Here is a 57,383-nt window from a genome sequence, read left to right as displayed (position 1 = left end):
CTTTCGAAAGTCGCAATTTACCAAATTTTAACGACAAACAATGTCATCATTGTTACAAAATAAGCTCGTAGAATTGCTTTATATTTGTAACAAATTAGAATCAAATGAATTTAACAGAATACATCAACAAAGGTTTATCATACGAAGATTATATCACACGCGTTGAAGATGATTTGGAAAACGAAATCGAAAACGATGATCCGAAAGAATATGTACAATATTATGCTTTGGGATTGCAACGCATGAACAGAATTTTTAAAACATTCAGTTTAAATCCTGCTCAAGAAACACGCGTTAAATCAACTACAAATAATTTAAAATTATTAGTAATTACAGAAGGTTGGTGTGGAGATGCATCTCAAATTTTACCTGTTGTAGAGAAATTAGCAAATGCGCTAAATGTTTCGACGCATTATGTTTTACGTGATGAAAACATGGAATTAATGGAAAAATACAAAACAAATGGAGCAGCTTCTATTCCGATTATTATTGGAGTGAATGATGAAAATGAAGAAGCTTTCCGTTTTGGTCCTCGTCCACAAGCTGGAATGGAAATGTTGGCGCGTTTCAAAAGTAATCCTGATACGTATTCGGCAGATGATTTTCACGAAGATTTACAAAAATATTACAACAATAATAAAGGTGAAGATATTGTAAATGAAATTTTAGATTTGATTGACGAAAACATCGGTAATTAATCATTTTTTTCTATTTGTTCAACTTGATATTTGTTCGCATCTTTGTGTAAGATTTTATTGAAAAAGAAAAATGAAAGGAAATAAGCAAATTATTTTTGCCATCGTTGTAGTTGTCGCTTTAGTTGCTATTATGTTTACGCCAATTGGTACATTTTTTAAAAGTAAATTGGAAGATAATAGTCACGTTGCTGGTTCTGATATAGAATTAACAGAAAGTGATTATGATATTGATTTAATTGGTCATAACGGCGCTGCGAATACAAACTTGATTGATTTCAAGAAAAGTGGTGAAGTTGTTTTTCTAAATTTTTGGGGAAGCTGGTGTCCTCCTTGTGTTGCAGAAATGCCAACAATTCAGAAATTGTATGAAGCAAAAGGACAAAAAGTAAAATTTGTATTGATTGCAATTCAGGATAAACCAACAGTTTTTAATCCTTTTTTACAAAAAAATAATTATACAATGCCAGTTTATGAGCCAAATAGTCCAATTTCGAATAATATGTTACCAAAGGTTTTTCCAACAACTTATATCTTAAATAAAAAAGGTGAAGTAATGTTGAAAGAAACAAAAACGAGAGATTGGAACGATAAAGAAATTAATGATTTATTAGATAAATTAATCGCTGAATAATTTCATTCAAAAAGATAAAAAACCGTTATTAAATGATTAATAACGGTTTTTTTTATATCTGTATTTAATTATCTTTTTAATTTTCTCTCATCAATGCCAATTGCAATAAAGCAGTTGTTGTATTTTGATTACGTGTAGTAGCACTTACATTAAATAGATTTTCGAAAAAATTATTGGTCAATTTTGTTTTTCCGTAACCAGAAGGATAATACAAATAAACGACATCATCAGCAATAAAATATTGTCCATCTTCAGTTTTCGAACTTTCAACTTTTCAGTATTTATTTCCTCAGGTTTATTTGCCAAAAACGTATAATACAAAAACTCTTTATCGATGCTCAAATCCTTTAAAAATGGATTATTCTCAATAATTTTTTTTATTTTCTTAATTATCGAAATCAAAACAGGAACTTTAAAATCTAATGATTCTACAATTTTATCATGAATATAGTCTACCTTCATTTTATTAGAAACTATTTAATTCTAAACTAAATATAAGGGATAATTTCAAATTACAAGAATAAAAAAAGACCTAAATCCACATTAAATAAAAGGTATAAAATTAATAATTTGAAAATTATTATTATAAATATTTCTTTATTCTTGATGAGAAGTAAGTAAAGAAGTCAATTCATCAGCCAAATTAAGTTCCGTAAGTTTTAATTTGATTGCCGAAATTTGTTCTTCAGTTGGAATTTTATTTTTTATTAAAACGTCATAACCTTCAGCAGTCAAAAGGCTTTTATCAAAATAAATGATAAGCCACTCTAATTTTTCGTCAAAATAAATAATTTCCCAATTACTTTTAAAAACACTTTTTAATCCATTTCCTTGCCATCTGAATTTTGTATTTTCATCGTCTAAAGGTTCATCTTTCCCTAAAATGCTTTTTATATATCCGTTATGTAAATAGTTCACTTCGTCCCTTAAATAAAATTTACCTTCTTTTTCTTCTTTCATATATGTAAAAGTTGGTCTTATTTTATCCCCAGACAACCACATTTTAAAGTTCGTAAAAATAACATACCACGTTCCTTCTATTCTATCTAAATTCATTTATAATTTTTTAAACTTTTTGAATGAAAAAATCAAACCAAAAGGTAATTTTGATTGTTAATTATTAATTAAATGTTTAGGATTTAGAATTATATAATTAGCACAAATTACTTGCAATTAGTGATGGTTATTTGCTATAATTATTACCATTATAATTTTGTATTTAAATGTTGCTATTTGACATAATTTAATGATCTATAAACCTCCTTATTTACCAAAATTTTTAAATTATTTAATTAGTTTTATTTATATAGGAATCTATTAGAACAACAATAATTATCTATTTCAAGCAATTATGAAATTAAATGATGGAATTATTTGGAGTAATTTACATTACTTTTCTGTCTTTCGCTATTACAAGTTTCCTAAGGTTAGATGGGTAAAATTACGAATAAACTTTACGTTTAATAATTTTATTTCGTTTTCTTTTCTTAAAAATAATTCGAATTAGTCGATAACCATACGTTACCTTTTTATTTTTTGTGATAATTGGGAATGCCATTGTGCACATCAACGAAATGCAAGCTGTTGTACCTAACGCGCCTCCATAACCATTGAAAATTTTGCTCGTATAATGCAATAAAACTGCAAATAAAATTGGAGAGAAAACCAACGAAAAGTAACTGATATTTATGGTTGATGATACCATTCCAATGAAAGTTCCGCCAATTACATACAACGGAATATTTTTGGTATAAAACTCAGGTAAAATTGTCGGAAAGAAATAGAAAAATCCACCAACAATCATCGCAATCATCGCTGAGGCACGAACTGGACCTTGTTTGAAACGAATATTTAATTCGTACGTTGTTAATGAAGCTATTATTGAACACATCATTAATATTAAAAATTCAATAATCATTATCCCGCAATTAATTTAAACAACAACATACTCAATAAAACACCGATAAACGCTAACGTTCCCAGCTTTCCTCCCACACCAACAAATAACGATTTTGTAGCAAAAAACAACAAGGCTGTAAAAACTCCAGCTGTAATAATCATCCAATAAACATACTGAAAATCAAGCGAAGTCATCCCAATGAAAGCGCCACAATAAACAGGTCCTGCAATTTGTTTTAAATATTCTGAACGAGGATTAAACTTCGTTAAAAAAGAACCTAAAGTTCCGATAATTCCAGCTGAAAAAACGCCTCCTAAACCAAGTTGATTATTGATTAAATACGTTATAATTGCCGCTATAGGAATCCATAAAACTAATGTTTTTCGATCAAATGAATATTCGGGATGATGTAACGGAAATTTGCGGTAAACAATTAGCAATAAAGCACAAATCGCAACAATAATATATGGCACAACATAATGTTCTATCCGCTCGTTCATTATCGCAAATAGAAACAAAAACTGAATTACAAAAATAATCAGTATAGTAACAAATTTTATGATGCGTTTAGTTTGCACAATTATTTTCTTTAAGTTGCAAAGTTAGTGACTCGTTCTAACAAAATAGAATAATTTTTATCAGTAAAGTTGTAAAATTTATTAAATTTAAGAACAATATGAAAACACTAGAAAATTTAAAATATCCGATTGGAAAATTTGAAATTCCAGCATCATTTAATACAGAATTTATTGAACAATGGATTTCAATAATTCGTGAGTTTCCATAAAAAGTTCAGAATGAAATTACCTCTCTTTCAGAAGCTGAATTGGAACAAGAATATCGTCCTGAAGGCTGGACAATTAGACAAGTTGTGCATCATTGTGCAGATAGCCATATGAATAGCTTTATTCGTTTTAAACTAGCTTTAACCGAAGATGTTCCGACAATAAAACCTTACGAGGAAAATATTTGGGCTGAATTAGAAGATTCTAAAAATCTTGAAGTCAACATTTCAGTCAATTTGCTATTTGCGCTGCATCAACGTTGGGTTGTTTTGTTAAATTCGTTTGTTGAAAGCGATTGGGAGAAAAAATTTCGTCATCCGGAAACAAATCAATTGATTGATTTAAAAACAAATCTTGCGATTTATGCTTGGCATTGCAATCATCATTTAGCGCATATAAAGCAAGCTAAGAAAAGTTAATGTATCTTTGCACAACATTTTGTAACCAATGAAATACATCAATTATTTTCTATTATTTTTATCTACAATCATTAGTATTTTTCTATTTTTTGTAAGCGCGAATCAAATTGAACTTGTTCCGAATAAAAATGAAGGTTATAAAGGTGAACAAATTATGCTGATTGAAAAATCGAATGATATACGTTTTGTGAAAAATATAGCTGAAACTTCGGTGGAAAAATATGATGTACTATACAATCAATTATCAGATTTTGCAGCAAAAATGAATACGTGGATTATTTTATTATTCATCCTTCAACTTGCAATGGGCGTACTTTTCTTTCTACAATTTCGAAAAAATAAAATAAAAAATCTCAAGTCAATACAAGATTAACTTGAGATTATATTGACTTAAATTATCACAAAAACATAAGTCATTCTACCTAAAAAATTATCTATTCTTCAATTAATTCAGCTGAAAAACCAACTTCCTCAATTGTATCAATAATTTCTTCGTCTGTTGCTTGATTAATTTTTACAGACAAAACTTTGTCTGGATTATCAGTATCAACTTCCCAAGCTTCTAAACCATCTAACTTATCTAAAAAAGGTTTCACTTTGCTCACGCAACCACTACAATTTATATTTGTTTTGAATTTTAATTCTTTTGTTTCCATAACTCTTTGATTTTTGTCTTACAAATTTCGATAGAATTGTTCCAAAACCATTTACAAGATTTCGCTAAATAGTTATATGATTTCTATACTTATTAATCGTTTTGAGCTACTTTTGCATTCAAACAAAACAATTTTCAATTTCTTTTACAAATGAGTCAACAAAATGACCAAAATATTATCTTAGCTATCGACGAAAAACCGAAGTTAGGACAAGGTATATTATTAAGTATACAGCATCTTTTTGCAATGTTTGGTGCAACAGTTTTAGTTCCTGCTTTGACAGGAATGTCTCCAGCAATTGCATTAATTTCGAGCGGAATCGGAACTTTAGTTTTCATCTTAATTACGCGAGGAAAAGTCCCTTCTTACCTTGGTTCTTCATTTGCTTTTATCAATCCAATTATCGCAATGAAAGCTTTAGAAGCAAACCCAGAAAGTGGAATTGCGACAGGAAGTTTCTTGGTTGGTAGTTTTTTAGTTGGAGTTACCTATTCATTGGTCGCACTCTTTATAGCAACGGCTGGAACAAAATGGTTAATGAAACTTTTACCTCCTATTGTTGTTGGTCCAGTAATTATGGTAATTGGTCTTGGATTAGCTTCTACAGCAATCAAAATGGTAACGAATAATCCTTCTGGTGAATATGATTTAACCTATGTTACAATTGGTTTTGTTACCTTAATTATCACGATAATTACAGCAATTTTCAGTAAAGGTTTTTTGAGTGTAATTCCAGTTTTGGTCGGAATTATTGGTGGATATCTTTTTGCAATTACAATGGGAGTTGTCGACCTAAATCCTGTTATAGAAGCTAAATGGTTTATGATTCCAGATTTTACCATTCCTTTTGTAGATTACACACCAACTTTGTCTTGGTATGTTATTTTCTTAATGATTCCGGTTGCAATTGTACCAATCGCAGAACATATCGGGCATCAATTAGTTTTGAGTAAAGTCGTGAATAGAGATTTAATTGAAGATCCAGGTTTAGACCGATCTATGTTAGGTGACGGAATTGCAACAATGATTGCCGCTTGTTTAGGTGGGCCTCCAAACACGACGTATGGCGAGAATATTGGTGTTTTAGCTATTACAAGAGCTTTTAGTATTTATGTATTTATTGGAGCAGCTTGTTTTGCTATTTTATTTGGATTTTGTGGTAAAGTTTCAGCATTATTAAGTACAATTCCAACACCAGTTATGGGTGGCGTTTCTATTTTATTATTCGGAATTATTGCTTCGAGTGGTTTGAGAATGTTAATTGAAAATAAAGTTGATTTTAAGATAAAACGAAACCTAATCATTTCATCTGTTATCCTAATTATAGGAATTGGTGGTGCGGCAATTCACATCAGAGATTTATTTTCTTTAGAAGGAATGGCTTTGGCATCTATAATTGGAGTTGCTTTAAATTTAATTCTTCCGGGAAGAGAATTTGTCTCGTTCAAGGAAATGTTTGATGAGGAAAATTAAATAAAGATTTAGATGATAAAATTCTAATTCAAAGCGAACAAATATAAATCAAAAAGGCGAGCTGAATTCAGCTCGCCTTTTTGATTTAAAATATATTGTTCTTAAACTTAAACTTCATCAAAATCAATTGCTAAAGTAGCTGTTTTTGGACGAGAAATACACGCTAACGTCATTCCTTCTTCATAGTCAGAATCTGTTAATACATAGTTGTCTCCAATATGCACCTCGCCTTCTGTTATCTTACACATACAAGACGAACAGACACCACCTTTACATGAATAAGGCGCATCAATACCAGCGTCTAACATTGTATCAATCAAATTTTTTCCTCTATCCCAAGTCACTTCAGAAGTTTCTCCATCAAGTGTTACAGTAACTTGAACCGTTTGAGGTCCTTCGTCATGTTTTGTAAAAATATCTTCTGTTTTCACTGAAGGATTAAACATTTCGAAATGAATATGTTTCTCGATAATTCCCGCTTCGTTGATTTTCTTCGCTAAAGTCAAAATCATTTGTTCTGGTCCACAAACCATTGCTTCATCTACTTCGTTGATATCAATAATTTGATTCAAGATTAAATCAAATTTCTTCTCATCAATTCGTCCATTGTAAATGAAATTCTCCTGATCTTGGCGCGTATAAAAATGATGAATAAAAACATTGTTTGGATATTTTTGTTTCAATTCTGTCAAACGCTCTTTGAACATGATTGAGTTTTCATCTCTATTTACATAAAAAATATGAAAATTTACCCATTCTTCAGTCTGCAAAGTAAACTCTAACATACTCATAATTGGCGTGATTCCACTACCCGCCGTAAAAGCTAATAACGTACGTTTTTCGTTTGGTTTTGTTGGAATTGTAAAACGTCCACTTGGTGTAGAAACTTCCAATTGATCACCAACTTTTAGTTCATTTGCTAAATAAGAAGAAATCTTTCCATTTGGTTGAGATTTAACCCCAATGCTCCATTTTTTATCATTAGGAGATTCACACAAAGAATAATCTCTTCGTTCTCCATTAATATTAAGAGTGATATATTGTCCAGGTAAAAAATTGTATTCTTCGTGTAATTCCTCAGGAACATCAAACGAAATTTGAACAGCATCAGCCGTTAATTTTACAATTTCTTTTACCGTTAATAAATTAAATTTCATAGTCGTATACTATTTATAATTCTGAAAACAACTCGTTATTTAAGATTGTTCTGCTAACTTTGTACAAAAGTAATATTTTAGATTAAATAGAAAAAATATATGGAAATAGCATTGATCGCTCATGATGGAAAAAAAGCTGAAATGGTCAATTTTTTAATGAAACATAAAAAAGCTTTAAACAATAATAATATCACATTTATCGCAACAGGAACGACAGGAAAGTATGCCGAGCAAACTGGACTAAAAGTTACGCGCTATCTATCTGGTCCTCTTGGTGGTGACGCGCAAATTGCCGCTCGTGTTGTGGAGGGAAAAACAGATATGGTTTTCTTTTTTAGAGATCCGATGGGAAAACATCCGCACGAACCAGATGTAAATATGTTATTGAGACTGTGCGATGTACACAATATTCCATTAGCTACAAACCCAGCTACAGCAGAAATGTTATTGGATCATTTAAAATAATTATTCTTAAGCTAATCTTAAGTTTATTTTGGTTGTTTTGGTGGATAATTTATTTAATATTGAATAGAAATTTTAACTGAATATAAATAACAATTCAAAAGAAAATCACAATGAATTTAATTAAAAAAACAGCTATCGCGCTTAGCTTATTTGCTCTTACTGGATCATCTGTAGCATTTGCTCAAAAAAAAACTCCAACAAAAGCAACTAAAATAGAAACAGTAAAGACAACAACTAAAGCATCAGCAGATAAAAAAGGAACACATGCTAAAAAGGATGTAAAAGTAACCACAATTAAGAAAACTGAAGTTACCCCTAAAGGTAAAACTGATAAAAAAGTAGTTTCAGAAATAAAAGTTGAGAAAACGACTACTCCAAAAAACGAAACAAAAACGAATGTAGCTAAAACTACCACTGCAGGTAATTAGTATGGGCACAAAGTTTATGTAGGACCAAAAGGTGGAAAATACTACATCAATGACAATGGAAATAAAAGGTATATCAAAAAATAGTTTTTATCCAAATAAAAATAATAAAGGCTGTCTTATTTGTTAGGACAGCCTTTTTAAATTACATTTTTATAATAAATGTTTTCTGGATTTTGAGGATCGATTAAAATATCAACCTCTTTTCCTTTTTTTAGATTCTCACTTGCGTTAACATCTCCAAAATATTCAAATTCTGTATAATAAATTTTTTCAGTATTTGGATGTTTATAAAAAACTTCAACTATATAGTCTGGCAAATGATTTTCTCCTAATAAACCTCTTTTTATTTCAATAATATGTGCTTTTACTTTTAATCCTTTATTTACTAATCTTGAATGATTTAGGTAATCAAATAAATTAACAAAACCTAAATATCCCATAAACAAACTACAGAAAAGAAAAACTACTCCAAGCAGTTGATTAAAAAATACACCAAGATTTAGAAAAGAGCATATTAGAACAAATCCTAAACTTAGAATTAAACATCCTATTGCGATTGACAATTTCATTATTCTTGTATTTGCTATCTGTTTTTCACAAACCGTACCAAAAACAAAAAATTGTCCTATAAAAATAATTTTATTATAAATTTATTCAAACATCTTAATAAGCTGCTGTAAATCTACTTTTTATATGATTGGCATTTTCAATTTCATCTGCAATCACCACTGCAACATCTTCCACAGACAAAATACTACGACCTTCTGCATTGAAAACAGGTACATCATTCCCTAAACGATACGTACCTTTTCGCTCTCCAGAAGTTCCTTGATGCATTTCTGGCGCTGGAGAAAACATTGTCCAATCCAACTCATTATCTTGTTTCAAGATATTATAATAATCTCTCGCAGCCAAAGCGCCTTGTTTTATTTGCTCAGGAAAATCTGGCGCGTCTACAATTTGCAGTTCTTTTTTATCATTCACATACAGACTTCCCGCTCCACCAACAACAATCAAACGTTTTACACCAGCCAATTTAGTTGCTTCTTCAATTGCTTTTGCGCCTTTCAAATAATCTTCATAAATATTTGGATTTGTCCAACCTGCATTAAAAGCACTTACAACCACATCAGCACCTTTCAAATCTGTCGCCAAAGCTTGCACATCGTTTACATCTAATGCCACTTTAGCTACGTTTTTACTATCCAAAACGTTGTCTGTATTTCGCGCAAATGCTTTGATAGATTGATTTCTGTTTACCAATTCTTCTACAATATGTGAGCCTACAAAACCTGTTGCTCCAATTACTGCTACTCTCATTTTATTTAATTTTATATTGTAATTAATTTTGTTATATTTAAAGATAAAAAATTTTACTGAAATTCATCAGAAAATTGTTTTAAAGTTTTATGATTTAACGATTTTATTAAATCTGATTCAGCATTATCAAATAATTTTTCAAGATTATCATTCATTTGTTTACCAACTGGACATTCTGGATTGGTATGATTCATTCGTCCAAAAACATTTTCTTGATTGACAATTTTATACACATCGCCTAATAAAATATCAGCAGAATTTTTAACTAAATAAATTCCTCCTTCTTTACCTTTTTTCGAATCGATAAAACCTGCTTCTTTCAAGAATTTTATTTCACGACGAACCACAACAGGGTTCACATTAATACTTCCAGCAATAAAATCAGAAGTAATTAATTGTCCTTTAAATTTTTCAGTCAAAACTAAAATATGAATCGCCGTTGCAAATCTTAAATTATTCATTTCTCTAAATCGATGGGACAAATTTAGTACAAAATTTTCAATTGTAACAAATATTGATACAATTTTATTGATTAATTTCTCTTAAATTTGTTGCACATTCCTATACATATGGAAAATTATAAAAAACATTTATCAAATATTATTGATCTCACAGAAGAACAATGGGTAGAAATTGAAAAATTTTTGGTGGTAAAACACATCAAAAAGAATGAATTTATTTTAGAACCTGGCGAATATTCCGAAGATTATTTTTTTGTAGAATCTGGCGTTATTCGTTCTTATACAATAGATGAAAACGGAAAAGAACATGTTTTACAATTTGGTACAAAAAATTGGATTGTAAGCGATAGAAACAGTGCTTTTTGTAAGCAACAATCAAAATTTTATATTCAAGCAATAGAAGATTCTACCGTTATTTTATTGAATGAAAAATTAAATGATCTAATCACACGATTAAATCCAAATTATTTAGCTGCTCAAAATAAATTAATTCAAAATCATGTACGTAGTTTACAAGATCGTATTAATTTGTTACTTGGTGCATCTGCAAAGACTCGTTATTTAGAATTTATGCGTCTTTATCCCAACCAACTCTCTCGCATACCGCAATGGATGATTGCCTCATATTTAGGCATCACACCCGAAAGTTTAAGTAGAGTTCGTAAAGAAATAGCACATGGATAGTTATAGTTTTGAAATTTTTGTACCAGAAAAACCTAAAAAAAATAATAAACAGATTGCAAAAGTAATCTTATCATTTCTAGCGGTTACAGTAATTAGTTTTGTGTTTTTGGAACTGAAAGTGTTCAAAAATCAAACGTATTATTACATTTTTATTGGGCTTTTAGCAACAGCTGTTGCTTATTGGAATGGTTATTTTAAGCGACCTTCGGCAGAATTGAAAGGTAATTTTGATGGAAAATTGACATTTACAAAAGATACAATTTCTGTAAAGAATCAAACTTTTTCAATCAACGATTTGTTTTCTATTGTCATTGATAATGAAGATTACAAAGGAAAAGCTGTAAAAGAATTTGGTGAGTTCGAAAATCCAGAAGGTTCGCACGGAATTAGTAATTTGATTACATTAAAAACAAAACATAATCAATTTATTGAAGCTTATTTTTTACAAAAATCGTTAAATGAATTTTCTAAAATCGAATCATTTTTAATTCAATATTACAAAAATAATTTACTTTCTGAAGAGGATTTAATTTCGATCATGCATTTAGAACATGATATTGATAAGAATGAATTGAGAAAAAAATTAAGATAATTTAATTTTTCACTAACATATAAAAGTTAAGTTACTCTCATTATTTAATGTAATTTTGTACCACTTAAAAACAATAATTTATGCAACCAACAGCAGAATGGTTAAAAACTTGGGAATCTAAAAGAGAATTCACTTTAGCTCCTAATGATTTAGAAAAATATTTTACAGATAAAGAAATTGGAGGTGTAGAAATCGACCAAATCGAAATGGGAGAAATTTCTTTACCATCAGGTAAAATCTTTGTAAATGATCCTTTGGGAGAGTATTTATCAATGGATAAAGATCCTTATTTCCTTGAAACGCCAAAAGGTAATTTTCCTGTAACTGCAAGCATCGTAAAATTTGAAGACGATGGTGACGTTGAGAATTTGATTGGTTGTATCAAAGTTGCTTTTACAAACGAAAAACCTGTTCGTTACGAAGAAGCAATGAAAGGAATTGAGTTGATTGACGAATTACAAGAAGGAGAATATTTTGGTTTTTCTATCGAAAGTGGTTTAGCAACAATTGTTGATGCAGAAGCAAAAGATTCTTTTGTAAAATTCATTGATGAATTCGAAAGCAAAGGTGATGTAAATTTATACGATGATTATTTTAATGCATTATTCGTAGAAAACGCTAAAAATAATCCTAAATATCAATCAGAAGAAGGAGATTGGATCAATTGGACAATTCCAAATACAGAATTCAAATCGCCAATTTTTCAAGCTGGTTTTGGAGAAGGAATCTACCCTGCTTACTTTGGTTATAATGAAAAAGGAGAAATTGTTGGATTTTATATTCAATTCATCGATGCTGAATTAGAAGATTCAGAAGATGATGATGAATGGTTGTAATTAATTTTTCGATCAAATAATATTTAAATCCTTCAAGAAACTCAAGGATTTTTTTGTTTGAAATTTATAAGAGCAATCAAATTGCTGGTTTCTATTTTAATAAAAAACTTGAGTTAAAAATATATCAATTACTTAATTATAATAAATTGTTTTACACTAAAAATCCAGAGAATAAAAATAGTTATGAATTTTCAAAATGAATATAAAATCTCTCAAAAATTCAAAGATAATTGGTATTTATTAGAACGAATTGAGTGAAAACAAAAATCTCACAAATGTGAGATTTTTTTTATCTATTCATCCAATCCATCCAAGCATTAATCTGTGTTTTGCTGATAAAAATAGCTTGTTCAGCTTCTGATTTTGGTTGAAGATGAATTTCAATTTTTTGACTTGAATGTCTTATTATTTCAGTAATTGCATCAATGTGAACAATAAATTTTCGATTGATTTTGAAGAAAATAGTCTCATCCAATTTATTTATAATATCCTTTATTGTGTCATCATAAATACAGGTTAGCTCATCTTTCGTTTTTATAAAAAGATGTTTTCCCGAAGCAAAAAAATAATCAATTTCATGTTCTTCAACTGAGCGTAATTTATTACCATTTGTCACTAAAAAACGATACATAATATCGGACGGAGAATTCTCTAAAACTGCAATAGATTGTAAAGTTGGTAAAATAACGAAGCTTGTACGAATCGTTTTAAATTTTTGCAAAGCAACATGCAATTCCTCAATCCCTCTACTTCAAACGGTTTAAGAATATAATCTATCGTAAAATGATTGAATACCTTCATAGCATGTTCATCATAAGCTGTGATAAAAATAATTGGCGTTAGTATCTCAACTTCTTGAAACATTTCGAAACTTTTTCCATCTCCCAAATCAATATCCATAAAAATAAGATCAACCGAATTTTCTTTAAAAAAAGCCTTGCTTTCTTTGTAGTACGCAAAATTGTAATGGAAGAAACATCTATAATAGACTGTTTCTCTAAAAGATTCTTTAGATAAGTAACCGCCAATAATTCGTCCTCTACAATTGTAATTTTCATGAATGAAAGATTATAAAAAACCATCTCAATGATGAATAAAGACGGTCTAAAAATTTTATAAATAAGGATTATTGAGCTTAGCTGCTTGTGGGATTTCTATTGTATAACTAACATCATTTTCTTGTAAAATATACTCTTTACCTGAACAAACAATCAAAATAATGACTGAATAAAGCGCTAATCGGTGTTATAATTTCATAAGTTAGACATTAAACAGATGACCAACACCTTTTAGTCTATGGATATATTTCGTACAATTTTTCTCGATTTTATTATGCGAATTCGAAATGTAAACATCCAAAACATTGGTGTGAATATCAAATTTTATTCCCTAAACTGCATTTAAAAATTTGTAAGTCATCAAAATCAATTTATTTTCAGATTTTTTTTTGAACTAAACTGATTACCAAGCTTTAAAACTTTGATTCCCGATAATAATTCGTCGAAATGAAATGGTTTTGTAATGTAATCATCTGCACCATAGTCCAAAGCCGAAACTTTATCTTGAACTGTATTTAATGCACTTAACATCAAAATTGGAGTGAATATTTTTTTGTAACGAAGTGTCTGTACAAGCTGAATTCCATCCATTTTTGGTAACATAATATCGCAAATAATCAAATCAAACTGAATCGTAAGAAATTCATCTAAAACAGTTTCGGCATCTTTACAAAGCGTAACCAAATGTCCATTTTCTTCTAATCCTTTGATTAAAAAATCGCTTATTCGCTTATCATCTTCGATTACTAAAATTTGCATACACTTTCCATTTTTTCAAAATTAATGAAATTGATCAAGATGAGATGAATATAGCAAATTTTCTAATTGGATTTTAATTTAAAAAGAACAAAATTCAATAAAAAACGAGCAATAAATTGCTCGTTTTTTATATTCAATAATTCGAAGTCTAATCTCCTTCTCCACTATTTTTCATCGCAGTCAAAAGATTATATGCTCCTTTCGAAACATAGACTTTTCCTGAATTTTGAGGAGATTTTATTTCAATCATTTTATTCGCAGAACCTCCTATTTCTACAAGAACTAATCGAAACTGATTTTTAGTTTGTCTTTCGAACACATAGTCTTTTCCTTCAAACTGAATTACAGCTTCTTCTGGTAAAACATTCGCGTCAAGCGAATTCACTTGCAATTCGATATTGAAATACATATTCGCTGTTAATCGCGTACCATTCGCATTCGTAATTCGTGCAAAAACATCAACCGTTCCATCTTCATTCACTTGATTTGAAATTGAGGTGATTTGCGCATCTAACTTTTGATCTGGTTTTGCATTGGTATAAGCTTTCAAAAATTGACCAATCTGAATGTTACTCAGATCCTTTTCAAATACTTTTACATTCAACAAAGAACGATCTGGATTAATAATTTCTAACATCGCATCTGCTGGCGAAATATATTGTCCTGTATTCGCAAAAACCTGACTCACCATTCCGCTAATCGGTGCATAAACATTGATGGTACGTCGGATATTACTCAACGAAACTGAGGAAGGATTGATATTCATTAATCTTAGTTTCTGTTCCAAGGAACTTTTCTTTACCATCAACGATTGACGTGTTGCTTTCGCTTGTTGCATCACTTTGTCACTTGCTGCTTGCTCTGCATTCAAATCCTTTTGACGAACATAATCTGCACTAGCCTGCTCTAACAAAGCTTTTGTTGTGAGATAATCTTCTTGCATTTGGATATACTGCGGATCTTCTAAAACCACCAAAACTTGTCCTTTATTGACATAATTTCCTGGAATTAGTGCAATTCGTTTCACATAACCACCAAAGGCATTGGTGATAGAAATAGTATTTTCTGGGGTTACTGCCGTCTTTGCATTTAGCCGAATAGTTGTAGGTAAATTCTGATGACGTAAAGAGGTTGTATCAATTTCAAAATTCTTTAATTGAGCATCTGTCAACTTTAAAATTGAAGTAGAAATAGTTGCTTTTTGCTCTACTTCAGGTTTTGTTTCTTCTTTGTTACAACTCATCACAACAAAAGATGTACAAAGCATTAAGATATATTTTTTCATATTATTGTGCAGTATAAAAAGTCATTGCGGCATAAGCCTGATTACGTAGATTCTTTGCTTCTAAAAACTTTGTTTTCACTTCGATGATTTGATTATTCAGAATCACCCAATCCAAAAAATTAATCTCTCCTTCTAGTAATTGACGATTAATTGTTTTTTGTAAATCATTCGCAGCAGGAAGTTGAGTTTGCTCAAAATCTCCTACTATTTCTTCGTAAGCGTTTACTTTATTTTTTAAAACATCAAAATCTTGTTGCAACTTCGATTGTTGTAAAGTATACGCTTGTTTTGCAAGATCAGTTTTAACTTTTGAGGCTTCAATTGACGAATTAATTCCTCTATTAAACAAAGGTAAGCCAACTCCTACTTGAAAAGAATTGTATCGATTTTGATCCAAGTCAGAAAAGCTTTGATTTGAATATCCAACTGTTAAAACTGGAACTTTTTTCGATTTTTCAACTTCAGTTTCTAAAGTAGAAGTCTGAATATTTTCTTCAGCTAATTTTAACATTGGATGTACATTTGAAACAGATAATCCTGCAATTTCACTCCAATTTACACCATCTTTTGTTGGATAAATTTTGAATGATGAATTGGTTAAAAATTGAATTTGTCTTGATTCATTTTCTAATTCATTTTCGACTAATTTCAATTGATTTTGAATCGATTTCAACTGAATAATAGCCGTTGAAACCTCACTTCGGTTTGATTCACCTTTCTTCAAACGTAAATTTGCTTTCTTCAAAAACTCTTGGTAAATCAATTCATTTTCTTTCAATAAATCTTGTTGATATTCTGTATTTTGCATATTGACATACAGATTAGCTAATCGTTGTTTAATTTCAACTTTCGTCAATTGTTCATTTGCTTTAGAAGTACTGATCATTTGTTCGTTCAAAGCTTTTTGACGTTTAAAAACCACAGGAAATTGAAACGATTGCGAAATAGTAAACTTGTTATCAAATTCACCTGAATTCACTTGTCCAAATTCCGCAGCTATATCTAAAGGTGAAAGCGAACGATTGGCAAACACATTTTTCTCGTGATAAACAGTAGTCAATTCTGCTTGTTTAATTTCGAGGTTATTCGCGTCAGCTAACTTGACAACTTCATCAAAACTCATACGTTCTTGCGCATTAGCAGTTGTTCCAAACAAAGCTAGAACTAATAAAATAGCTGTAGGAATTGATTTATGACGAGTTGATTTCTTTTTAAAATGAATATTTTCGAACATAACATATAAAATTGGTAAAACAAATAAAGTAAGGAAAGTCGCGCCCATTAATCCTCCAATAACAACAGTTGCTAATGGACGTTGAACTTCTGCGCCCGAACCATTACTAAGAGCCATTGGTAAGAAACCTAAAGAGGCTACGGCAGCTGTCATTAGAACGGGACGAAGACGAGTTCGTGTTCCCATAATAACAATTCGAGTTGTATTTTTAATTCCGTTATCACGTAGACGATTGTATTCTGATATTAATACAATTCCGTTTAGAACGGCAATTCCAAAAAGTGCGATAAATCCAACTCCAGCACTAATACTAAAAGGCATATCTCGCGCAGCTAAGAATAGTATTCCACCGATTGAAGAAAGCGGAATGGCTGTATAAATTAATAAACTTTCTTTGATTGATTTGAATGCAAAAAATAACAAGACAAAAATCAAAACCAAGGCGACTGGAACAGCGATACCTAAACGAGCTTTAGCATGATTCAAATTTTCGAAAGCTCCACCATAGGTTGTATAATAACCTGTAGGAAGTTTTATTTGAGCATCAACTTTTTGTTGTAATTCTTGTACAACACTTTCTATGTCGCGTCCTTTTACGTTAAATCCAACAACAATTCTACGTTTTGCATCTTCGCGCTGAATTTGATTTGGCGTATTTTTATAATCTACTTTTGCTAATTGATTCAATGGAATCTGAATTCCAGAAGCAGTAGGAATCAATAAATTTCGAATATCTTCGATATTCTCGCGTTTGTCTTCTGCTAAACGAACCACCATATCAAAACGTTTTTCACCTTCGAAAACCATTCCAGTAGATTGTCCTGCAAAAGCCATATTAATAATTCGATTTGCTTCTCCAATACTCAATCCATATTGCGCTAATAAAGCACGATCAAATTCAATCACAACTTGTGGAATTCCATTAATTGGTTCGATATACAAATCTTGCGCTCCTTTTACAGTATTGATTATTTTTCCTAATTTCTCTGCATTATTGGCTAAACTATCTAAATTTTCACCAAATATTTTCACCACCACATCTTGTCGTGCTCCTGTCATTAATTCATTAAAACGCATCTGAACAGGAAATTGAAATCCCGTTGAAAGTCCTGGAACATCTTCCAAAGCTTTACTCATTTTATCCGATAATTCTGGAAAAGTTGTGGCAGAAGTCCATTCTTTTTTAGGTTTCAAAACAATAATCATATCTCCTGCATCCATTGGCATTGGCTCGGTAGGAATCTCTCCACTCCCAATTTTCGTGACAACCATTTCAACTTCAGGGAAACGATCTTTCAGTATTTTAGCTGCCTTATTTGTGTATTCTATTGTTGTCGTAATATTACTTCCTGGTAAAATACGCGCTTCTACAGCAAAATCTCCTTCTTCTAAGGCAGGAATAAATTCTCCACCTAAACGAGACATCACAAAAACAGCAATAGTGAAAAGTGAAAGTACAACAGCTAGAATAATAGTACGAACTTTTAAGGCTTTGATTAAATATTTCTGATGGAAAATCTCAATTTTAGCCATTACACGATCCGATAAATTTGGTTTGACTTTCTTCTTTTTACTTAAGAATAAAGTAGTCATCATCGGAACATAAGTCAACGAAAGAATAAATGCACCAATCAGAGCAAAAGCAACTGTTTGCGCCATTGGTTTGAACATCTTTCCTTCTATTCCTTGTAAAGTAAAAATTGGTAAATAAACGATTAGAATAATAATTTGACCAAAAACAGCCGAATTCACCATTTTTTTAGCTGAAGAACCAACTGTTTGATCCATTTCAGTTTGCGTTAATTTATTCTTCAACCCAAATTTTTTGTTGTGTGCTAACTGATGCATCGCCGCTTCTACAATAATCACAGCACCATCGACAATCAATCCAAAATCTAATGCGCCTAAACTCATCAAGTTTCCACCTACACCAAAAATATTCATCATAATAATCGCGAATAATAAGGCCAGAGGAATGACAGAAGCTACAATAAAACCAGCACGTAAATTACCTAAGAAAAGTACCAAAATAAAGACAACGATTAAGGCTCCTTCAAGTAAATTCGTTTCAACCGTATGAATAGTATTGTCAACCATTTTTTTACGGTCTAAGAAAGGTTCAATAACAACTCCATCAGGTAATGTCTTTTTGATTTCTTCGATACGTTGTTGTACATTCTTAACCACTTCGTTACTATTTGCTCCTTTCAACATCATAACAATTGCACCAGAAACTTCACCTGTATCGTTATATGTCATTGCACCATAGCGCGTAGCAAAGCCAGTTTTTACGTCTGCAACATCTCTCAATAAAATAGGTGTTCCACTTTGCGAACGTTTGACCAAAATATTTTCGATATCTTCGATGTTACCAATTAAACCTTCAGAACGGATGAATAAAGAAGTAGGACCTTTTTCGATATAAGCTCCACCTGTATTTTGATTATTCTCACTCAGTGCATCAAATAAATCATTAATTGTCAGACTAAAAGATTGTAAACGTTGCGGATCAATTGCAATTTCGTATTGCTTCAATTTTCCTCCGAAACTACTCACATCTGCCACACCAGGAACGCCTAAAAGTTGACGACGAACAATCCAGTCTTGAATTGTTCTTAATTCAGTTTCATCATATTGATCTTCGTAACCTTCGGCGGGACGAACAACATATTGATAGATTTCGCCCAAACCTGTCGAAATTGGACCAAGTTGTGGTTCTCCAATACCTTCGGGAATCTCATTTTGAACCTGAATCAATCGTTCACTTACTTGTTGTCGCGCCCAATAAACATCTGTATTGTCATCAAAAACAATGGTTACCAATGATAATCCAAAACGAGAAAAACTACGAATTTCGGTAATCCCACCAATATTAGAATTAGCTTGTTCGATAGGAAAAGTCACTAAACGCTCAATATCTTCTGCACTAAAAGAAGGCGCTACAGTGATAATTTGAACCTGATTAGATGTAATATCAGGTTGTGCATCAATGGGTAATTTTGTCGCATCGTAAATACCAAATATCAACAAAGCCAACGTAAACAAACCCACGATAAATTTATTCTTGATTGAAAAATCAATAATTTTATTTAACATCGTAAAATTGTATAGATTAAAAATGTGCTAAATACAAGTTGTAAATAGCTGAAATTGGATAAATTGAAAGAATCAATCTATCGTAAAATCTAAAAAAATCACGCTTGTTTTGGCGGTTGCCAAATAGAATCTAAATAATGAGTATATAAGAAATCTTCATCAAATGTTTTGATTGAAGTCGTAGAAATTTCTTTATCTAAGTGTAAAACATCAAAGAGTTTTATGGGAGAGAAAAAAAAGTCGATATGAACAAACTCAACTTTCATGAAAGGTAATTTTTGGTCAGTTTCCCAATCCGCATCAACCTCATGTCCACCATAATGATGAACTAAAAAAGTTTTCATTTCATCCAAAAAGTCTCCTCCTTTATCATGTTCAATAAAATGAGAAATAAACACAGGCAATTTATATAACTGACACAATTGAGTTGAAGTTGTTATATATAAAAAAATTAAAATTTTAGTTGCCCATAGTTTCACGACCCAAATGTACAGTCAATTTTGCTTTCTTTCAAATTTAATTAATGGAAAAATCTCGTTAAACTTACTTAGAAACCTCTTTCTTCGTAAATAAATGAGAAATTACTTCGAGTTTATCATGATCGAATAAACACAAACCTTCAACATAGAAAGGTGTAAAATGAAAACTTTGTTGATCTACGATTCCAAATTCTTTCAGTTTTGGTTCGTAAACGACAAAACCTGTACGCAAGAATGGTTTTTTAGAGACTTTATACAACACAATATCATTGGTAAATAATCGTCGATTTCGTTTATCCAATATATCTATTCCAATATCTATGGTATCAAATTGTAAAGCATTTTCGTGCCAAGAAAACTCGTTATAACCTTTAAAATAGGTCACTCCATCTATCTCCTTCGCAAAACCTTCTACTTTATTTTTGTTTCGTAATCGATAATATCCAATCGTTTTCATCTGGCAAATTTGCAATAAAAAAATTTAAAATAGAAACGAGCAATATTAAAATAGATGATTAAATTTATCATCCGAAAACAACTAACACAATGTACAAAATATATCCACAAAAAAGATACAATGAAACCTTAGCTTTGCTGAAACAATTTGCTCAACCTACTGATAAAATTCTTGATTTAGGAATCAAAAATCCTTTTACAGATGTGATGTTGGAAAATGGTTTTGATGTAAAAAATACAAATGGCGACGATTTGGACTATTATTATAAGGATTTGCAAAATTATGATGCTAACTTTGTAACGGCTTTAGAAATTTTAGAACATTTGGTAAATCCAATGGAAGTGCTAAGAAATTTGCCTGGAGATAAATTATTAGCTTCAATTCCGATGCGTTTGTGGTTTTCGCCTGCTTATCGTAATCAAAATGATGCGCGAGATGTACATTATCACGAATTTGAAGATTGGCAATTTGACATGTTAATGGAAAAAGCTGGATGGAATGTAATACATCGTCACAAATGGACGCATCCATCAAACAAACTGGGAATAAGACCCTTATTAAGAAGAATTACACCAAGATATTATGCTGTCTACGCAGAACGAAAAAAAGACTTTACTTACTAAATACTCTATTGTTATACCTGCACATAACGAAGAAGATTTTATTGCGATTACGCTAAATTCTCTCGTTAATCAAACTGTTTTGCCCTATGAAGTGATTGTTATAAATGATCATTCAACTGATAAAACACAACAAATTGTAGAAGAATTTACAGCAAAATATCCGTTCATCAAATTAAGAAATATCTTATCAAAAGGTGAACATCAGCCAGGAAGCAAAGTGATACAAGCTTTTTTAAAAGGTTACGAAATCATTGATCCTAATTATGATATTATTGTTAAATTGGATGCTGATTTAGATATTCCGTTCAATTATTTTGAGACTATTTTAACTCATTTTAATCAAGATGAAGATATTGCAATGGTTGGTGGTTTTGCGTATATTGACAAAGACGGAAAATGGATTCTTGAAAATCTGACAGATAAAGACCATATTCGTGGTGCATTTAAAGCTTATCGAAAAAATTGTTACGAAAAAATTGGTGGATTACGCGCACATATGGGTTGGGATACAGTAGACGAATTGTTGTGTAAATATTATGGTTGGAAAGTTGTTACAGACGAATCTTTACACATCAAACATCTAAAACCAACTGGTGCTAGTTACAATAAATCGGCACTTTACAAACAAGGTGCAGCTTATTATGCATTGGGTTACGGATTTTGGATTACATTAATTGCTGGCACAAAATTGGCTTTACGTAAAAAGAAACCCACATATATTTTGTATTATTTGAAAGGTTTTTTTGAAGCTAAAACCAATGGTACAAAAAAAATGGTAAATCGAGATCAAGAGAAATTCATCCGAAATTATCGTTGGTCGAAAATGAAACAAAAAATAAAAGGTTAAATCTAACATGCGATATTGGTTAACATACACACTATTTATATTTCCATTCATCAGCTTTGCGCAAAATAAGTTGATTACTGGTTCTGTGGTTGTAGACGAAGGAAACGATTATATTTCCTCAGTTTCTGGTGCTCGTATAGAAAATCTGACGTCAGAAAGTAAGACATATACAAGCCCTTCGGGTTATTATTCTATCCAAGCAAATGTTGGCGATACGATTTTGTTTGAAGCAGATTTTTTGATTCCTCGAAAAATTGTAATCAATCAAAACATTTACAACAAAGGTTTTTTACAAGCACATTTGGATATTGAAACAATTGAATTGAGNNTACGATAAAATGGGACTTGATCAACGTTTACGAGATTTAGAACCTAAAAGAGATATTGCCAAATTCAAACCAATGGATGTTTTAAATCCTGTTCGATTAATTGGTCATATAAATGGTTTTTACCGTGAGCAACGTCGTGTACGTAATTATGAAACAAAACTTTCTCTTGTTCAAGAAGTTAAACATTATTATCCAACAGATTTTTATACTAATCAATTACAAATTCCTGAATATAAAATAGAAGAATTTTTATATTATGTTAATGCACGTTATCCGCTTCAAGAAAAAGTTTTGAGCAGACAATTTGGTACGATAATGATTGATTTAGAATCTTATGCGAAAGATTATTTGAATGAATTAAATCAAAACAAAAATCAATAATTCTTAATAGATTTTTAAAATTTAGCCAATAAACGTTAACAAAATTGATGCTAATTTATTAAGACTTATCTTCGTACAAATAATTAAACGTATAATCACGAACAATTGAAATCACTATTTACCATTCTAATATTGCTGTTGTCGAATTTTATTTTCGCACAAGAAAAATGGATTCAGGGAAACATTATCATTGATGATTCTGACGATACAGCAGAAGGAGTTTACGTTACAAATCTGAGAACAAATCATACAACAATTTCTAATTTTACAGGAACTTTTCTTATTCAAGCAAAAGTAAATGACACGCTAAAAATACAATCTGATTGGTACGAAAATCGACTAATTATCTTAAGACCAAATTTATTCAATAAACAAACAATTGTAGTGCATTTAGCTGTGCAGACAATTCAATTGAATACCGCATATATTGGTCAAAAATTGACAGGAATTCTTGAAAAAGATGTCAAAAATGGAAAAAAAGCTGATGTTGTAACAAAACTTTATAAAAGTCTTGGTGTTAATCCTGATATCAAACCTATAAAAGATACATCTTCGTTGAAAGCTGGATTTTTAAGTGGAGATATTACGTTGACGAGATTGGACATTGGGCGTATTTATGATGTTTTTTCTGGTAAAGCAAAACAACGAAAAGCATTGCTTGATTATGAAGATAAATACGATAAAATTACAAAAATTAAGAATTATTTTGGTGAAGATTATTTTACAAATGATTTAAAAATTCCGAAATTCAAAATCAGAGATTTCATTGATAATGCATTAACGAATACAGAATCTAAAATAGAATTGAATGATGTAAATTATTTCAAATTACTCCAATTATTTAATTCTTACAGTAAAATATACCTCGACTTTTTATACGGAAAAGTACCAAATAATACGAAAATCATCAAAAAAGATACGATAGACGATTAAAAAAAGAGCTTGATTAATCAAGCTTTTTTTTGGTATTTTAAAACTATTCTTTTCTAAATTTATACCTTAAACTGTATCTTTGCATCGATTTTAAAGAAACAAATGTCCAGTTATTTTCAATATTTTAAACAACCAATTACAACATACGAACTTCCTAAAAAGTTTGATTATCCATTTTATTATGAACCAACTGAAATTGCAAAACAAGCATGCAAAGAGGTACAAGAATACTTGGAAAATCAAACCGATTTTGAACATAATTTTGGTTTAGAAAATGATCTATCTTCTACTCCAATTGGTAAAATGTTTGGTGTTTTAGTTGTTCGAAATCAGGAGAACAAAATTGGTTATTTAGCAGCTGTTTCAGGGAAATTAGCTAATACTAATCAACACAAAATTTTTGTTCCACCTGTTTTTGATATGTTGAATAAAAATGGTTTTTTCTTAGAACAAGAAGAACGTTTGAATGAAATCAATCGTATTTTAGAATCATTAGAGAATAATCAAAACTATCTACAACTTAAAGAAGATTTTCTTCAATTTGAAATCAATTCTAAATTAAAAATTGAAGAAGGAAAACAACTTTTAAAATCAAATAAAAAAGATAGAAAATCTCAACGCGAAACAATTTCATCAACTTTATCTGAAGAAGAAATTCAATTTTTTGAAGAAGATTTAATCAAACAAAGTTTACGTGATAAATATGAATTCAGAGTTTTGAGTGAAAAACTTGATGCTGAAAAACAACTTTTATTAAACAAAATAAATGTTTTTGAGACTGAAATCAATTCATTAAAAGAAGAACGAAAAACAAAATCTAATTCTCTTCAAAATCAATTATTTAATCAATATCAGTTCTTGAATAAGTTTAAGCAAGAAAAAGGATTATTAGAGATTTTTTCGAACACAGTATTTCAACAACCTCCAGCTGCTGCCGGAGAATGTGCTGCACCCAAATTATTGCAATATGCATTTCAAAATGATTTAGAACCAATTTGTATGGCTGAGTTTTGGTGGGGAGATTCGCCTAAATCTGAAGTTAGAAAACATGGACAATTTTATCCAGCTTGTACAGGTAAATGTGAGCCAATTTTAGGACATATGTTGCAAGGAATTGAACTAAATGAAAACTTATTGTTGAAGCAAAATTCTACCGTTGAAGAGTTAGAAATTTTATATCAAGATGAAGATTTGATTGTTATCAATAAACCAGAAGAGTTTCTTTCGGTTCCTGGAATTGAGATTAAAGATTCGGTTTATCTTAGAATTAAACATCAATTTCCTTTGGCTACAGGTCCAATTATTGTTCATCGTTTGGATATGTCAACTTCTGGAATTCTTGTTTTAGCTTTAAATAAAGAGAGCCATAAACTTCTTCAACAACAATTCATTAAACGTAAAGTTCATAAACGCTATATTGCCCTTTTAGATGGAAGTATTGAGCACGATAATGGTTTTATAGATTTGCCTTTGCGTGTCGATTTGGACGATAGACCACGACAAATGGTTTGTTATGAACATGGAAAAACGGCGCAAACAAAATATGAAGTCATTGCAAGAAAAGACAATAAAACGCTTGTCTATTTTTATCCGATTACTGGTCGTACACATCAATTGCGCATGCATGCTTCGCATCGTTTGGGACTAAATGCACCAATTATTGGCGATGATTTATATGGAAAAAAAGCAAATCGTTTGCATTTACATGCTGAATCTTTGGAATTTACGCATCCAAAAACGAAAGAATTGATGAAATTTCAGGTAGAACCAAATTTTAATCTCTAATTTTGCGAAAGAATACAAAGAATGGAAAATAAAGATTTGACAATACGAGAAGTGATTTATCGCGATATGGATACGTTGATTATGGCAAAATTGAAAAACGGATCTAACATATCGATTGATGATTTGATTGATATTTCTTCTTATTTAGCAGCAAGTTTGTTCCGTGAACGTTGGAAACAAAAAGGTGAGTTGAGCGAAGAGGAAGTGAATATCGTTTTAGGAAATTTAGGTGATTTTTGCAACGAACATTTTGGTGAATATTTTACGCAACAAGATTTTGATAAAATTGTGAAAATTTCTCAATTATTGTTACAAAAACCTACGTTTGATAACGATTCGAAAGAGTTTTTTGATGAAATATTGAAAAATTAGAGAAAAATTTAAACATAAAAAAACCACTTCTAATGAAGTGGTTTTTTATTTAAATATTTTATAAAATCCCCATCAATTCTACTTCGAAAATCATGGTAGAATAAGGTCCTAATTCTTTTGAAATCTCTCTGTCTTTGTAACCAATTTCAGGTTTTACAACAAATCTAAATTTACTTCCAACTGGCATTAATTGTACTCCTTCTGCCCAACCTTTTATTACATTTTCCAAAGGAAAAGCTGCAGGTTTCTTGCGTAGAACCGAACTATCAAAAACTTCTCCGTTGATATTTGTTCCATGATAATGACACAAAACCGTATCAGATAAAGTTGGCTTCACTCCTTCTCCAATCGTGATTACTTCATACAATAATCCACTTTCGGTTTCGGTTACACCTTCTTTCAATTTATATTCTTCTCGAAAAGCTAAACCTTCTGTTTTGTTCTTTTCGATCAATTCTTGTTTGCGTTTTAATAATAATTCAGCTACTCCCATACCGCAAATTTAAAAGGAATATTTTTAATTATAGTATATTAATGATTTCTACAAATTAGTTTACTTTTAATAAAACAATACAACTAAATGAAAAAGACAATTTTCACTTTACTTTTTACTATTATTTCAATTACTATTTTCGGGCAGAATATCGTAAAAGAGATTCCATTTCGATTAACAAAATACAATAATATTTTAGTGCCAGTTATCATCAATCAAAAAGATACGGTACAACTGATGCTACATACAGGCTCTGATTATATTACGATTATCGATGATTCTTACAAAAAAATGAAATCTATTTCGATTTCTGATACATTAAACAATGTGACATCTTGGGCGGGATATTCGGATATGAAAATGAGTAAGAACAATGTAATTAAATTTGGTAATGAAGAGTTTAGCAAAATTCCGATTTTTATCGACAAACAATCTGGACATGAAAGTGATGGAAAAATAGGTTTGAAGTTTTTCGAAGGAAAATATTTAGAAATCAATTTTGATGAGAATAAATTATTTGTCTATGATAAAGCACCTACCAAACTAAAAAAGTATACAAAATTAAATTCAAGATATTCTCAAGAAACGCTGTATATAAAAGCTTTTCCATTCATTGACAAAAAACCGGTTGAAACAGAATTTATGATTCACACAGGTTTTTCTGGTGCTTTGATGATTTCAGATGATTTTGCAAAAGAATATAAATTATTAGAAAAATTTGAAATTATTGGAGAATCTAAACTAAGTGATGCTGCTGGAAATGTAATTCTTTCCAAAAAATCAATTTTACCTGATTTCGAATTAGCAAATCAAACATTCAAAAATGTACCAATGTCATTTTTTGATAGTACAATAAAAATTCAACACAAAAATATTATGGGTGGCGATTTGATTAAACGTTTCAATCTAATTCTCAATCCAGAAAAAGATATTTTATATGTAAAGAAAAGTAAATATTATAAAGACGAGTATTTTAAATTATAAAAAAAATCCACTTCATTTTGAAGTGGATTTTTATTTATATATTTCTCAAACGTTTATATTTACTCAACAACTCTAAACCGCTTTTACACTCAGTTTTTCGTAATATATTTTTTCGATGAGTACGGACAGTATTATATGATATGAATAAGCGCTCAGATATTTGTCTATCCGATACGCCGTCTAAAATCATATTAGCAATTTCCCTTTCTCGTTTTGATAAATTCGGAAATTCATTTTTCAAGGAATCGTACATAAAAGTAGATTCTATTAAATTCTTTTTTAAATTTCTAATTGTTACAAAGTATTTATTTTGCTTAATTAAAATATCTAAATATATATTGCGATGATATGTAAAATTTATTCTACTATTATCCTCAGAAAAATTGTGAATCGTTTGGTGAACGAAATAAACAAATTGATTTAGATAATTACGAATACGAAATGCATATTCTATAACATAAATATCTTTTTTGTCAATATTTTTCAGATATTCTAATCCTTTTTTTTCTGCAAATTTCACAAAATCAATATCTTCTTTGCAATATAAATTTGTAATTTCTTGATATTTTTTCGGAAGTTTTTCAAAAGGATGTATCTCTAAAATAATTGGTTCTACATCTTTTATTTTATCTGTTTTATGATTTAAAATATAAGAATAAGAAGTTCCTAATTTCAAATCAATAGATTGCTTATCTAATTTTTTATGTGTTTTTTTAGATAAATTATTTTCATGAGAAAAAAAATCTGAAAATTCTTCTCTCAATTCTTTCATAAAGTGATTTTTTTTAGGCATAGTTAGAGTATTACAGATTATATAAAAATACAACAATTGAGGTATTTTATAGTGTTTTTTCTCATACTATTTTTGTCTCACAACAACAAAAGATATTTTTAGAAAAAATTCAGAATCAACTATATATAAATTGTTTTGATAATAAAAAAACAAACAATTCATATATTTTTTAGAAGATGAGAAAACTGGTAAGTTTAATAATGGTATTAGGAAGCTTTGTCGTAACAAACGCGCAAACGGAATCGGAAACATTAAATTGGTTACAAGAAAACAAACCAACATTAGATCATGTCAATTGCCAAGCATATAATTTGTACGGAGATTATTTCGAAATTACCGATGATTATGTAAAATTGTACAATGATGAAAAACAATATTGTAAGATATATTGGAAAGACGTTACGAAAGTAACTACGGAGGATAACTTTTTTTATTTAATTTCAAATAAAAAAGTTGATGATAAAAATGTGCAATTAAAAATGTTGATTACAAATACGCCTGCGAGAGAAAGTTTTGTAAACGCTCTGAGACATATGGTTGATTTAAAAACAACAATTGCAAAATCAAAATTATTTTAAGATAAAAAATCCACTTCAAATGAAGTGGATTTTTTATATAAACTATAGTTGTCTTTTATTTTGCTTTGAATTTGTTAATCGCGTTAATTGTAAATTCTGATAAAACTAATTCACCCGAAATTTTTGCACGATCAATTAATAATTCGTCCCAATTTTCTGTTCCTTCCCACGCAACACGTTTTAAATGTTTCATTGCTTCTGGATTTGAATTCGCTAATTTTTTAGCTAAAATATCGATTCCTTCATCCATTTCAACTGCATTTGCATAAACTTCTGCATACAAACCTTTTTCTTTCGCCCAATCAGCCGACTGAAATTCAGTTGCATTAATCGCCATTTGTGTAAAAGCAGAATTTCCAACTTTACGCTCCACAGCTGGTCCAACTACAAATGGTCCTATACCAACTGCTAATTCAGATAATTTTACTGCGGCATGTTCCGTTGCAAAAGTATAGTCAGCTGCCGATGCAATTCCAACTCCACCTCCTACTGCTTTACCTTGAATACGAGCTAAAACAAATTTAGGTGCTTTGCGAATCGCATTGATTACATGTGCAAATCCTGAGAAAAATTCTAATCCAGTTTCGCGATCTTTGATTGAAATTAATTCGTCAAAAGATGCACCAGCACAAAATGTTCTGTCTCCAGCACTTTTTAAAACAATAACTTTTACTTCGTCATCGTTTCCTAATTTCTCGATTTCAGTTGCTAAGTTTCTTAATTGAGAACCTGGCATTGAATTACTTTGTGGATGAAAGAATTCAATTGTACCAATTCCGTTTTGTATATCTGATTTTACGTAAGCTTCCATAGTAATTTGAATATGTGTTAATGTGATAATTTGAAAATTATTAGCTAATTAACGAATTATCACATTATCTAAATAAATTAATCTTGATTTAATTTTTTAACCATTGTTAAAATTGTTGCAATACCAACTGTTTCTCCCGTTTCGTCGTAAATATCAACCAACCAACGAACAATTCCTTTTGCCACATCGTTTTCATCTTTTTTCTCTTGATCGATTTTTTCTTTACACGTAAAACGCACTCCAATTGTAGAACCTGGATATACAGGCTTCACAAAACGACATTCATCTAAACCATAGTTTAATAAAACTGGACCTTTTTTCGCTAAAACAAATAAACCTGCCGCTTTAGACAATAAATAGTATCCGTGAGCAACATTACGCTCAAAAATAGTTCCTTCTAAAGAAGTTGCGTCAACATGTGCATAGAAATTATCCCCAGATAAAGCTGCAAATGCATTAATATCTGATTGTTGAATCGTATGTTTTGCTGTGATTAATGTATCACCAACTTTAACTTCTTCGAAATGCTTCGCGAATGGATGTTTATCTTCTTCGATATAATTTGCTCCATATTGGTATTGTTGAGTAACAGCTGTTAGTTTATTTGGAGAACCCTGGATTGCTGTACGTTGCATATAGTGTAATACACCACGCTTACCTCCCATTTCTTCTCCTCCACCTGCACGACCTGGACCTCCGTGTACTAATAATGGAAGTGGTGATCCGTGACCTGTAGACTCTTTGATACATTCTGCATCCAAAATAACGATACGTCCGTGTAAAGAACCTGCATTCAATACAAATTCTGTTGCGATATCATTATCCGCAGTAACAATCGAACAAACTAACGATCCTTTCCCCATACGAACTAACTCAATTGCTTCGGCAGTTCCGTTGTAAGGAATAATCGTAGAAACTGGTCCAAAAGCTTCGATATTGTGAACGTCCGTTTTATTGAATGGATCGTTGTTGAAGAATAAAATTGGAGAAATAAAAGAACCTTTGTTTTTATCAGCACCTTTTACTTCGAAATTATCTAAGTTTCCAAAAATAATTTCTTGTGTTTTAGCTAATTCTTCTACTTTCTCACGAACTTCTTTTACTTGCGCTGCTCCCGCTAAAGCTCCCATACGAACACCTTCCACATTTGGATCTCCAATTGTAGTCGTTGCTAAACGTTGTCCTAAAGCGATTTGAACATCCTCAACCAAATGAGCTGGCACCAATGCACGACGAACCGCTGTACATTTTTGTCCTGCTTTAGTTGTCATTTCACGTGTAACCTCTTTAATGAAAATATCAAATTCTGGTGAGCCAACTTGTACATCTTCTCCTAAAACACAAGCGTTTAAAGAATCTGCTTCTAAGTTGAATGGAACACCTTCTGAAGTAATTCTTGGATGTGCTTTTAACATTTGTCCTGTCCAAGCAGAACCTGTAAATGTTACAACATCTTCTGACTCTACATTATCTAAAATTCCGTTTGCTGAACCTGTGATTAATTGTAAAGCACCGTCAGGTAAAATTCCAGATTCAATGATTGCACGAACAACAGTTTCCGTTAAGAAAGAAGTAATTGTCGCAGGTTTTACAATAGCTGGAACTCCAGCCAATAAATTAACCGCAACTTTTTCTAACATTCCCCAAACTGGGAAATTGAATGCATTAATATGAATTGCAACACCTCGTTTTGGTGTTAAAATATGTGTACCTAAGAATGTTCCGTTTTTAGAGATTTTATGCGTTTCTCCTTCAACATAAAATGGTTGATCTCCGAATTGACGTCGTAAAGATGCATTGGCAAATAAGTTTCCAATTCCTCCTTCAATATCAACCCAAGAATCTGCACGAGTCGCACCTGTTGCCCAAGAAACCGTGTAAAATTCTTCTTTACGATCCATTAAGTATAAGGCTAATTTTTTCAACATTAAACCTCTTTCTTGGAACGTCATTTTACGTAAAACTGGTCCACCAACTGTACGTGCATAATCCATCATCGCACTGAAATCTAATCCAGCTGATGATGCAGTTCCTATTTCTTCGCCATTGATGGCGTTATATAACATTTGCCCTTCAGACGAACCTTTTGTCCATTGTCCTAAAGCATAATTTTCTAATTGTTTAGCCATTTTTATGTTGTTTGTGTATTTTTTTAGTTATAAGTCGTAAGTATTAAGTTATAAGTTTTTGTCATTCTGAGTTCATCTCAGAATCTCATTAAATTTAAGTGTGATACTGAAACAAGTTCAGTATGACATTTTACATAATACTTTTTACATTTTACTTACTTTCATTCCACGTTTTATAATTCGAAGCCATTGACTCGTAATAATAATCTGGAACTTCTGTTAATGGTTCACAAGGTTTTAAACTATCATGACAATCACTTGGTAATTGCATATATTGTTGAGTACCTTGATCTTTCCATTCGATCATTTGATCCGAAACTTGTTTTACGATTTTTGCAGGATTTCCAACCACAACACTTCTTGTCGGAATATGTGTATCAGCCTTTACAAAAGCTAAAGCACCAACAATACATTCGTCTTCTACCACAACATTATCCATAACAACTGCATTCATCCCAACCATACAATTGCGACCAATTGTTGCTCCGTGAATAATTGCTCCGTGACCAATATGCGCTTTTTCTTTTAAATGAACTGTTGTTCCTGGAAACATATGAATCGTACAATTTTCTTGTACATTGCAATTATCTTCGATAATAATTTGTCCCCAATCACCACGTAACGCACAACCTGGACCAATGTAAACATCTTTCCCAATAATCACATTTCCTGTCACCACAGCTTGCGGATGAATAAATGCTGTTGGATGAACAACGGGTTTATATCCTTTGAATTCGTAAATCATAATTTATAGATTTGAGATAGTAGTATTGAGTAATGAGATTTTATTTAATTGATACTTAAACAAGTTCAGCATTACTAAAATCTAAAATCTAACTTCTCAATACTAACATCTATTTTTACGCTCTTTCAATAATTACAGCATATCCTTGTCCTAAACCGATACACATTGTAACCAATGCATAACGTTTTCCTGTAGCTTGTAATTCGTAAGCCGCAGAATTTAAGATACGCGCTCCTGACATTCCAAGTGGATGTCCTAAAGCGATAGCTCCACCATTTGGATTGATACGAGAATCGTTATCTACTAAACCTAATGCACGCGTACATGCTAAAGATTGCGCTGCAAAAGCTTCATTTAATTCAATTACATCTATATCATTTATTGTTAAACCAGCTTTTTCTAATGCAATTTTCGTTGCATTCACTGGTCCAATTCCCATGATACGAGGCTCAACACCTGCAACACCAGAAGAAACGATTCTTGCCATTGGTGTTAAACCAAAGTCTTTAATTGCTTGTTCAGAAGCTAAGATATTAGCAGCCGCACCATCATTCAAACCAGAAGCATTACCAGCAGTTACTGTACCATCTGCTTTGAAAGCTGGACGTAACTTTGATAAAATCTCCATAGTTGTATTATTCTTTGGAAATTCATCAGTATCAAAAATGATTGCATCACCTTTACGTTGTGGAATAACTACAGGAACAATCTCTTTTGCTAAACGACCATTTGCTTGTGCAGCAGCCGTTTTTTGTTGAGACCAAACCGCAAATAAATCTTGATCTTCACGCGAAATATTATCACGTTCCGCCAAATTTTCTGCTGTATTTCCCATTCCATCAACACCCCACATTTCTTTCATTTTAGGGTTGATAAAACGCCAACCAAAAGTTGAATCATAAATTTGCACATCTCCACCAAATGGAGAAGCTGATTTAGAAACCACCAAAGGAGCACGTGTCATCGATTCTGCTCCACCAGAAATCATTAATTGTGCATCTCCTACTTGAATCGCTCTTGATGCTGCAATTGCAGCCGATAATCCAGAAGCACACAAACGATTCACCGTTTCTCCCGGAACTGTATAAGGTAAACCAGATAATAAAGCCGACATACGAGCTATATTACGGTTATCCTCTCCGGCTTGATTTGCATTTCCTAAAATTACATCGTAAAATGCAGCAGGATCAATTGACGGATTTCTTTTTAATAATTCGGCGATTACCATTGCGCCCATATCGTCTGGACGAACAGCAGATAATCCACCTTTTAATTTACCAATTGGAGTTCTAACTCCATCTATAATATATGTTTGGTTCATTTTTATACGTTTTACGTGATACGTTTTACGCTTAACGTTCAAAAAAATTAGAACTTATAACGTAGAACTTATAACATTTTACTCTTCAATTAAAGGTTTACCTGTTCTAAAACAAGTTCCTTTAAATAAAGCTATTAACTCATTTTTTTGATTCGTAACTTTGATATCGTAAATACCTGTTCTTTTTGTTGAAGAAATCTCTTGCGATTCGATTGTAAAAACATCTCCATTGCGTCCAGCTTTCGTAAATGAAATATGAACATCTAAAGCAACTGAAATATTATTGTACATATTGCACGAAAAAGCAAATGCAGAATCAGCCATTGCAAATGTTACTCCGCCATGTACAGAGCCAACTCCGTTCATCATTTCTGGACGAATTGCTGCTTGTAATTTTGCATATCCTTCTCTTACTTCAATTACTTCTAAACCTAACCATTCACTAAATTTATCGTGGTCAAGCATTCTATTCAATAACTTTTGTGGTTCCATTTATTGATAATTTTTAGTAGAAAGTTTTATTTTCTTTGACGTAATTTCTGATAATTGGACTTAAACGATAACGATCTTCGTGGTAATAATTGTACAATTCATCTAAATCGTTTTGTACATTTCCAAGACCATATTCATCTGCCCATTTCAATAATCCTTTTGGATAATTTACCCCTTTTGTCATCGCTGTATCTAAATCCTCACGGTTTGCAATATTTAAAAATAAAGCATCAGCTGCTTCATTGATTAACATCACTAAAACACGTTTGTAGATTTTTTCTAATAAAGCTTGATCTTGCGATGGCACTTTCTTCTCCACTCCTTCAGCATAATTGTAGAATCCACGACCCGATTTGCGTCCATAATATCCAGCTTCGAATAAACGTTTTTGAGAAAAAGATGGTTTAAATCTTGGATCATAAAAAAATGATTCGAAAACCGATTCTGTTACACGATAATTCACATCATGACCGATAAAATCCATTAATTCGAAAGGTCCCATACGGAAACCTCCAACAGAAGTCATCGCAAAATCGATTGTTTCTGCATCGGCTACGCCTTCTTCTAATAAACGAATCGATTCGCTGTAGAATGGGCGAGCCACACGATTTACAATAAATCCTGGTGTATCTTTTGTGATGACTGGTAATTTACCAACAGATTGAATCAAGGCTTTTACTTCTTCTGCTAAACCTTCTCGCGTTTGTACGGCTGGAATAATCTCTACCAAAGCCATTAAAGGCGCAGGATTAAAAAAGTGAATTCCAATAACACGTTCTGGTTTTGAACACGCAGATGCAATTGATGCGATTGATAATGAAGAAGTGTTTGAAGCTAAAATACATTCGTCAGAAACGAGTTCTTCCACTTGTTTGAAAACTGATTTTTTAATATCTAAATTTTCAATAATTGCTTCAATCATTAAATCAATCGATGCAAAAGCGGTTAAGCTATCTGCATATTCGATATTGTTTTGAATTTCTTGTGCTTTTTCAGCAGTATATTTTTCTTTCGCCACTAACTTCTCGAATGTCTTCGCTAAGTTTTGTTTTGAACGATCTAAAGCTTCTTTATTTGTGTCATATAAAACAACTGGATGACCAGATTGAGCAAAAACTTGTGCAATTCCAGACCCCATTGCTCCTCCACCAATAATTCCTATTTTTTTCATTTCTTACTCGCCTTTAAAAACAGGATTTCTTTTCTCGATAAATGCGTCTACACCTTCTTGATAATCTGATGTATTCCCTGATTTAGCTTGAAATAATCCTTCTTGAATTAATTGTTCTTCGATTGAATTATTAAATGTTTGATTCAATAATTTCTTTGTATAAGCCAAACCTTTTGTTGGAAGATTGGCTAATTTATCAGCAATCTTTGCAACTTCAGCATCGAAAATATCGTCAGCAAAAAACTCATAAATCATTCCGATTTCTTTTGCTTGAGCCGCCGAAACTTTATCTGCAAGCATCATTAAAGCAGTTGCTTTTTGAAGTCCAATTAAACGAGGTAAGAAATAAGTTCCTCCACAATCTGGGATTAAACCAATTTTAGAAAAAGCTTGAATGAAATTTGTCGATTCTTTCGCAACAACAATGTCACAAGCCAAAGCTAAATTTGCTCCCGCACCGGCAGCAACACCGTTTACAGCAGCAACAACTGGTTTGTCCATATTTCTAATTTTAAGAACCAATGGATTGTAATTTTCTTGAACGATTTTATTGAAGTCGATTTCTTTTTCTTCTAAAACTTCGCCTAAATCTTGACCAGCGCAGAATGCTTTTCCCGTTCCAGTTAAAACCACTGCACGAACAGAAACATCTTGAGCTGCAACATCCAAGTGATGTTGAAGAGATTTAATCATTTCCTGATTAAAACTGTTAAAAACAGAAGGACGATTCAACGTAATCGTAGCAATTCCTCCCTCTTGTGTGTATAGGATTGATGTTGAATTTTCCATAATTTTTTAGTGATGACATTTGAAATAATCAAATGGTTCGTGGCAGCTATTGCATTGATACATAGCTTTGCAGGCCGTAGAACCAAATTGACTGATAAGTCTGGTATCTGTAGAGCCACATTGTGGACATTCTACATTTTGTTCATCCGAAAAAAGCGCATCAGATGAAGGATTTTTGGTAGGCGGTGCAATTCCATAAGCCTTCATTTTTTGCTTTCCTTCTTCTGTCATCCAATCAGTTGACCACGAAGGGCTCAACTGATTAATGACATTGATATTTTTGAATCCTTTTTCGATTAATTTTAAACGAACAGAAATTGAAATTGCACTCATAGCAGGACATCCTGAATACGTTGGCGTAATAGTAACATTGACACTTTCTTGGTCAATCAATTCAATTTTACGCACAACACCAAGATCGATTACACTAATCACAGGAATTTCTGGATCAGCAACTTCCTCCATGTATTGCCAAATTTCTTTTTCGGTTACCATTGCGAATTTGGATAAGTTCTTTGTAAATATTGTAAATCTGTTAAGATAAATCCTAAATGCTCTGTATGAACACCTTCTTTACCTCCTTTTTGTACAAACGCATTTTCGACATCAGCCTCGATTGTCGCTTCGTCTAAAATTGCTTTTACATTTGCTAACCAAGTTTCTTGAAATTCTTCTGGACTTGAAATTAATCCTTCTTCAACTAAAGCTTTTTGGTAAGGTGCTAATAAAAACGCTTCTTTTACATAAGGTAAAATATTATTTACAGCTTCCTGAATTTTATCGTGAGATTCTTGTGTTCCATCTCCTAAACGAATTATCCATTCTGATGACCATTTTAAGTGATATTTTACCTCTTTCAATGATTTTTCAGCGATAGCTTGTAATTTAAGATCTTTTACTTTCAAGAATTGTTCTAATAATAATGCGTGGTAAGAATCATAAAAGAACTGACGTGCAACTGTATCACCGAAATGTCCGTTTGGTAATTCAACTAACAATAAGTTTTTGTATTCACGCTCTTCGCGTAACATTGCTAACGTATCTTCAGTTGCTCCATTCCCGATCATTTCAGCCGCATAGTTATAATAATTAGAAGTTTGACCTAATAAATCCAACGCCATATTAGACATTGCAATGTCTTGTTCTAAAATTGGACCATGACCACACCATTCGCATAAACGTTGTGCCAAAATTAGATTTGTATCCGCTAAATGTAAGATAAAATCGATGTAATTTTGATTGTTTTGATAAACTGTACTTGTCATAAATTACATGTTTTTAATTTCTTCTGGTACATCATAAAAAGTTGGATGACGGTAAACTTTGTCTTCTGCAGGATCAAAAAATTGCTCTGCTTCATCAGGATTAGAAGCATGGATATTAGCAGATTCTACCACCCAAATACTTACACCTTCTAAACGACGTGTATATACATCACGTGCATTTTCTAGTGCCATTGTAGCATCAGCAGCATGTAAGCTCCCAACATGTTTGTGGTCTAACCCTTGTTTACTTCTAATGAATACTTCCCATAAAGGCCAATCTCTATTTTCCATCTTTTTATGCGTTTTTGCGTTGTTCTTTTTCTAATTCTCTTTGTTTTCTTTTTTCGTGGTAAGCTGTTGCTGCATCACGAACCCAAGCTCCTTCGTTGTGAGCATTACGGCGAGCATCCAAACGTTGTTTGTTACATTTACCGTTTCCTTTCACAACATTCCAGAATTCTTCCCAATCAATTTCTCCGAATTCGTAGTGCCCTGTTTCTTCGTTGAATTTTAGATCTGGATCTGGAATAGTTAATCCTAAATATTCGGCTTGAGGAATAGAAATATCTACGAAACGTTGACGTAATTCGTCATTCGAGAAACGTTTGATTCTCCATTTCATTGATAATTCTGAGTTTGATGATTCTTCGTCTTTTGGTCCAAACATCATTAATGTAGGCCACCACCAACGATTCATTGCATCTTGCAACATCGCTTTTTGTTCTGGTGTTCCTTTTGATAATACCACTAATGCTTCATAACCTTGTCTTTGGTGGAAAGATTCTTCTTTACAAACACGCACCATTGCACGAGCATAAGGTCCGTAAGAAGTTCTACATAATGGAACTTGATTCAGAATCGCAGCTCCATCTACCAACCAACCAATCATTCCGATATCTGCCCAAGTAAGGGTTGGATAATTGAAGATTGATGAATATTTTGCTTTACCTGAATGTAAGTCATTTAATGTTTGAATACGAGAAACACCTAACGTTTCAGCAGCACAGTATAAATATAATCCGTGACCAGCTTCGTCTTGAACTTTCGCTAACAAAATTTTCTTTCTATTTAACGAAGGCGCTCTTGTAATCCAGTTTGCTTCTGGTAACATTCCAACAATTTCTGAGTGAGCATGTTGAGAGATTTGTCTGATTAATGTTTTACGGTATGCATCTGGCATCCAGTCTTTTGGTTCGATACGAACTTCATTTTCAATCTTATTATCGAAGATTTCTTGAAAATCAATTTCTTTTGCACTCATTTCTAAACGTTTTTAAAGTTGATTATTTGGCATCAAAATCTACCACGACTTCTGCAGAACGAGGGTGCGCTTGACACGCTAATACAAATCCTCTTTCTAATTCATCTGGCTCAAGTGAGTAGTTGATGTCCATTTCTACCTCACCCTTCTCTACTTTACACTTACAAGTTGCGCAAACACCACCTTTACAAGCATAAGGTAAATCAGCTCCGTTTTGTAAAGCCGCATCTAAGATTGTATCGCCATTGTAACCCAAATCAATCTGTAAAGCTGTTGCATCTAATTTGATGGTTACTTTACTCATTGTATCATCTGATTGTTTTACAGCTTTTTGACGCTCTACCTTTTTCGCTTCTGCAGATGCACTATAGAATAATTCGAAATGCAAATGTTTTGCATCAACTCCTGCTTCTACAAAAGCGTCACGACCGCTTAAAATCATTTCTTCTGGACCACAAAGGAAAACTTCGCTTACTTCTTTTGGATCGATGATATTTTGCAAGAAATATTCAATTTTTGCTTTATCAATACGACCACTCAAAATCTCAGCATCAGCCGTTTCACTACTCAAGATATTGTAAACGCTAATGCGTTCCATGTATCTATTTTTTAATGCTTCGATTTCTTCTTTAAAAATAATCGAACCTTTGTTTCTGTTTCCATATAACAGTACAAATTGACTGTTAGGTTCTGTTTGTAGAACTGTTTTGATGATAGAAAGTACAGGTGTAATTCCTGATCCTGCCACAATTCCTACATATAATTTTTTGTTGTCTTCGTGTACTTCTGTAAAGAAATTTCCTTGTGGAGTCATTACATCAAGAACATCGCCAACTTTGATTGTATCGTTAACAAATGTCGAGAAAATTCCATCCTCAATTTTCTTTACAGCAACTCTTAATTCATTATCCAAAGGACTTGAACAAATTGAGTAAGAACGTCTAATTTCTTCGTTATTGTGAAGATTTTTGAACGTTAAATATTGACCATGTTTGAATTTGAATTCTTGGTTTAATTCTTCTGGCACTTCAAATGTAACGGATACACAATCTGGTGTTTCCTTTTTTACATTTTTAACGCGTAATTGGTGAAAATTTATAGCCATATTATTTTTGAAATCCGTTAATTAATAGTGTCATTAAGTCATTTTCTAATTGCTCTGGTGAGATATCTCGTCCAGGTTTGTACCACAATTCTATCCAACGTAATGATGATAATAAAGTAAATAAAGCAACCGAAACATTCAAGTCTTTAAATTCGCCTGCTGCAATTCCTGCTTTGATAAGATTGGCAATTCTTTTTTCGTATCCTTTTCGAATTGTTTTGTACAACTCTTTTTTTGTATCCGAAAGATTTTTCCAATCATTATTTGCAACAGAAACTTCATTTGGCTCATCAATAATCATTCTGACGTGTAATTGAATTAAATCTCTCAATTTCTGAACATTTGATTCGTCCGTATCTTCGATCGAACTAATGTGAGAAACATATTGATTGGCAACTTTAAAACAAATCTCTTCTAAAATTTCGTCCTTCGAACGAATGTGATTGTATAAACTTGCCGCTTCCATTCCGACCTTTTCTGCCAGTTCGCGCATTGATGTTGCCGAATAACCTTTTTGTTTGAAGATTAATGCAGCTTCTTGAATAATGAGTTCTTTTTTACTTTGTTTAGGCATATATTTATAAATGTCTGTTATCGATAATTCGGTTTAATTTTCCTCCTTCACTTTTCGGAAGTTCATCAACTTGATACAATTTAACATTCATTCCTAATCCAATATTGTCTCTAATTTTTTTGTGAATATTAGAGATTAATTTGCAACATGCATAATTAGATTCGTCGTTCAAATTATCACAAGTGAAACCTTGGCTTGCAAAATAGTCAGGATTAATTTCAAATCCAACTTCTACAGCATCCATATTTTTAGGTTTTGTTAAAACTACTTGATAATTTGGCGATAATTCTGGAAATTCTGGAATAAAATCAGCGATTTGTGTGTGAAAGAAATTTACACCTCTAATAATCATCATATCATCTGCACGACCAATAATTGGTCCCATTTTGATATGCGTTCTTTTCTTAGAATATTCGTACGTAAGGGTTGTGATATCTCCCGTCCAATAACGCACCAATGGTAAAGCTTCTTTTGTTAACGTTGTAATCACTAAAACTCCAGGTTGTCCATAAGGCACAGGCTCACCTGTTTTCTCGTCTACAATCTCTGGAAAGAAGTGGTCTTCCCAAATGTAAGATCCTGTTCCTTGCTCTTCATAATCTTCATTAGATACACCAGGTCCGATAATTTCGCTCAATCCATAGATATTAGAAGCTTTGATGTTTAAACTTCCTTCTACTTCTTGGCGTAATGCTTCTGACCATGGTTCTGATCCTAAAATAGCAAACTTAAGATTTAAGCTTTCTAATGATTCGCCTCTTTTCTTGATTTCCTCAGCTACTGTTAATGCATACGATGGTGTTGCACAAATCGCATCAGCCTGAAAATCTTTCAACAACATAATTTGTTTTTCAGTATTTCCACCAGAAATAGGAACAACTGTCATTCCTAACTTTTCTGCTCCATAATGTAATCCCAAACCTCCTGTAAACAAACCATAACCATAAGCATTTTGTAATGTCATTCCTGGTTCGCATCCAGAAGCCGCTAAAGAACGTGCTACTACTTCTGAAAATAATTCGATGTCATTTTTGGTATAACCTACAACAGTTGGTTTTCCTGTTGTGCCGCTTGAACAATGTAAACGGATTACGTTGCTCTTTGGTTCTGCAAATAATCCGAACGGATAGTTCTCTCTTAAATGTGTTTTTTTGGTGAAAGGTAATTTGTGTAGATCTTCAACACCTTTGATGTCTTCTGGTTTTATTCCAGCCGCATCAAATGCTTCTTTATAAAAAGGTACATTGTTGTACACTTTTTGTAACATGTTTTGAAGTCTTTCGTTTTGAAGAACGCGCAATTTTTCAATTGGCATTTGTTCTATCTCGGGATTAAATATCATAATTTTTGCAGATTTTGATTTTTGATAATAACAAATTTAATCAAAAAAACTAAAAAAACTAACGTTTGTTAGTTTTTTTAGTGTAAAAAATACAATTCTTATTAATTATTGCCTTTTTAATAAGATAAAACACTATTAATCAATGTTTTTAATTTTTCAGCATTGGGTAACATCTCTGCTTCCAAAGTCGAATTTAATGGAATTGCTGGCATATCTTGCGCTCCTAACACACGAATTGGTGCATCTAAGTACTCAAAACACTCTTCATTAATTAAGCCTGAAATACTCTGTGCAAAAGAGTTTTGCTTCGCTTCTTCTGTCAAAACAATACAACGATTGTGTTTTTTTACACTATTAAAGATTGTTTCTTCATCTAACGGAACTAAAGTTCTTAAATCGATAATTTCGACTTGATTAGGAAAATCCTTTGCCGCTTGTTTTGCCCAATACACTCCCATTCCGTATGTAATAATCGAAACAGAATTATGATTTTGAGAAGATTCAGCCGTTAAAACTTCACGTGCTTTACCAAAAGGCAATACATAATCTTCGTCCGGCTCAACTGTCGCAGCATCTTCTGTTCCTTTTATTTTACTCCAATACAACCCTTTGTGCTCTAGCATTACCACAGGATTTGGATCGTAATAAGCTGCTTTCATCAAACCTTTCAAATCCGCTCCAGTAGATGGATACGCAATTTTAATTCCTTTAATATTCGTCAAAACACTTTCAACTGAACTTGAATGATAAGGTCCTCCGCTTCCATACGCACCAATTGGTACACGTAAAATCATCGAAACTGGCCATTTACCGTTTGATAAATAATTAGAACGTGCCACTTCTGTAAACAATTGATTCAATCCTGGCCAAATATAATCTGCAAATTGCACCTCAACAATTGGTTTTAAGCCAACTGCAGACATTCCAACCGTAGATCCGATTATAAACGCTTCTTGAATTGGTGTATTAAATACACGATTTTTACCATATTGTTTTGCTAAAGTTGCCGCTTCACGAAAAACTCCACCTAAACGCAATCCTACATCTTGTCCATATAATAAAGCTTCTGGATGTTTTGCCATTAATTCACGAATCGCAAATAATGCAGAATCTACCATTACTGTTTTATCTTTTCCTTCTGGAGAACGATTTCCTTTTTCTTCGTTAATCGGTGTTGATGCAAAAACATGCGTATATAAATCTTCAGAACGTGGATCTTCTGCTTTTAATGCTTCTTGATATTCTGCCTGAACTTGTTCTTTTATCTTATTCTCAATTTCGATTAAATCATTTTCATCGAAACCTTCATTTAATAAAGTATATTTTAATTTATCGTAAGGATCACGAGATTGTGCTTCCTCTAAATCATCTCTGTACCATTCTTTGCGAACGCCAGATGTATGATGATTCAATAAAGGAACTTTTGCATGAACCAAAATCGGACGACGTTCTGTACGAATAATTTCAATTGCACGTTGAATCGTTTCATAAGAAGCTAAAAAATCCGTTCCATCAACCACAAAAACTTCCAAACCATTGAAACCTTTTGCATAATGAGCGATATCTTGTGCACGAATTTCATCTGCCGAAGCCGAAATATCCCATTCATTATCTTGAACCAAATATAAAATTGGTAATTGTTTCAACGCTGCCATTTGGAAAGCTTCTGCCACCTCGCCTTCCGTACAAGACGCATCTCCTAACGAACAAACTGCAATTGGTTTTACTTCTTCATTGCAAAGACCTTCTAATTCTTTGTACTGCATTCCCATCGCAATTCCCGTTGTTGGAATCGCTTGCATTCCTGTTGCACTACTTTGATGCGGAATTTTCGGCATATTATCACGGCGCAAACTTGGATGAGAATAATAGGTTCTTCCTCCAGAAAAAATATCGTCGCGTTTTGCCAATAATTGCAACATCAATTCGTAAGGAGTAATTCCGATTGATAGTAACATTGCATCGTCTCGGTAATATGCACTTAAATAATCTTGCGGTAATAATTGTAATCCTGTTGCAATTTGAATTGCTTCATGTCCACGCGCTGTTGCATGTACATATTTGCTTGTTACAGCTTTATTTTCTTCGTATAATTCGGTTAAAGATTTTGCAGTAACCAATAATTCGTATGCTTGTTTAAGTAATGTTGTTGTTGATAATGTGGTTTCCATTCTGATTAAATTTGCGTGTTAACATCCCAATTCTCCATGTAATCTGAAATTCGTTTCAAGAAAACGCCTCCCAAAGATCCGTCTATCACACGATGATCAAACGAAAGTGACAAATACATAAATTGCCTCGCCACAATAATATCTCCGAACTCAGTTTCCAAAACCGCAGGTTTTTTCTTGATCACACCAGTGGCTAAAATTGCAACTTCAGGTTGATTGATAATTGGCGTTCCCATCAAATTACCGAAAGTCCCCACATTACTTATTGTGAACGTTCCTCCACGAACATCATCTGGCGAAAGTTTGTTGTTTCTCGCTTTATCTACGATAGAATTTACACCTTTTGCTAAACCTTCTAAATTCAATTCATTGGCTTGATGAATAACAGGAACAATCAAATTATTGTTTGGTAAAGCAGTTGCAATTCCAATATTTATCTCATTGTGTTTGATTATTTTAGTCTCAGTTTCATCAACTGATACATTAACCATTGGAAAATCTTTAATTGCCCGAACAACACAATCTACAATTAACGGCGTAAACGTTAATTTCTGTTTGTATTTTGCTTCAAAAGCAGCTTTATTTTCTTCGCGCCATTTCACAAAATTCGTCACATCAGGTTCTACATAAGCCGTCACATGAGGCGAAGTTTGTTTACTCTTTTTCATATGTTTCGAAATCAATTGACGCATTTTATCCATCTCAATGATTTCATCTTTCGCTCCAAAGGAAGAACTTGAAACTAGATTATTTTCACTTAAAGTATTACTTAAATTATTAATTGTAAATGGTTTATTTTGAATATAATTCATTACATCATTTTTCGAAATTCTTCCATCACGTCCAGAACCTTTTATTTGTGAAATATCAGTTGATTGAAGATTTTCTTTTTGAATAATACTTTTTACCAAAGGTGATAAAAATTGATTTGTATCGATTGAATTTATAGTTTGTGAAATTGTAACAGTTTCAATCTTTTTTTCTTCAACATTTTCAGTTTTTTGAGCTGATTGTTGTTGATTTTCTGAAAGCTCAATTAAAGCGAAAACTTCTCCAATTTTTATTTCATCTCCTTCATTAAATCTAAACTCAATAATCTTTCCAGCAGTTGTAGAAGGCACATCAGAATCTACTTTATCCGTCGAAACTTCGGCAATTACCTCATCCTCTTGAATGAAATCGCCAACGTTTTTTGTAAAACGAACTAATTGTACAGACTCAACACTTTCTCCCAATTTTGGAATCGTTAGTTCTATATTCTTCATTTTATTTATTTGCAGTTTTGAGCGTTGAAGATAATGATTTTTTATAAAAACTAATGAATGTTAGTTGAAATATTCATTGAAATTTTGCTTTTTTAGTGTAGCTATTACATTATCCAAAACTCAATCCTATTAAAACCTCATCACCAAACCAACTCCTGCTTGATTATTTTGATACACAGGAAAAAACATTGTCGCCACTTTTGATTCTTTATTTTTTGGAGAAAACCAATTGTTAATCGTAGGAAATAACCAATACGCCAATTCCGTAGATAAAATCCCTATTCCCGCTCCAGCAACAACATCTCCAACCCAATGGCGATTATTGATAACACGATAAACACCTGTAAAAGCTGCCAAAGGATATCCAGCCAAACTCAACCAAAAATTAGAATCTTGATATTCTCGAAACATAAATTGAGCCGTAGAAAATGCATTCGCCGTATGTCCAGAAGGAAAAGAAAGATTGTTTGTACCATCGGGTCTTTCTTCTTGTACAGTGTGTTTTAGCCCCATCACCAAACCTGTATTGATGATTTGAGATGTTGCAAAAATAATTGTACGATCTCGTAAATTATGTTTCCCTTGAACGCCAGCCAAATTCAATCCATAAACCGCTGCTGCAGGTAAATATTGTGTATAATTATCAAATTTATTTCCTTTTGTTTTATCTTCTAAAATTTCGTTTTGAGTAGATTTATTCAAATTATCCAATGCTGGAATTGCCAAACTCAGACTTCCATATGTAATTAAAGTCGCAGGAATAATCAACTTTTTGGCGTTGAAATGATAAACTTTATCTTCTGGATTAAATATTTGCTTTGGAATAGAATCAAGTTGAATAGAATCGGTTTTAGTTTGCTGAATTGTATCTTGTGCATTCCCTTTTATAGAAAATATTGAAAGTAATACACAATTCATGACTATCGTTTTTGTTTTAATTTGGTTCATTTTCACATTCATTTTATTGAACAAATGTATTTGAAACCTCCTTACACAAAACTTAAGATTTGATTAAGAAAAAAGCCATTAGAAATAATCCAATGGCTTTAAAAAAATATCTATTTATAAATTTCCTCGACGTTCTTGCTCTCTTTCTAAGGCTTCGAACAATGCCTTGAAATTCCCTGCTCCAAACGATTGTGCTCCATGACGCTCGATAATTTCGTAGAATAATGTTGGACGATCTTCAACTGGTTTTGTAAAAATTTGTAACAAATAACCTTCTTCATCACAATCAACCAAAATTCCTAAATCTTGTAACTTCTTGATATCCTCATCAATTTCACCAACACGCTCTGGAATCATATCGTAATAAGCCTCTGGCGGCGCAGATAAAAACTCAACTCCGCGAGATTTAAGTTCTGTCACAGTTTTTACAATATCCTTAGTTGCAACTGCAATATGTTGCACACCTTCTCCTTCGTAAAAATCTAAATATTCTTCAACTTGAGATTTCTTTTGACCTTCTGCAGGCTCATTAATAGGGAATTTTGAATAACCATTTCCGTTACTCATCACTTTCGACATTAATGCTGAATATTCTGTATTGATTTGCTTATCATCAAACGATAAAATATTTACAAATCCCATTACATCTTGATACCAAGCTACCGCCTCGTTCATGCGATTCCAGCCTACATTACCAACGCAATGATCCACATACAATAAACCGCAATCTGTTGGTTGATATGTTGATTCAGATTTCACATAACCAGGCATAAAAGGACCTTCATAATTTTTACGCTCAATAAACATATGAATCGTTTCTCCGTATGTATAAATTCCAGACATTTTTACTTCACCAAACTCATCTGTAATCGTAGTTGGTTCCATATAAGGTTTTCCTCCACGTTTCGTTGTTTGCTCAAAAGCATCGTACGCATCATCTACCCAAAGTGCTAAAATTTTAACTCCATCACCATGTTTCATTGCATGTTGACAAATTGGAGAATCTGATTTTAAGCCAGATGTTAAAACTAAACGAATTTTCCCTTGTTGTAAAACATAAGAAGCTCTATCTCTCACTCCAGTTTCTGGGCCAGCATATGCAACTTCTTGAAATCCGAAAGCTGTTTTGTAATAATGTGCAGATTGTTTTGCATTACCAACATAAAATTCGATATAATCTGTTCCATTGATTGGAAGAAAATCTTGTGCTAATGCTATTTTTTCTGCAAATGTTTGTGTACTCATTTTATTGTGTTTTTTATTTTATTGTATTATGTAAAATGTATTGAGTTTTACTGTATATGATTTATTCAGTTTCTCTTGACTTAAAATATTTGATTTTCAATCAAGTTCACGATGACTTTTATTAAATCTTTTCTTAGATTCTTCGACAAGCTCAGATGACAACGAACTTAGAACTTAGAACTTAGAACTTAGAACAAAATTAAAATCTCTTAATAAAGCCAAGATTTATAATAATCTGGATCTTCTATTTCTAACGCTTGTTCAGTTAACATCAATGGTCTGAAAGGATCAATCATCACCGCTAATTCGTGTGTTTCTTTCGCTCCAATTGATTTTTCAACTGTACCTGGATGTGGACCATGCGGAATTCCTGCCGGATGTAATGTAATTTGCCCTTTCTCAACCGATTTTCTCGACATAAAATCTCCATCAACATAATATAAAATTTCATCAGAGTCTACATTACTATGGTTATAAGGAGCTGGAATCGCATTTGGATGATAATCGAAAAGACGTGGAACAAAACTACAAATCACAAAACCTGCACCTTCAAAAGTTTGATGAACAGGCGGTGGCTGATGGATACGTCCTGTAATTGGCTCGAAATTATGAATAGAAAAAGCCCATGGATAATGATAACCATCCCAACCTACAAAATCAAAAGGATGAGTTCCATAAACATACGGATAAATTAATCCTTCTTTTTTGATCATAATCTTAAAATCTCCGTGTTCATCATTGGTTTCAAGATTTTGAGGACGTTTAATATCACGCTCACAAAAAGGTGAATGTTCCATTAATTGTCCAAAATGATTGCGATAACGACGAGGTGTTTCAACTGGGCTAAATGATTCTGTAATAAACAATCGGTTATTAGAATCATTAAAATGAAGTTGATAAATAATTCCGCGTGGAATCACTAAATAATCTCCATATTCAAATTCAATTTGTCCATAACCCGTTTTTAAAATTCCAGAACCTTCGTGGATAAAAATTACTTCATCCGCCATCGAATTTTTGTAGAAATAATCAGTCATCGATTCTTGTGGCGCAGCCAATGAAATATGCAAATCATTGTTTACCAAAACTGGCACACGAGATTCTAAATAATCTTTCGTTGGTTTTACTTTGAAACCTTTTAAAGAGGTATGTTTTAAATGTTTTGCGCGAGCAATTTTTGGCTCTACCGAATAAGGTTCGCTAATCGCTTTTACCAAAGTTGGTGGATAACAGTGGTAAACATTGGAATACGTACTCGAAAATCCATGCGTAGAAACTAATTCTTCTGCATATAATTCTCCATTTGGTTTTCGGAATACCGTATGTCGCTTTTGTGGGAATTCTCCCAAATGATGATAAAGTGGCATATCGTATTTTGTTTGTTATTTTGATGAAAAGGGATATAGATGACGAGATTCGTCAACAAATAATCTGCAATATTCTAGTGTGAATATTGAGCAAATACAATTTTGGAAAGTAAAGCAGAAGTTTGCTTATTCATTCCAACAAATAAAGGTTTAATATTTTCTTTAATTGTTTGCATTTCTTTTCTGTGGTTATCTCAAAGATAGAAACATTTTTTGATTGTACAAAATACCTTACTAAAAAATGCTTTACAACAATTATTTTCAATATCTTTAAAAAACTACATATAACCCGTAGTGCATTATTGAACTAGATTAATTTTGAGATTATTTATGTTTCTTTATTGAAATACTGAATGGTTGTTAATACCGTTATTCTAGCTAAAATTCGCTGTTATTTGAAAACGTATTACGTCAAGCGTAGAACGTAGCAAAAACCTATGCTTCTATTGTGGTTAGAAAAGATTATATATTCATTTTGGCTTGATCCAAAGCGAACCAAAAAAATCAAGTCCGTGCCTACAAGTCGGTCAATAACGACTACTCACTAAATGCTTTAGAACATTCGCATAAGAAATGCGAACATAAATCATTGTTAACGCTCACTACGCCGAATTGACGCTCGACTCTTCAGCAATGACGGTTTTAGAACTCGTTGTTATAAATGGAGTTGAATATTGAAAAAGGAATTAAAAAAATCCGACGATTTAGAATCGAAATGCGATTCAACTCTAAATTATTGAAATAAAAAAGTTGGAGTGTTTGAGTGGAGCGAGTTACCAACTTTATGGAAATAATTTAGTAAGTTGAATCATTGAGAGACTACTGTCGGCATCTTTTTTTGTTTCGTTTTTTTGGATGCTCTTCCCCGAAGGGCATATGAATACCAATAATTAAAATAAACAGGAAATGAATAAAAAATGAAAGGAAGAAATGAAAATAAAGAAAAGGAATACCTGAGCCATACCATGGCTCCTCCTTTTAATTTCAAATGTTTTTTTGGATGAGCTTCCCCGAAGGACATATGAATACCTATAATTAAAATAGATATTCAAATGAATAATATTACTTCCTACAGATTTTTTTCTGCGAATCTTACACCAAACTCTTACAATCTGAATTTAGAAGCAGCAAGAACTAATACAATTGGCACAAATACTGCATCAAAATTTATACATTTTAATAGAACTTATAGTACATTGTAAGCTTCCCCAAAATTAGAGTCATTTATAATTATAGTTTATAAATTTATAAAACTATGAAGAACAGTAAATATTCGGAAGTTCAGATTATCAAGATCTTATCTGAACAAAATTTTGGAAAAACGGTCAATGAAATTTGTCGTGATCATGGAATTAGTCAACCTACTTTTTATAATTGGAAGAGTAAATATGGTGGATTGGACGTTCAACACCTCACTAAAATGAAGGAAATGGAGAAAGAACTCTCTCAGTACAAAAAGATTGTAGCAGAACTAACGCTAGAAAATGTTGTGATGAAAGATGTGATTTCAAAAAAGCTTTAACGCCTTCTGAGAAACGAGAACTGGTCACTTATTGCAGCTCACAATACGCAATGAGTACTCGTAAGGCGTGTAAAGTTTTCCTCATTTCCAGTTCGGTTTATTTTTATAAAAAGAAACCCAATAATGAGGATGATAAAATTAGGGAAGAATTAGTTTTGCTTTCAGAGCAGCACTACACATGGGGATTTTGGATGATGTATCACAGGCTGAGAAATCGTGGATTTGGATGGAATCATAAACGAGTTTACAGAATATATACCTCTCTGAAATTAAATCTTAGAAGTAAACGTAAAAAACGTCTTCCAGCAAGAGTAAAAGAGCCTTTATTGCGACCAATTTACCCAAATGTAACTTGGAGTATGGATTTTATGCACGACACCTTAGAGTGTGGTAAAAAAGTAAGAAGTTTGAATATTATAGATGACTTTAATAGAGAAATTTTAACCATTACAATTGACACTAGTTTACCTTCATCAAAGGTCATTTCACAGCTAAAGCAACTTGTAGAATGGCGAGGAAAACCTGATAAAATAAGAGTAGATAATGGACCAGAATTTATTGCAGAAAAATTAAAAATTTGGTGTCTATCAAATCAGATTGTTCTACAATATATTCAACCAGGAAAACCAACACAAAACTCATTAGTAGAAAGATTTAACAGAACTTTTCGAACAGAATTTTTAAACGTTTATCTCTTTGAGAATATCAAACAGATGAAAAATTATGCTGAAATTTGGATGTGGATGTATAATAATGAGCGACCTCATAGTGCGCTACAATACCTTACTCCCAGAGATTTTTTGTTGAAATATGGAAAAATAAATAATGAAAAAAAACAAGATTTTCCTACATTCAAACAAAATTATAATAAAAATAATCAATTATTAAATAAAAACTCTATTTTTGAATGTACCTAACAAAGGGAAGAGTACACTATCAATTGTTTTATTATCATTATAAGAAGGATTAATATCTGATGTAGCTTTAGAATTTTCTATATTTATTACAACTTTAGAAGAAAGTACTTGAAATTTTGCAATAAGAAAAAGTAATCATTTTTTATAGTTTTTTTTTCTATGACATAAAATATTACTTTTCTATAAAAATATACCTATGATAAATAAAGATAAAAATATTAATATCCAAAAATGGATTGATGATTATACATTGGACCTATTAAAAAAAACTAACTATTTAATATCTAGCAAAGAAGATGCAGAAGATTTAGTACAAGATGTTTTTATTTCAGCTTTTGAAAATTATGAAAAATTTCAATGGAATAGCTCTGTAAAAACTTGGTTAATTAGTATTTTGAAAAATAAAATTTCTGATTTTTACAGAAAAAAATATAATAATAAAAATGAGATCACATTAGATTATTTTTTTGATGAAAATGGTAATTGGATTGATAAAAATATATTAAATGATTGGACAGAAAATGAAAATAATATTAGAGAAAACTATTTAGAAAATTGTTTAGAAAAATTACCTAATAAATGGTTAATTCCTATAAAACTATACTATTTAAAACAAAAAAAAACAGAACTTGTTTGTCAGGAAATAGGAATTACATCGACTAATTTATGGAAGATTCTTCAAAGAGCTAGATTACAATTAAGAGAGTGCATTGAATCTAATTTATCTAATTAAAAATTAACTTATGTGGAATAAAATTATTCATTGGGTTATTATGCCTTGTAATGAAATAACATTTGAAATAGAGAAAAAAAATGCAAAAAAAATCTCATTAATTCAAAATTTGAGATTGAATTTACATATTTATAGTTGTAAATGGTGCGCTTCTTACTACAAAAAAGTAAAGCTAATAGATAATCTTTTGAATAAACAAAATTCAAAAGAAAAATTAATTAATGTAGATGATCTAAAATCTAAAATAAAGTCCAAAATAGAAACTCATTGTAAACATGAGTAAATACATTACGAATGTTTATCATCAAAAATTAAAATATATAGATAATTAATATTTTATTTTTAAACTGCTATTTTTAAGACTAAAATATTTATTAAATAATTTCCAAAGTATAGTCTAAAATTAATTTTTATTTTAATTATAATACATCACATATTTAATGAAATTTAAGATAAATTCATAAAACAATAAAAAAACTCAAACCATTTTAAATGATATATTTACAATGGTTTTTTTTGTAAAAATTATAGAAAGATTAATAGCTTTCAAAAAAAAATAGATTTTTTTTGTCAGGTTTTAATTATTTATCCGACTACTATTATAAAAGATCGTATATACAATAAAAATTATTAAAAAATGGAAACAAAAAATTTAGTTCATATTCATAAAGATAATTTGAATATTAATTCACCCTTTATAAATCTTTATAAAATAGGATATTACTTACCTCTATTTGGAACAGTATTACTTTTAGTGTGGATAGGCATATTTAAGTTTACTCCAACAGAAGCTCAAGCTATAAAGCCTCTAGTTGAAAATCACCCATTATCATTTTGGCTTTATAAAATATTTAGTGATCAAACAGTATCTAATATAGTTGGTGTATTTGAATTACTTGTAGCATTATTAGTTGTTTTAACTTTAAAATATCAATCATTAAAAAAATATGCGGGAATAGCTATTCTTATTATTTTCGGAACAACTCTTAGTTATCTTTTTACAACTCCCGGGATTTGGAAATTTGTTGATGGAGTTCCTGTAACAGATTTTTTCATTTTAAAAGATATAGCTTACTTCGGCTTTGGTTTCACTCTTTTAGCTCAATCTTTAAATAAAAAATCATGAAAAAATTATTCATCATAAGCTCATTAATTATTACAGGAATAATACTAACAAGTATAAGTTGTAAAACTCATAAAAATAATTTAGTTAAATCAAATAAACATCAGAAAATGAATAACACATCAGAAAATGAAATATATTTTGCAGGAGGATGTTTTTGGGGAACAGAACATTTTTTTCAACAGGTCAGAGGGGTTACAAATACAGTTGTAGGTTATGCTAATGGAACTATAGAAAAGCCTTCTTATAAAGAAGTGATCACAGGTAAAACTGGTTTTGCTGAAACTGTCAAGGTAACTTATAATCCTGATATAGTTGATCTAGGATTATTAATTGATTTGTATTTTAAGACAATAGATCCTACGAGTCTAGACAAACAAGGAAATGACTTAGGGACACAATATAGAACAGGAATTTATTATACAAACCCAACTGACTCTAAATTAATCGATCAGAAGTTAAAAGATTTAGAAAAAAATTATAATCAAAAAATTGTAGTAGAAAATATGCCTTTACATAATTTTTATGATGCAGAAAATTATCATCAAGATTATTTAAATAAAAATCCAAAAGGATATTGCCATATATCACCAAGTTTATTTGATGATGCTCGTAAGGCAAATCCTATTCAAGAAAAAGAATATATCAAAGAAAGCCAAAGTGAACTTAAAAAACATTTAACTTCTTTGCAATACGATGTTACACAAAATGGTGCAACAGAAAAACCTTTTTCAAATGAATATAATTCTGAATTTAGAGAAGGAATTTATGTAGACATAACAACTGGTGAACCTCTTTTTGTGTCAACGGATAAATTTGAATCAGGTTGTGGCTGGCCAAGTTTCTCAAAACCAATCAGTAAAAATCTTATTGAAGAAATAAATGATAATTCTTTTGGAATGAAAAGAACTGAAGTAAGAAGTAAAACTGGTAATGCTCATTTAGGTCATGTTTTTGATGATGGCCCAAAAGATAAAGGAGGATTGAGATATTGTATTAATAGTGCATCATTAAAGTTTATATCAAAAGAAGAAATGAAAGCTAAAGGATATGAAAAATATTTATCCTTAATAAAATAAAAACTAATAAAATTCTATTTCTAAATATTATAAAAGGTATTACTTAATGTTTACAGATTGTAATTTTTAATAAAACATTTGTTAATGTTTTACAAAATTATATTTTGTACAATATAATTTTGTAACTTTGTTATGTAATTTAATATTGATGAACTATGAAAGATACGCTAGAACTAGATAATCAATTTTGTTTTCCCATATATGCGCTTTCAAAAAAGATAATCAACATGTACCGTTTATATTTAGATCCACTTGATATTACCTATCCACAGTATTTAGTGCTTATGGTTTTATGGAAAGAACAACAGCAAACAGTAGGGCAATTAGGTGAAAAACTTTTCTTAGACAGCGGTACACTAACACCCTTACTAAAAAGAATGGAGCAAAAAGAAATGGTTGTTAGAAGTAGAAATGTTGAAGATGAGCGCATTGTAGTAATTTCTTTGACCAAAAAAGGAAGTGCTTTGAAAGAGAAAGTCAAAGATATTCCAGAAAAATTGTTAGAATCAATGGCGATATCTGTAGATGAGCTTAAACAATTAAAAAAAATAGCAAATAAAATTTTAAACAAACAACAATGAAAAAATTATATGAAACTCAGGCTACAGCTACGGGAGGTAGAAGCGGACAAGTAAAAAGTGAAAACGGTGTTTTAGATATGCAAGTACGTACTCCAAAAGCATTAGGAGGTGCAAATGATGACTTTTTAAACCCTGAAATGCTATTTGCAGCAGGATATTCTGCCTGTTTTGATAGTGCATTGAATTTGGTGATCAAACAGCAAAAAATAAAAACAGGAGAAACGAGCGTTACAGTAAAAGTAGCTATCGGACAATTAGAAAGCGGAGGTTATGGTCTTGCAGCTGAGATACATGCTAATATACCAGGTGTTTCAATGGAAGAAGCTCAAAATCTTATTAAAACGGCACATAAAGTATGTCCTTATTCTAATGCAACTCGTGGAAATATTGAAGTTATATTAAGTGTTTCTGTAAATTAATACAAATGATATGGAAATTATAGCAAGTATTTTAACCGCAGTTGTTGCAATTGAACATTGTTACATTCTTTGGATGGAAATGTTTGCTTGGGAAACAGCAGGTAAAAAAACATTTAAATCTTTACCAAAAGATTTATTTACTCCTACGAAAGCATTAGCTGCTAATCAAGGTTTATATAACGGTTTTTTGATTGCAGGACTTATTTGGTCTTTTCTTATAGAAAATCATGAATGGAGTTGTAATATTCGTCTATTCTTTTTAGGATGTATTACTGTTGCAGGTATTTTTGGAGGTATAACCTCTGGTAAAAAAATATTTTTTTTACAAGGTATTCCTGCTTTAATTGCTATGTTGTTTGTGTTTTTAACGAAATAATTAAAAAAATGTCATTAATAGAAGATTTAAATTGGAGACATGCAGTAAAAGCATACAATCCATCGCAAAAAGTTAGTCAAGATAAAATTGATAAAATTGTAGAAGCTGCTAGACTAGCACCTACTTCATCTGGATTACAACCTTTTAAAGTATTAGTTGTAGAGAACCAAGATTTAAAAAATCAATTGGTAAAAGGAGCTCTTAATCCTGAATGTATGAGAGATTGTTCACATGTAATTATTTTTGCTGCTTGGGACAACTATACAGCAGAAAGAATTGATAAAGTATATGATTTTACTACAGATGAAAGAGGATTGCCAAGAGGTCGTTTCGGAAGTTATACAGATAAAATAAAAGGTATTTACTTGAATGCATCAGCAGAGGAAAATTTTGCACATACTGCTCGTCAAACTTATATTGCATTAGGGCTTGCATTAGCACAAGCTGCTGAGTTAAAAGTTGATACTACTCCTGTAGAAGGTTTTGATAACGCTATTGTAGATAAAGTTTTAAAATTAGACGAGTTAGGTCTTAAAAGTGTATCTTTAATGTATGTTGGTGTTGCCGATCCTGAATTAGACTGGATTGGATCTATGAAAAAAGTTAGACTACCAAACGAAGAATTTATTGTTGAATTTAAATAATTAAAATTATGAAAATATTATTTGTTGTTACTTCTCATGATGAATTGGGAAATACAGGACATAAAACAGGATTTTGGGTAGAAGAATTTGCTGCTCCTTACTACAAATTTGTAGATGCTGGACACGAAGTTACTATTGCTACACCTAAAGGAGGACAAGCTCCTATAGATCCTAATAGCGAAACAGAAGCTGCACAAACAGAAGCTACAGAGCGTTACAATAAAGACGAAAATGTTCAAGCTTTAATTGCAAATACACATGTATTAGCTAATGAAAAAGCTGAGGATTACGATGCTATTTTCTATCCAGGAGGTCATGGACCACTATGGGATTTAGCAAATGATGTGCATTCTCAACAATTGATTTTAGATTTCTATAATGCTGGTAAGCCAGTTGGTGCTGTTTGTCATGCTCCAGGAGTTTTCAAGAATATTACTTTAAGTAATGGAGAACCTTTTGTAAAAGGAAAAAATGTAACTGGTTTTTCTAATTCTGAAGAAGATGCTGTACAATTAACAGATGTTGTTCCATTCTTAGTTCAGGCTGAATTAGAAAAATTAGGAGGTCATTACTCTAAAACTGAAGACTGGGGAGTGCATGTTGTAGAAGACGGTTTATTAATTACAGGTCAAAATCCTGCATCTTCGGAAAAAGTTGCTGAGAAAATGATTGCTTACTTACAAAGTAATTTATAAAAATTGTTCCTTTAATGTAAATATTGATTTGTATTTGCGTTAGGGATTGTAGAGAAAATCCTTTTCTGATTAGAAAAGATTGCAATGGAAATGTTTTTTTGGATGAGCTTCCCCCTAGGGCATATGAATACCGATAATTAAAATAAATAAGCTATGAATAAAAAAGTGATAGAAAGAATTTTACATTCATTTTTATTCATGAGTTCTTATTGTTTTTAAATGAATTCATATGCCCTTCGGAGAAGTCTTGACACAAAAACATTTGAAATTAAAAATTTGAAATTAAGAATTTGAAATTAAAA

At 31.5% G+C, this 57,383-nt stretch carries 65 protein-coding genes; 28 read left to right on the top strand and 37 right to left on the bottom strand.

What is annotated here, in order from left to right:
• Nucleotides 1-104 precede the first annotated feature (104 nt).
• Both B3R94_RS07915 and B3R94_RS07910 read left to right on the top strand, forming a co-directional pair.
• On the top strand, nucleotides 105-698 hold the full coding sequence (locus B3R94_RS07915) for a thioredoxin family protein (protein WP_291062488.1): 594 nt from the start codon (nucleotides 105-107) through the stop codon (nucleotides 696-698).
• 70 nt (nucleotides 699-768) lie between these two features.
• Nucleotides 769-1,329 (top strand): TlpA family protein disulfide reductase, encoded by a 561-nt coding sequence (locus B3R94_RS07910; protein WP_291091320.1) that lies wholly within the window; start codon nucleotides 769-771, stop codon nucleotides 1,327-1,329.
• Nucleotides 1,330-1,506: 177 nt separating this feature from the next.
• Here the strand turns inward: B3R94_RS07910 and B3R94_RS07905 are convergent, their stop codons facing one another.
• From B3R94_RS07905 to B3R94_RS07890, 4 genes are all read right to left on the bottom strand, one after another.
• The gene (locus tag B3R94_RS07905; RefSeq protein ID WP_291091321.1) at nucleotides 1,507-1,791 is read right to left on the bottom strand and encodes a DUF1697 domain-containing protein; all 285 of its coding nucleotides are present in this window, start codon (nucleotides 1,789-1,791) and stop codon (nucleotides 1,507-1,509) included.
• Nucleotides 1,792-1,926: 135 nt separating this feature from the next.
• On the bottom strand, nucleotides 1,927-2,385 hold the full coding sequence (locus tag B3R94_RS07900; RefSeq protein WP_291062484.1) for a lipocalin family protein: 459 nt from the start codon (nucleotides 2,383-2,385) through the stop codon (nucleotides 1,927-1,929).
• A gap of 385 nt (nucleotides 2,386-2,770) precedes the next feature.
• Nucleotides 2,771-3,223 carry a hypothetical protein gene (locus tag B3R94_RS07895; protein WP_291099945.1) on the bottom strand — a complete coding sequence of 151 codons (453 nt, stop codon included), beginning with the start codon at nucleotides 3,221-3,223 and terminating at the stop codon, nucleotides 2,771-2,773.
• A 23-nt stretch (nucleotides 3,224-3,246) separates the two neighbouring features.
• Nucleotides 3,247-3,729 (bottom strand): hypothetical protein, encoded by a 483-nt coding sequence (locus tag B3R94_RS07890; RefSeq protein WP_291099942.1) that lies wholly within the window; start codon nucleotides 3,727-3,729, stop codon nucleotides 3,247-3,249.
• A gap of 302 nt (nucleotides 3,730-4,031) precedes the next feature.
• Between B3R94_RS07890 and B3R94_RS07885 the strand changes: the two genes are divergently transcribed.
• Nucleotides 4,032-4,433, top strand: coding sequence for a YfiT family bacillithiol transferase (locus B3R94_RS07885; RefSeq protein ID WP_313567190.1), 402 nt, complete (start codon nucleotides 4,032-4,034; stop codon nucleotides 4,431-4,433).
• A 28-nt stretch (nucleotides 4,434-4,461) separates the two neighbouring features.
• On the top strand, nucleotides 4,462-4,806 hold the full coding sequence (locus B3R94_RS07880; protein WP_038335765.1) for a hypothetical protein: 345 nt from the start codon (nucleotides 4,462-4,464) through the stop codon (nucleotides 4,804-4,806).
• 61 nt (nucleotides 4,807-4,867) lie between these two features.
• Here the strand turns inward: B3R94_RS07880 and B3R94_RS07875 are convergent, their stop codons facing one another.
• Nucleotides 4,868-5,089, bottom strand: a complete 222-nt coding sequence (locus B3R94_RS07875) for a heavy-metal-associated domain-containing protein (protein ID WP_038335762.1) — start codon at nucleotides 5,087-5,089, stop codon at nucleotides 4,868-4,870.
• A 150-nt stretch (nucleotides 5,090-5,239) separates the two neighbouring features.
• Between B3R94_RS07875 and B3R94_RS07870 the strand changes: the two genes are divergently transcribed.
• The gene (locus B3R94_RS07870; protein WP_291099939.1) at nucleotides 5,240-6,562 is read left to right on the top strand and encodes a solute carrier family 23 protein; all 1,323 of its coding nucleotides are present in this window, start codon (nucleotides 5,240-5,242) and stop codon (nucleotides 6,560-6,562) included.
• 107 nt (nucleotides 6,563-6,669) lie between these two features.
• Here B3R94_RS07870 and B3R94_RS07865 read toward each other — a convergent pair whose 3' ends face one another.
• Nucleotides 6,670-7,719, bottom strand: coding sequence for a 2Fe-2S iron-sulfur cluster-binding protein (locus tag B3R94_RS07865; RefSeq protein WP_280037963.1), 1,050 nt, complete (start codon nucleotides 7,717-7,719; stop codon nucleotides 6,670-6,672).
• A gap of 99 nt (nucleotides 7,720-7,818) precedes the next feature.
• Between B3R94_RS07865 and B3R94_RS07860 the strand changes: the two genes are divergently transcribed.
• Nucleotides 7,819-8,184, top strand: a complete 366-nt coding sequence (locus B3R94_RS07860) for a methylglyoxal synthase (protein ID WP_291099936.1) — start codon at nucleotides 7,819-7,821, stop codon at nucleotides 8,182-8,184.
• 110 nt (nucleotides 8,185-8,294) lie between these two features.
• Complete coding sequence (locus tag B3R94_RS07855; RefSeq protein WP_291099933.1) at nucleotides 8,295-8,612, top strand: hypothetical protein; 318 nt, start codon at nucleotides 8,295-8,297, stop codon at nucleotides 8,610-8,612.
• 137 nt (nucleotides 8,613-8,749) lie between these two features.
• Here B3R94_RS07855 and B3R94_RS07850 read toward each other — a convergent pair whose 3' ends face one another.
• From B3R94_RS07850 to B3R94_RS07840, 3 genes are all read right to left on the bottom strand, one after another.
• Complete coding sequence (locus tag B3R94_RS07850) at nucleotides 8,750-9,181, bottom strand: hypothetical protein (protein WP_291099930.1); 432 nt, start codon at nucleotides 9,179-9,181, stop codon at nucleotides 8,750-8,752.
• A gap of 94 nt (nucleotides 9,182-9,275) precedes the next feature.
• Nucleotides 9,276-9,932: an NAD(P)-dependent oxidoreductase gene (locus tag B3R94_RS07845; RefSeq protein WP_038335757.1), complete on the bottom strand. Its 657-nt coding sequence runs from the start codon at nucleotides 9,930-9,932 to the stop codon at nucleotides 9,276-9,278.
• 53 nt (nucleotides 9,933-9,985) lie between these two features.
• Complete coding sequence (locus tag B3R94_RS07840; protein WP_291099927.1) at nucleotides 9,986-10,393, bottom strand: RrF2 family transcriptional regulator; 408 nt, start codon at nucleotides 10,391-10,393, stop codon at nucleotides 9,986-9,988.
• A gap of 108 nt (nucleotides 10,394-10,501) precedes the next feature.
• On the opposite strand from B3R94_RS07840, the gene B3R94_RS07835 reads away from it, so the two are divergent.
• The 3 genes from B3R94_RS07835 (at nucleotide 10,502) to B3R94_RS07825 (ending at nucleotide 12,505) form a co-directional block, all read left to right on the top strand.
• Nucleotides 10,502-11,077 (top strand): Crp/Fnr family transcriptional regulator, encoded by a 576-nt coding sequence (locus tag B3R94_RS07835; protein ID WP_291099924.1) that lies wholly within the window; start codon nucleotides 10,502-10,504, stop codon nucleotides 11,075-11,077.
• Nucleotides 11,070-11,669 (top strand): hypothetical protein, encoded by a 600-nt coding sequence (locus tag B3R94_RS07830; RefSeq protein ID WP_286500528.1) that lies wholly within the window; start codon nucleotides 11,070-11,072, stop codon nucleotides 11,667-11,669. The genes B3R94_RS07835 and B3R94_RS07830 overlap by 8 nt, the downstream gene beginning before the upstream one ends.
• 80 nt (nucleotides 11,670-11,749) lie before the next feature.
• Nucleotides 11,750-12,505 carry a DUF4241 domain-containing protein gene (locus tag B3R94_RS07825; protein WP_291099919.1) on the top strand — a complete coding sequence of 252 codons (756 nt, stop codon included), beginning with the start codon at nucleotides 11,750-11,752 and terminating at the stop codon, nucleotides 12,503-12,505.
• A 289-nt stretch (nucleotides 12,506-12,794) separates the two neighbouring features.
• On the opposite strand, the gene B3R94_RS14215 is transcribed toward B3R94_RS07825, so the two are convergent.
• From B3R94_RS14215 to B3R94_RS07795, 7 genes are all read right to left on the bottom strand, one after another.
• Entirely contained in the window at nucleotides 12,795-13,226 is a 432-nt protein-coding gene (locus B3R94_RS14215; RefSeq protein WP_313567186.1) for a LytTR family DNA-binding domain-containing protein, read from the bottom strand.
• A complete protein-coding gene (locus B3R94_RS14210) occupies nucleotides 13,157-13,405 on the bottom strand; it encodes a LytR/AlgR family response regulator transcription factor (RefSeq protein WP_291062467.1) in 249 nt (82 codons plus the stop codon). The genes B3R94_RS14215 and B3R94_RS14210 overlap by 70 nt, the downstream gene beginning before the upstream one ends.
• 524 nt (nucleotides 13,406-13,929) lie before the next feature.
• Nucleotides 13,930-14,322, bottom strand: a complete 393-nt coding sequence (locus tag B3R94_RS07815; protein ID WP_291099916.1) for a response regulator — start codon at nucleotides 14,320-14,322, stop codon at nucleotides 13,930-13,932.
• 148 nt (nucleotides 14,323-14,470) lie between these two features.
• A complete protein-coding gene (locus B3R94_RS07810) occupies nucleotides 14,471-15,607 on the bottom strand; it encodes an efflux RND transporter periplasmic adaptor subunit (RefSeq protein WP_125349493.1) in 1,137 nt (378 codons plus the stop codon).
• Nucleotide 15,608: 1 nt separating this feature from the next.
• A complete protein-coding gene (locus B3R94_RS07805; RefSeq protein WP_280035620.1) occupies nucleotides 15,609-19,937 on the bottom strand; it encodes a CusA/CzcA family heavy metal efflux RND transporter in 4,329 nt (1,442 codons plus the stop codon).
• A 98-nt stretch (nucleotides 19,938-20,035) separates the two neighbouring features.
• The gene (locus B3R94_RS07800) at nucleotides 20,036-20,341 is read right to left on the bottom strand and encodes a hypothetical protein (RefSeq protein WP_152606051.1); all 306 of its coding nucleotides are present in this window, start codon (nucleotides 20,339-20,341) and stop codon (nucleotides 20,036-20,038) included.
• A 139-nt stretch (nucleotides 20,342-20,480) separates the two neighbouring features.
• Entirely contained in the window at nucleotides 20,481-20,873 is a 393-nt protein-coding gene (locus B3R94_RS07795; protein WP_125349490.1) for a hypothetical protein, read from the bottom strand.
• Nucleotides 20,874-20,962: 89 nt separating this feature from the next.
• On the opposite strand from B3R94_RS07795, the gene B3R94_RS07790 reads away from it, so the two are divergent.
• The 6 genes from B3R94_RS07790 (at nucleotide 20,963) to B3R94_RS07765 (ending at nucleotide 26,143) form a co-directional block, all read left to right on the top strand.
• A complete protein-coding gene (locus tag B3R94_RS07790) occupies nucleotides 20,963-21,496 on the top strand; it encodes a methyltransferase (RefSeq protein WP_125349489.1) in 534 nt (177 codons plus the stop codon).
• Nucleotides 21,456-22,343 (top strand): glycosyltransferase, encoded by an 888-nt coding sequence (locus B3R94_RS07785; RefSeq protein ID WP_291099913.1) that lies wholly within the window; start codon nucleotides 21,456-21,458, stop codon nucleotides 22,341-22,343. The genes B3R94_RS07790 and B3R94_RS07785 overlap by 41 nt, the downstream gene beginning before the upstream one ends.
• A gap of 338 nt (nucleotides 22,344-22,681) precedes the next feature.
• A complete protein-coding gene (locus B3R94_RS07780) occupies nucleotides 22,682-23,053 on the top strand; it encodes a hypothetical protein (protein ID WP_291099909.1) in 372 nt (123 codons plus the stop codon).
• 138 nt (nucleotides 23,054-23,191) lie between these two features.
• Nucleotides 23,192-23,986: a hypothetical protein gene (locus B3R94_RS07775; RefSeq protein WP_291099906.1), complete on the top strand. Its 795-nt coding sequence runs from the start codon at nucleotides 23,192-23,194 to the stop codon at nucleotides 23,984-23,986.
• A gap of 102 nt (nucleotides 23,987-24,088) precedes the next feature.
• Nucleotides 24,089-25,771, top strand: a complete 1,683-nt coding sequence (locus B3R94_RS07770) for an RluA family pseudouridine synthase (protein ID WP_291099903.1) — start codon at nucleotides 24,089-24,091, stop codon at nucleotides 25,769-25,771.
• Nucleotides 25,772-25,792: 21 nt separating this feature from the next.
• On the top strand, nucleotides 25,793-26,143 hold the full coding sequence (locus tag B3R94_RS07765) for a hypothetical protein (RefSeq protein ID WP_038335727.1): 351 nt from the start codon (nucleotides 25,793-25,795) through the stop codon (nucleotides 26,141-26,143).
• Between the two features lie 58 nt (nucleotides 26,144-26,201).
• Here the strand turns inward: B3R94_RS07765 and B3R94_RS07760 are convergent, their stop codons facing one another.
• The gene (locus B3R94_RS07760; protein ID WP_052217810.1) at nucleotides 26,202-26,636 is read right to left on the bottom strand and encodes an FKBP-type peptidyl-prolyl cis-trans isomerase; all 435 of its coding nucleotides are present in this window, start codon (nucleotides 26,634-26,636) and stop codon (nucleotides 26,202-26,204) included.
• An 87-nt stretch (nucleotides 26,637-26,723) separates the two neighbouring features.
• Here B3R94_RS07760 and B3R94_RS07755 point away from each other — a divergent pair, with 87 nt between their 5' ends.
• Complete coding sequence (locus B3R94_RS07755) at nucleotides 26,724-27,620, top strand: hypothetical protein (protein WP_291099900.1); 897 nt, start codon at nucleotides 26,724-26,726, stop codon at nucleotides 27,618-27,620.
• 34 nt (nucleotides 27,621-27,654) lie between these two features.
• Here the strand turns inward: B3R94_RS07755 and B3R94_RS07750 are convergent, their stop codons facing one another.
• Nucleotides 27,655-28,413 carry a LuxR C-terminal-related transcriptional regulator gene (locus B3R94_RS07750; RefSeq protein WP_115000300.1) on the bottom strand — a complete coding sequence of 253 codons (759 nt, stop codon included), beginning with the start codon at nucleotides 28,411-28,413 and terminating at the stop codon, nucleotides 27,655-27,657.
• Nucleotides 28,414-28,589: 176 nt separating this feature from the next.
• Here B3R94_RS07750 and B3R94_RS07745 point away from each other — a divergent pair, with 176 nt between their 5' ends.
• Complete coding sequence (locus B3R94_RS07745) at nucleotides 28,590-28,991, top strand: hypothetical protein (protein ID WP_125350276.1); 402 nt, start codon at nucleotides 28,590-28,592, stop codon at nucleotides 28,989-28,991.
• Nucleotides 28,992-29,046: 55 nt separating this feature from the next.
• Here the strand turns inward: B3R94_RS07745 and B3R94_RS07740 are convergent, their stop codons facing one another.
• The 19 genes from B3R94_RS07740 to B3R94_RS07650 all read right to left on the bottom strand — a co-directional run bounded on the left by B3R94_RS07740 (nucleotide 29,047) and on the right by B3R94_RS07650 (nucleotide 48,992).
• Nucleotides 29,047-29,802 (bottom strand): enoyl-CoA hydratase/isomerase family protein, encoded by a 756-nt coding sequence (locus tag B3R94_RS07740; protein WP_115000303.1) that lies wholly within the window; start codon nucleotides 29,800-29,802, stop codon nucleotides 29,047-29,049.
• 77 nt (nucleotides 29,803-29,879) lie between these two features.
• A complete protein-coding gene (gene paaZ, locus B3R94_RS07735; protein WP_115000305.1) occupies nucleotides 29,880-31,931 on the bottom strand; it encodes a phenylacetic acid degradation bifunctional protein PaaZ in 2,052 nt (683 codons plus the stop codon).
• A 151-nt stretch (nucleotides 31,932-32,082) separates the two neighbouring features.
• A complete protein-coding gene (locus B3R94_RS07730) occupies nucleotides 32,083-32,676 on the bottom strand; it encodes a transferase hexapeptide repeat family protein (RefSeq protein ID WP_219035117.1) in 594 nt (197 codons plus the stop codon).
• A gap of 115 nt (nucleotides 32,677-32,791) precedes the next feature.
• A complete protein-coding gene (gene pcaF / locus B3R94_RS07725; RefSeq protein ID WP_291099891.1) occupies nucleotides 32,792-33,997 on the bottom strand; it encodes a 3-oxoadipyl-CoA thiolase in 1,206 nt (401 codons plus the stop codon).
• A 78-nt stretch (nucleotides 33,998-34,075) separates the two neighbouring features.
• On the bottom strand, nucleotides 34,076-34,489 hold the full coding sequence (gene paaI / locus B3R94_RS07720; RefSeq protein ID WP_291099888.1) for a hydroxyphenylacetyl-CoA thioesterase PaaI: 414 nt from the start codon (nucleotides 34,487-34,489) through the stop codon (nucleotides 34,076-34,078).
• Between the two features lie 13 nt (nucleotides 34,490-34,502).
• A complete protein-coding gene (locus tag B3R94_RS07715) occupies nucleotides 34,503-35,660 on the bottom strand; it encodes a 3-hydroxyacyl-CoA dehydrogenase NAD-binding domain-containing protein (RefSeq protein ID WP_291099885.1) in 1,158 nt (385 codons plus the stop codon).
• Nucleotides 35,661-35,663: 3 nt separating this feature from the next.
• Nucleotides 35,664-36,449 (bottom strand): enoyl-CoA hydratase-related protein, encoded by a 786-nt coding sequence (locus B3R94_RS07710; RefSeq protein WP_038335712.1) that lies wholly within the window; start codon nucleotides 36,447-36,449, stop codon nucleotides 35,664-35,666.
• 6 nt (nucleotides 36,450-36,455) lie between these two features.
• Nucleotides 36,456-36,944 (bottom strand): 1,2-phenylacetyl-CoA epoxidase subunit PaaD, encoded by a 489-nt coding sequence (paaD, locus tag B3R94_RS07705; RefSeq protein WP_125350273.1) that lies wholly within the window; start codon nucleotides 36,942-36,944, stop codon nucleotides 36,456-36,458.
• On the bottom strand, nucleotides 36,938-37,714 hold the full coding sequence (paaC, locus tag B3R94_RS07700; RefSeq protein WP_291067727.1) for a 1,2-phenylacetyl-CoA epoxidase subunit PaaC: 777 nt from the start codon (nucleotides 37,712-37,714) through the stop codon (nucleotides 36,938-36,940). Before paaC ends, paaD begins: the two co-directional genes overlap by 7 nt.
• 3 nt (nucleotides 37,715-37,717) lie before the next feature.
• Complete coding sequence (paaB, locus tag B3R94_RS07695; protein ID WP_038335709.1) at nucleotides 37,718-38,005, bottom strand: 1,2-phenylacetyl-CoA epoxidase subunit PaaB; 288 nt, start codon at nucleotides 38,003-38,005, stop codon at nucleotides 37,718-37,720.
• A gap of 4 nt (nucleotides 38,006-38,009) precedes the next feature.
• Complete coding sequence (gene paaA / locus B3R94_RS07690; RefSeq protein WP_038335708.1) at nucleotides 38,010-38,975, bottom strand: 1,2-phenylacetyl-CoA epoxidase subunit PaaA; 966 nt, start codon at nucleotides 38,973-38,975, stop codon at nucleotides 38,010-38,012.
• 22 nt (nucleotides 38,976-38,997) lie between these two features.
• Nucleotides 38,998-40,080, bottom strand: a complete 1,083-nt coding sequence (paaE, locus tag B3R94_RS07685) for a 1,2-phenylacetyl-CoA epoxidase subunit PaaE (RefSeq protein WP_125350270.1) — start codon at nucleotides 40,078-40,080, stop codon at nucleotides 38,998-39,000.
• A gap of 1 nt (nucleotide 40,081) precedes the next feature.
• The gene (locus tag B3R94_RS07680) at nucleotides 40,082-40,654 is read right to left on the bottom strand and encodes a TetR/AcrR family transcriptional regulator (protein ID WP_115000316.1); all 573 of its coding nucleotides are present in this window, start codon (nucleotides 40,652-40,654) and stop codon (nucleotides 40,082-40,084) included.
• 4 nt (nucleotides 40,655-40,658) lie between these two features.
• On the bottom strand, nucleotides 40,659-41,996 hold the full coding sequence (locus tag B3R94_RS07675; protein ID WP_291099880.1) for a phenylacetate--CoA ligase family protein: 1,338 nt from the start codon (nucleotides 41,994-41,996) through the stop codon (nucleotides 40,659-40,661).
• A gap of 116 nt (nucleotides 41,997-42,112) precedes the next feature.
• Nucleotides 42,113-44,167, bottom strand: coding sequence for an alpha-ketoacid dehydrogenase subunit alpha/beta (locus B3R94_RS07670; protein ID WP_280037671.1), 2,055 nt, complete (start codon nucleotides 44,165-44,167; stop codon nucleotides 42,113-42,115).
• A 5-nt stretch (nucleotides 44,168-44,172) separates the two neighbouring features.
• A complete protein-coding gene (locus B3R94_RS07665) occupies nucleotides 44,173-45,432 on the bottom strand; it encodes a dihydrolipoamide acetyltransferase family protein (RefSeq protein WP_291099875.1) in 1,260 nt (419 codons plus the stop codon).
• A gap of 129 nt (nucleotides 45,433-45,561) precedes the next feature.
• Nucleotides 45,562-46,350, bottom strand: coding sequence for a phosphatase PAP2 family protein (locus tag B3R94_RS07660; RefSeq protein WP_260509578.1), 789 nt, complete (start codon nucleotides 46,348-46,350; stop codon nucleotides 45,562-45,564).
• A 144-nt stretch (nucleotides 46,351-46,494) separates the two neighbouring features.
• Entirely contained in the window at nucleotides 46,495-47,625 is a 1,131-nt protein-coding gene (hppD, locus tag B3R94_RS07655) for a 4-hydroxyphenylpyruvate dioxygenase (RefSeq protein ID WP_125350265.1), read from the bottom strand.
• A gap of 209 nt (nucleotides 47,626-47,834) precedes the next feature.
• Nucleotides 47,835-48,992, bottom strand: a complete 1,158-nt coding sequence (locus tag B3R94_RS07650; protein ID WP_115000332.1) for a homogentisate 1,2-dioxygenase — start codon at nucleotides 48,990-48,992, stop codon at nucleotides 47,835-47,837.
• Between the two features lie 1,255 nt (nucleotides 48,993-50,247).
• Here B3R94_RS07650 and B3R94_RS07645 point away from each other — a divergent pair.
• From B3R94_RS07645 to B3R94_RS07600, 10 genes are all read left to right on the top strand, one after another.
• Nucleotides 50,248-50,514 (top strand): transposase, encoded by a 267-nt coding sequence (locus B3R94_RS07645; RefSeq protein WP_114998212.1) that lies wholly within the window; start codon nucleotides 50,248-50,250, stop codon nucleotides 50,512-50,514.
• Between the two features lie 20 nt (nucleotides 50,515-50,534).
• Nucleotides 50,535-51,431 (top strand): IS3 family transposase, encoded by an 897-nt coding sequence (locus B3R94_RS07640; protein ID WP_114998210.1) that lies wholly within the window; start codon nucleotides 50,535-50,537, stop codon nucleotides 51,429-51,431.
• Nucleotides 51,432-51,627: 196 nt separating this feature from the next.
• A complete protein-coding gene (locus B3R94_RS07635; protein ID WP_038337322.1) occupies nucleotides 51,628-52,164 on the top strand; it encodes a sigma-70 family RNA polymerase sigma factor in 537 nt (178 codons plus the stop codon).
• 637 nt (nucleotides 52,165-52,801) lie between these two features.
• A complete protein-coding gene (locus tag B3R94_RS07630) occupies nucleotides 52,802-53,290 on the top strand; it encodes a DUF417 family protein (RefSeq protein WP_084106820.1) in 489 nt (162 codons plus the stop codon).
• Nucleotides 53,287-54,366: a peptide-methionine (R)-S-oxide reductase MsrB gene (msrB, locus tag B3R94_RS07625; RefSeq protein WP_038330688.1), complete on the top strand. Its 1,080-nt coding sequence runs from the start codon at nucleotides 53,287-53,289 to the stop codon at nucleotides 54,364-54,366. Before B3R94_RS07630 ends, msrB begins: the two co-directional genes overlap by 4 nt.
• A 155-nt stretch (nucleotides 54,367-54,521) precedes the next feature.
• Nucleotides 54,522-54,947 (top strand): MarR family winged helix-turn-helix transcriptional regulator, encoded by a 426-nt coding sequence (locus B3R94_RS07620; protein ID WP_125350407.1) that lies wholly within the window; start codon nucleotides 54,522-54,524, stop codon nucleotides 54,945-54,947.
• Nucleotides 54,944-55,366, top strand: a complete 423-nt coding sequence (locus B3R94_RS07615) for an organic hydroperoxide resistance protein (RefSeq protein WP_291072251.1) — start codon at nucleotides 54,944-54,946, stop codon at nucleotides 55,364-55,366. Before B3R94_RS07620 ends, B3R94_RS07615 begins: the two co-directional genes overlap by 4 nt.
• A gap of 10 nt (nucleotides 55,367-55,376) precedes the next feature.
• Nucleotides 55,377-55,742 (top strand): DUF1304 domain-containing protein, encoded by a 366-nt coding sequence (locus B3R94_RS07610; RefSeq protein WP_115000176.1) that lies wholly within the window; start codon nucleotides 55,377-55,379, stop codon nucleotides 55,740-55,742.
• Between the two features lie 8 nt (nucleotides 55,743-55,750).
• Nucleotides 55,751-56,386 (top strand): nitroreductase family protein, encoded by a 636-nt coding sequence (locus B3R94_RS07605; RefSeq protein ID WP_291099866.1) that lies wholly within the window; start codon nucleotides 55,751-55,753, stop codon nucleotides 56,384-56,386.
• Between the two features lie 8 nt (nucleotides 56,387-56,394).
• Entirely contained in the window at nucleotides 56,395-57,081 is a 687-nt protein-coding gene (locus B3R94_RS07600) for a type 1 glutamine amidotransferase domain-containing protein (protein ID WP_291067436.1), read from the top strand.
• Nucleotides 57,082-57,383: the final 302 nt, after the last annotated feature.

Source organism: Empedobacter sp. UBA7611, assembly GCF_002484365.1.
In the GTDB taxonomy this organism is placed as follows: domain Bacteria; phylum Bacteroidota; class Bacteroidia; order Flavobacteriales; family Weeksellaceae; genus Empedobacter; species Empedobacter falsenii_B.
Note: the sequence above shows the minus strand (reverse complement) of the source record. Positions and strands in the feature narration are given on the sequence as shown.

Coding starts and splice junctions, on each gene's coding strand:
- B3R94_RS07915 (WP_291062488.1), top strand. CDS start 105: ATGAATTTAACAGAATACATCAACAAAGGTTTATCATACGAAGATTAT.
- B3R94_RS07910 (WP_291091320.1), top strand. CDS start 769: ATGAAAGGAAATAAGCAAATTATTTTTGCCATCGTTGTAGTTGTCGCT.
- B3R94_RS07905 (WP_291091321.1), bottom strand. CDS start 1,791: ATGAAGGTAGACTATATTCATGATAAAATTGTAGAATCATTAGATTTT.
- B3R94_RS07900 (WP_291062484.1), bottom strand. CDS start 2,385: ATGAATTTAGATAGAATAGAAGGAACGTGGTATGTTATTTTTACGAAC.
- B3R94_RS07895 (WP_291099945.1), bottom strand. CDS start 3,223: ATGATGTGTTCAATAATAGCTTCATTAACAACGTACGAATTAAATATT.
- B3R94_RS07890 (WP_291099942.1), bottom strand. CDS start 3,729: ATGAACGAGCGGATAGAACATTATGTTGTGCCATATATTATTGTTGCG.
- B3R94_RS07880 (WP_038335765.1), top strand. CDS start 4,462: ATGAAATACATCAATTATTTTCTATTATTTTTATCTACAATCATTAGT.
- B3R94_RS07875 (WP_038335762.1), bottom strand. CDS start 5,089: ATGGAAACAAAAGAATTAAAATTCAAAACAAATATAAATTGTAGTGGT.
- B3R94_RS07870 (WP_291099939.1), top strand. CDS start 5,240: ATGAGTCAACAAAATGACCAAAATATTATCTTAGCTATCGACGAAAAA.
- B3R94_RS07865 (WP_280037963.1), bottom strand. CDS start 7,719: ATGAAATTTAATTTATTAACGGTAAAAGAAATTGTAAAATTAACGGCT.
- B3R94_RS07860 (WP_291099936.1), top strand. CDS start 7,819: ATGGAAATAGCATTGATCGCTCATGATGGAAAAAAAGCTGAAATGGTC.
- B3R94_RS07855 (WP_291099933.1), top strand. CDS start 8,295: ATGAATTTAATTAAAAAAACAGCTATCGCGCTTAGCTTATTTGCTCTT.
- B3R94_RS07850 (WP_291099930.1), bottom strand. CDS start 9,181: ATGAAATTGTCAATCGCAATAGGATGTTTAATTCTAAGTTTAGGATTT.
- B3R94_RS07845 (WP_038335757.1), bottom strand. CDS start 9,932: ATGAGAGTAGCAGTAATTGGAGCAACAGGTTTTGTAGGCTCACATATT.
- B3R94_RS07840 (WP_291099927.1), bottom strand. CDS start 10,393: ATGAATAATTTAAGATTTGCAACGGCGATTCATATTTTAGTTTTGACT.
- B3R94_RS07835 (WP_291099924.1), top strand. CDS start 10,502: ATGGAAAATTATAAAAAACATTTATCAAATATTATTGATCTCACAGAA.
- B3R94_RS07830 (WP_286500528.1), top strand. CDS start 11,070: ATGGATAGTTATAGTTTTGAAATTTTTGTACCAGAAAAACCTAAAAAA.
- B3R94_RS07825 (WP_291099919.1), top strand. CDS start 11,750: ATGCAACCAACAGCAGAATGGTTAAAAACTTGGGAATCTAAAAGAGAA.
- B3R94_RS14210 (WP_291062467.1), bottom strand. CDS start 13,405: ATGGATATTGATTTGGGAGATGGAAAAAGTTTCGAAATGTTTCAAGAA.
- B3R94_RS07815 (WP_291099916.1), bottom strand. CDS start 14,322: ATGCAAATTTTAGTAATCGAAGATGATAAGCGAATAAGCGATTTTTTA.
- B3R94_RS07810 (WP_125349493.1), bottom strand. CDS start 15,607: ATGAAAAAATATATCTTAATGCTTTGTACATCTTTTGTTGTGATGAGT.
- B3R94_RS07805 (WP_280035620.1), bottom strand. CDS start 19,937: ATGTTAAATAAAATTATTGATTTTTCAATCAAGAATAAATTTATCGTG.
- B3R94_RS07795 (WP_125349490.1), bottom strand. CDS start 20,873: ATGAAAACGATTGGATATTATCGATTACGAAACAAAAATAAAGTAGAA.
- B3R94_RS07790 (WP_125349489.1), top strand. CDS start 20,963: ATGTACAAAATATATCCACAAAAAAGATACAATGAAACCTTAGCTTTG.
- B3R94_RS07785 (WP_291099913.1), top strand. CDS start 21,456: ATGCTGTCTACGCAGAACGAAAAAAAGACTTTACTTACTAAATACTCT.
- B3R94_RS07780 (WP_291099909.1), top strand. CDS start 22,682: ATGGGACTTGATCAACGTTTACGAGATTTAGAACCTAAAAGAGATATT.
- B3R94_RS07770 (WP_291099903.1), top strand. CDS start 24,089: ATGTCCAGTTATTTTCAATATTTTAAACAACCAATTACAACATACGAA.
- B3R94_RS07765 (WP_038335727.1), top strand. CDS start 25,793: ATGGAAAATAAAGATTTGACAATACGAGAAGTGATTTATCGCGATATG.
- B3R94_RS07760 (WP_052217810.1), bottom strand. CDS start 26,636: ATGGGAGTAGCTGAATTATTATTAAAACGCAAACAAGAATTGATCGAA.
- B3R94_RS07755 (WP_291099900.1), top strand. CDS start 26,724: ATGAAAAAGACAATTTTCACTTTACTTTTTACTATTATTTCAATTACT.
- B3R94_RS07750 (WP_115000300.1), bottom strand. CDS start 28,413: ATGCCTAAAAAAAATCACTTTATGAAAGAATTGAGAGAAGAATTTTCA.
- B3R94_RS07745 (WP_125350276.1), top strand. CDS start 28,590: ATGAGAAAACTGGTAAGTTTAATAATGGTATTAGGAAGCTTTGTCGTA.
- B3R94_RS07740 (WP_115000303.1), bottom strand. CDS start 29,802: ATGGAAGCTTACGTAAAATCAGATATACAAAACGGAATTGGTACAATT.
- paaZ (WP_115000305.1), bottom strand. CDS start 31,931: ATGGCTAAACAATTAGAAAATTATGCTTTAGGACAATGGACAAAAGGT.
- B3R94_RS07730 (WP_219035117.1), bottom strand. CDS start 32,676: ATGATTTACGAATTCAAAGGATATAAACCCGTTGTTCATCCAACAGCA.
- pcaF (WP_291099891.1), bottom strand. CDS start 33,997: ATGAACCAAACATATATTATAGATGGAGTTAGAACTCCAATTGGTAAA.
- paaI (WP_291099888.1), bottom strand. CDS start 34,489: ATGGAACCACAAAAGTTATTGAATAGAATGCTTGACCACGATAAATTT.
- B3R94_RS07715 (WP_291099885.1), bottom strand. CDS start 35,660: ATGAAAAAAATAGGAATTATTGGTGGAGGAGCAATGGGGTCTGGAATT.
- B3R94_RS07710 (WP_038335712.1), bottom strand. CDS start 36,449: ATGGAAAATTCAACATCAATCCTATACACACAAGAGGGAGGAATTGCT.
- paaD (WP_125350273.1), bottom strand. CDS start 36,944: ATGGTAACCGAAAAAGAAATTTGGCAATACATGGAGGAAGTTGCTGAT.
- paaC (WP_291067727.1), bottom strand. CDS start 37,714: ATGACAAGTACAGTTTATCAAAACAATCAAAATTACATCGATTTTATC.
- paaB (WP_038335709.1), bottom strand. CDS start 38,005: ATGGAAAATAGAGATTGGCCTTTATGGGAAGTATTCATTAGAAGTAAA.
- paaA (WP_038335708.1), bottom strand. CDS start 38,975: ATGAGTGCAAAAGAAATTGATTTTCAAGAAATCTTCGATAATAAGATT.
- paaE (WP_125350270.1), bottom strand. CDS start 40,080: ATGGCTATAAATTTTCACCAATTACGCGTTAAAAATGTAAAAAAGGAA.
- B3R94_RS07680 (WP_115000316.1), bottom strand. CDS start 40,654: ATGCCTAAACAAAGTAAAAAAGAACTCATTATTCAAGAAGCTGCATTA.
- B3R94_RS07675 (WP_291099880.1), bottom strand. CDS start 41,996: ATGATATTTAATCCCGAGATAGAACAAATGCCAATTGAAAAATTGCGC.
- B3R94_RS07670 (WP_280037671.1), bottom strand. CDS start 44,167: ATGGAAACCACATTATCAACAACAACATTACTTAAACAAGCATACGAA.
- B3R94_RS07665 (WP_291099875.1), bottom strand. CDS start 45,432: ATGAAGAATATAGAACTAACGATTCCAAAATTGGGAGAAAGTGTTGAG.
- B3R94_RS07660 (WP_260509578.1), bottom strand. CDS start 46,350: ATGAATTGTGTATTACTTTCAATATTTTCTATAAAAGGGAATGCACAA.
- hppD (WP_125350265.1), bottom strand. CDS start 47,625: ATGAGTACACAAACATTTGCAGAAAAAATAGCATTAGCACAAGATTTT.
- B3R94_RS07650 (WP_115000332.1), bottom strand. CDS start 48,992: ATGCCACTTTATCATCATTTGGGAGAATTCCCACAAAAGCGACATACG.
- B3R94_RS07645 (WP_114998212.1), top strand. CDS start 50,248: ATGAAGAACAGTAAATATTCGGAAGTTCAGATTATCAAGATCTTATCT.
- B3R94_RS07635 (WP_038337322.1), top strand. CDS start 51,628: ATGATAAATAAAGATAAAAATATTAATATCCAAAAATGGATTGATGAT.
- B3R94_RS07630 (WP_084106820.1), top strand. CDS start 52,802: ATGGAAACAAAAAATTTAGTTCATATTCATAAAGATAATTTGAATATT.
- msrB (WP_038330688.1), top strand. CDS start 53,287: ATGAAAAAATTATTCATCATAAGCTCATTAATTATTACAGGAATAATA.
- B3R94_RS07620 (WP_125350407.1), top strand. CDS start 54,522: ATGAAAGATACGCTAGAACTAGATAATCAATTTTGTTTTCCCATATAT.
- B3R94_RS07615 (WP_291072251.1), top strand. CDS start 54,944: ATGAAAAAATTATATGAAACTCAGGCTACAGCTACGGGAGGTAGAAGC.
- B3R94_RS07610 (WP_115000176.1), top strand. CDS start 55,377: ATGGAAATTATAGCAAGTATTTTAACCGCAGTTGTTGCAATTGAACAT.
- B3R94_RS07605 (WP_291099866.1), top strand. CDS start 55,751: ATGTCATTAATAGAAGATTTAAATTGGAGACATGCAGTAAAAGCATAC.
- B3R94_RS07600 (WP_291067436.1), top strand. CDS start 56,395: ATGAAAATATTATTTGTTGTTACTTCTCATGATGAATTGGGAAATACA.